The organism is Rhabdaerophilum calidifontis (assembly GCF_008641065.1).
In the GTDB taxonomy this organism is placed as follows: Bacteria; Pseudomonadota; Alphaproteobacteria; order Rhizobiales; family Beijerinckiaceae; genus Rhabdaerophilum; species Rhabdaerophilum calidifontis.
Genome location: NZ_VTRS01000008.1, coordinates 1 through 57671, shown reverse-complemented (window position 1 = coordinate 57671; position 57671 = coordinate 1). Strand labels below are relative to the sequence as shown.

Sequence of the window (57671 nt, the reverse complement as noted above, 5' to 3'; positions counted from 1 at the left end):
CGCCTGGTCGCTGCCCGCATGGTTCGTCGTCGCCGGGCTCGCGAGCCTCGTCGCGACCGCGAGCCTCGGCATCATCTTCGCGCTGGTCCATGGCGGGATCACCGAGGCGCCGGCGCTTGCCGCGCTGGCGGGACCGGCGCTGCCGCTGCATGCGCTTGCGGGTTTCGGCGGCTGGCTCACCTTCACCGCGATCGGCGTCAGTTACCGGCTGCTGGCGATGTTCATGCTGGCGCCGGAACTCGCCGGCCGCCGCCCGAAGGCGGCGCTGCTGCTCGGCAGTGCGGCGCTCGCGATCGCGATCCTCGGCGGGAGCGCGGTCATCCTGCGCGAGGGCGACCCCATCCATGCGCTGTGCCTCGGCGGGATTCTCGGCGCGGCGGCGCTCGCACTCTATGGCGCGGATATCCGCCATCTCTACCGGGCGCGGCTGCGGCGGCACATCGAGCTCAACAGCCGCATGGCCGGCTTCGCGCTCGGCTCGCTCGCCGCCGCCATGCTGCTCGGGCTCGGGCTCGCCGTTCTGGGCCGGCTCGAGGATCAGATCGGCGCGCTCACCTTCCTGCTCGTCTTCGGCTGGCTCTCCGGGCTGGGGCTCGCGAAACTGTTCAAGATCGTCGCCTTCATCACCTGGCTCGAATGCTATGGCCCGGTCCTCGGCCGGACGGCGACGCCGCGCGTGCAGGATCTCGTTGTCGAAAGCCGCGCGCGGCCCTGGTTCCTGCTCTATTTCGGCGCGGTCTGGACCGGCACGGCATTCCTGCTGCTCGGGCAGCCGACCGGATTCCGGATCATCGCCGCCCTGCTCCTCGTCGCGACGCTCGGCATCGTCGGCGAATTGCTGCGGATCCGGCGCCTGGCCGATATCGCCGGTGCGCTTCGCCTGCCGCCCGGCGCCCGCGCACCGCGCCTGCTCTTCGCCGATATCCGCAAACCCTGAAACCGGGAGACGACCATGCACACCACCTCCTTCGCCGAACTCGATGTCCGCCCCATCCTGCGCGGGGGCGGCGAGCCCTTCGAGGCCATCATGACCGCAATCGCCGGTCTCGCGCCGGGGCAGGGCCTGCGACTCCTCGCGACCTTCAAGCCAGCACCGCTCTTCTCGGTGCTGGGGGCGCGCGGCTTCACGCATGAGGCGCGGGAGATCGACGGCGGCGATTGGGAGGTGCTGTTCCACCCGCCGGCGGCGTGACGCGCCGCGCAACAGCCGAACCCTGAGGAGAATCGCGATGTTCATCCAGATCGAAGCAACGCCCGACCCCGGACGGTTGCGATTCCTGCCCGGCCAGGCGGTCTTTCCCGGCGGCCGGCTGGACATCGCCGACCGGAACCGGCGCCATCTCTCGCCGCTCGCGACGCGGCTGTTCGACATCGCCGGAATCGCCGGGGTGACGCTTGAGGGCGATGCGATCGTCGTGCGCGCCGAACCCGATGCCTGGACGCATCTCAAGCCGGCGATCCTCGGCGTGGTGATGGAGCATTTCCTCTCCGGCGCGCCGCATGTGACGCTGCCCCCCGAGGGCGCCGATTCCGGCGCCCTGGCGGCCGACAGGATCCGCACCGCGCTGCGGCAGGTGATCGACCCCGAGCTCGGCTTCAACATCGTCGATCTCGGCCTGATCTACGATATCGATATCATCGACACCCTCGCTGCCATCACCATGACGACCACGACGCGCGGCTGCCCCGCCACCGATTATCTCCAGAACGGCGCCGCCGAGGCGGCGCGCGGCGTGGCGGGGATCGAGGCTGTCGATGTCCGCCTGAGCTATGATCCGCCATGGAACCCGGAGATGATGAGCGATGCCGCCAAGGCGGAACTCACCCGGAGGCGCAACCCGTGGTGAACGAATCCCCGGAACCGGAAATCGCCCGTGAGCCGGTCGAACGGCTCGCGGGGATCCTGCTCTCGAGCCTCGTCGCGCTCGCCGAGGCCGGAAGGGTCGAGGAGGCGTGCCGGCACGCGGGCGCGGCCTGCGTCGCACTGCGCCGGAGCGACCCGCGCGCGGCACGGCGTTTCGACGTGCTGCTCCACCGCCTGTCGCCGCGCCTCGATTGGTGAGCGGCCGCCGACGCGGCCAGCATCGGACTTGACGCGATCCGCCGGCGGGTTAGAGGCTCGCTTCCCGCCGGGGCAGCCCGGAGCGATGCCCGCGATTGCCGCCCTCGGAACCCCGCCATGATTGCCGAGCATGTCCTGTCCCTGTCCTGTCCCGACCGGCCCGGCATCGTTGCCGCCGTCGCGACGCATCTGTTCGAGGCCGGCTACACGATCCTCGACGCCCAGCAATTCGACGACGCGCAGAGCGGCCAGTTCTTCATGCGGGTGGTGTTCGGCGCGGCGACCGCAACGGCCGCGGCCGACCCGGTTCCGGCCTTCGGCGCGCTGGCCGCGCGCTTCGGGATGCGCTGGCGGATCACGCCGCGCGCGCACCGGCCGCGGGTGATGATCCTCGTCTCGCGCTTCGATCATTGCCTCGCCGACCTGCTCTATCGCTGGCGGATCGGCGAACTCGCGATGGAGATCGTCGGCATCATCGCCAACCATCCGCGCGAGACCTACGCGCATCTCGATTTCACCGGCCTCGCCTTCCATCATTGCCCGGTGAGCAAGGCGACGAAGCTCGAGCAGGAAAGCGCGATCTGGGATCTGATCCGCGCGGCGGAGACGGATCTCGTCGTGCTCGCGCGCTACATGCAGGTGCTCTCGGACGGGCTCGCGGCGAAGCTGGCCGGGCGCTGCATCAACATCCACCATTCCTTCCTGCCGGGATTCAAGGGCGCGAAGCCCTATCATCAGGCGCATGAGCGCGGCGTGAAGCTGATCGGCGCGACCGCGCATTACGTGACGAGCGATCTCGACGAGGGACCGATCATCGAGCAGGATGTCGAGCGCATCAGCCATCGCGACACGCCGGAGGACCTGATCCGCAAGGGGCGCGACATCGAACGCCGCGTGCTCGCGCGCGCCGTGCGCTACCATCTCGAGAACCGAGTCATCCTCAATGGCGGCAAGACGGTGGTGTTCGCGGACTGAACCCGGCCAAAGAGGCTGACAAGCGCGCCGCGACGCGGCAAAGTACGGCGATTCCTGCGGGAGGATCCATGCGCGTCGCGGCCCCCTACCTGATGTTTCTCGGCGATGTGCCGGACCAGCTCGCGGCAAAGACCGCGCAGGGCATCGTCGATTGGCGCCCGGAATGGTGCCTCGGCCAGTTGCGCCTTCCCGGCTGCCAGGCCGATCTCGGTATTGCCGACATGACGATCGCCAGCGCGGTGGCGCATGGGGCGCGGACGATGATCATCGGCGTCGCCAATGCCGGCGGGGTGCTGCCGGACCATTGGACGGAGGTGATCGTCGCGGCGATCGAGGCCGGACTCGACATCGCGAGCGGGCTCCATGCCCGGCTCGCCTCCAAGCCCGCGATCCGCGCCGCGGCCGAGGCGCATGGCCGGCAGCTGACCGATGTCCGCCATTCCACCGAGACCTTCGCGACCGGCAAGGGCACGAAGCGGCCGGGCCTGCGCCTCCTCACCGTCGGCACCGATTGCTCGGTGGGGAAGAAATATACCGCACTCGCGCTCGAGAAAGCGATGCGGGCGCGCGGGCTCGATGCCGATTTCCGCGCGACGGGCCAGACCGGAGTGTTCATTTCGGGCCGCGGCGTCGCGATCGATGCCGTGGTGGCGGATTTCATCTCCGGCGCCGTCGAATGGCTCGCGCCTGCCGCCGCGCCCGGCCATTGGGACCTGATCGAGGGGCAGGGTTCGCTGTTCCACCCCTCCTTCGCGGGGGTGAGCCTCGGGCTGCTCCACGGCGCGCAGGCGGATGCCTTCGTCATCTGCCACGAGCCGACGCGCCGGACGATGCGCGGCGTCGCGCATCCGCTGCCCACGATCGCCGATGTGATCGACCTGACGATGCGCTGCGGCGCGCTGACCAACCCGGATATCCGCCCGGTCGGCATCGCGATCAACACCGAGAAGCTGACGCCCGACGCCGCGGCCGCGCTCATCGAGGAGACCGAGCGCGCGCATGGCCTGCCGACGACCGACCCGATCCGCTTCGGGGTCGAGGGGATCGTTGATCGGCTCGTCGCCGAATTTCCGCACAGCGCGCGCGCCTGAGCCGAGGATCACCATGCGGGAGATCGAGATCGCGGTCGAGCGCTTCCCCATTGCGGGCCGCTTCACCATCGCGCGCGGCAGCCGCACCGAGGCGGTCGTCGTCGTCGTCCATATCCGCGACGGGGCGCATGTGGGCGCCGGGGAATGCGTGCCCTATGCCCGTTATGGCGAGAGCGTCGAGAGCGTCCTCGACCAGATCGGCAGCGTCGCCGATGCCGTCCGCGCCGGCGCGGACCGCGCGGCCCTTGGCGCACTGCTGCCGCCGGGCGCGGCGCGGAATGCGGTCGATTGCGCGCTCTGGGATCTCGAGGCGCGGCGTGCGGGTGTCAGTGTCGCGGCGCTGGCCGGCCGCGCGCCGCTCCGGCCCGTCACCACCTGCTACACGCTGAGCCTCGGCACGCCCGTCCAGATGAACGAGGCGGCGCTCGCGGCGGCGCAGCGTCCGCTGCTCAAGGTGAAGCTCGGCGGGGACGGCGATCCCGAGCGGATCGCCGCCGTCCGCGCCGGAGCGCCGGCCGCACGGCTCGTCGTCGACGCCAATGAAGCCTGGCGGCTGCACAATCTCGCGGCCAATCTCGCGGCCTGCGCAGCGGCGGGGGTTGAACTGATCGAGCAGCCGCTGCCCGCCGGGGATGATCGCGCGCTCAGGGGAATCGAGAGCCCGATCCCGCTCTGCGCCGACGAGAGCATCCATGACAGCGCGAGCCTCGCCGCCCTGCCCGCCTGGTATGGCGCGATCAACATCAAGCTCGACAAGACCGGCGGGCTGACCGACGCCCTGGTGCTGCTCGATGCCGCGCGGACGCGCGGGCTGCGGGTGATGGTCGGCTGCATGCTCGCCACCTCGCTCGCCATGCGCCCGGCGCTGATCCTCGCCCAGCAGGCGGATGTCGTCGATCTCGACGGGCCCTTGCTCCTGGCGCGGGATCGCAGCCCGGCGCTCCGCTTCGAGGGCAGCCTGCTCTTCCCGGACGATTGACCCGGACCTTTCCGGCGGCGCCGGTATCATGGCGGCCGGCGGCCGAACTGGAGTGAGAGAGATGAGCGGACAGGACAGATTTCGCCTCGCCGGCGTGATGGGATCGCCGATCCTGCATTCGCGCTCGCCGCGGTTGCACAATCACTGGCTCGCGCAATACGGGCTCGCCGGCGTCTATGTGCCGCTGGAGATCACGCCGGCCGGGCTCGAAGCGGCACTGCGCGCCTTGCCGGCGCTCGGCTTTGCCGGCTGCAACCTCACCCTGCCGCACAAGGAGGCGGCGATGGCGGCGATGGACAGCCTCGACCCCGCCGCGCGGCGGATCGGCGCGATAAACTGCGTCATCGTCCGCCCGGACGGCAGCCTGCACGGCACCAACAATGACGGATTCGGCTATATCGCGAGCCTGCGCGAGCAATTCCCCGAATGGCGGGCCGATGCCGGCCCGGCCGTCGTGCTCGGCGCCGGGGGCGGAGCACGGGCGGTGTGCGCGGCGCTGGCCGAGGCCGGCGCGCGCGAGATCCGCCTGATCAACCGCTCCGCCGAGCGGGCAGAGCTGCTGGCTGCGGCCTATGGTCCGCCATTGCGGGCCCATCCCTGGTCGGAGCGCGAGGAGGCGCTGGCCGATGCGGCGATGCTCGTCAACACCACGAGCCTGGGGATGCACGGCCAGCCCTCGCTCGAGATCGGGCTCGAAAGGCTGCCGAAGGCCGCAATCGTCTCCGACATCATCTATATCCCCCGTGAGACCGCGCTGCTTGCGCAGGCGCGGGCGCGCGGCAACCGGACCATCAACGGGCTCGGCATGCTGATCCACCAGGCGCGCCCGGCCTTCGAGGCCTGGTTCGGCATCCTCCCGGCGGTGACGCCCGAGCTGCGCCGCATGATCGCGGATTCCATCGCCTGACCCGGCCAGCGCCCTCGCGATGGACTTCGCGAGGGCGCGTGCTAGATATTTTGCCTGCAGAAATGACAGGGCGGAAACCGCCAAGGGGAGACAATCCATGAAGCGCATCGCGTTCGGCACCGTCCTGGCCGCCCTGCTCGCCGCCCCGGCGGCGGCGCAGGTCAAGCCCGCGATCACCTTCGATGTCGGCGGCAAGTTCGACAAATCCTTCAACGAGGCGGCCTATAACGGCGCCGAGGCGTTCAAGAAGAAGACCGGGATCGCCTATCGCGATTTCGAGATCCAGAACGACGCGCAGCGCGAACAGGCGCTGACGCGCTTCGCGCGCGACGGTCACAACCCGATCATCGCCATCGGCTTCTCGCACGGCAACGCGCTGAAGAAGGTCGCGGCCGAATTCCCGAACACGCGCTTCGCCATTATCGATTCGGTGATCGACATGCCGAACGTGCAATCGATCGTCTTCAAGGAGCATGAGGGCTCCTATCTCGTCGGGCTGCTGGCGGCGAAAGCCTCGAAAAGCGGCAAGGTGGGCTTCGTCGGCGGCATGGATATCCCGCTCATCCGCCGCTTCGCCTGCGGCTATGTCCAGGGCGTCAAGGCCGGCCGGGCCGATGCCGAGGTGTTCCAGAACATGACCGGCACCACCGGCGCGGCCTTCAACGATCCGCTCAAGGGCGCGGAACTCGCGAAAGCGCAGATCGGGCGCGGCGCCGACGTCGTCTATCATGCCGCCGGAAACACTGGCGCGGGGGTGCTGCGGGCGGCGGCGGATGCCGGCGTGCTCGGCATCGGCGTCGATTCCAACCAGAACGGCATGCATCCCGGCAAGGTGCTGACCTCGATGCTCAAGCGCGTCGATATCGCGGTCGAGAAGATCCTGACCGAGGCGCATGCGGGCCAGTGGAAGCCCGGGCTCACCGTGCTCGGGCTTGCCGAAGGCGGCGTCGACTGGGCGCAGGACGACAACAACAAGGTGCTGATCACCGCCGAAATGCGCGCGGCGGTGGACAAGGCGGCGGCGGAAATCCGCTCCGGGGCGGTCAAGGTCCATGATTACATGGCCGACCAGAAATGCCCGGTGCAGTAACCGGTCGCTGAAGCTGCCCGCGGGGTTGCGCGCGCCATGGACGCGCCCGCCATCGAACTGATCGGCATCGACAAGCGTTTCGGCGCGGTGCACGCGAACCGCGCCGTCAGTCTTGCGGTGCGCGCCGGGACGATCCACGGCGTGATCGGCGAGAACGGCGCCGGCAAATCGACGCTGATGTCGATCCTTTTCGGCTTCTACGAAGCCGATTCCGGCGAGATCCGCGTGCATGGCCGGCCGGCGCGCATCCTCAATCCGGCGGATGCGATCGCGGCAGGCATCGGCATGGTGCACCAGCATTTCATGCTCGTGGCCCCGATGCGCGTTGCGGAGAACGTGATGCTCGGCGCCGAGGGCGGCGCGCTCACGGCCGGCGGCCTCGCCCGCGCGCGCGCCGAGATCGCGCGCTTCGGGCGGGAATACGGGCTCCTGGTCGATCCCGACGCGATCGTCGGCGAGCTTTCGGTCGGTCTCCAGCAGCGGGTCGAGATCATCAAGGCGCTTTATCGCGGTGCCGAGATCCTGATCCTCGACGAGCCGACCGGCGTGCTGACCCCGGCCGAAACGGAGCAATTGTTCCGCGTGCTCGACGAACTCCGGCGCCAGGGCCGGACGATCCTGCTCATCACCCACAAGCTCAGGGAGATCATGGCGATCACCGACACGGTCTCGGTGATGCGGCGCGGCGAGATGGTCGCGCATCTGGAAACGCGCGCGACCAACCCGCGCGCGCTGGCGGAACTGATGGTCGGCCGTGCGATCCAGCCGCCCATGCGGGACATCCCGGCCGCCGAAGGCCGGCCATTGCTCGAGGTGGAGAACCTGACCGTCACCGATGCGCGCGGCATTCCGCGCGTGCGCAATGTGAGCTTCTCGATCCGCGCCGGCGAGATCCTCGGCATTGCCGGCGTTTCCGGCAATGGCCAATCCGAGCTTGTCGAGGCGATCGCCGGGATGATGCCGCGCGCCTCCGGCGCAATCCGGATCGCCGGCCGTGCGGTGCCGGAAGCGGCCGATGCCGCGCGGATCCGCGCCATGGGCCTTGCCCATGTGCCGGAGGATCGGCACCGGATGGGGCTGGTGACGGCCTTCCCCGCCTATGAGAGCGCGATGCTCGGCCGCCAGGACGCGCCGCGCTATCGCGCCGGGCCGTTTGTCGATCTCGCCGCCGCGATCGCGGATACCGCCGGCAAGATGGCGCGGTTCGACGTGCGCCCGCCCGATCCGCTGCTCAAGACCGCGAATTTCTCCGGCGGAAACCAGCAGAAGATCGTGCTTGCGCGCGAGATCGAGACCGATCCAGACGTGCTGATCGTCGCCCAGCCGACGCGCGGCGTCGATATCGGGGCCATCGCCTTCATCCACCGCCGGATCCTCGATCTCAAGGCCGCCGGCAAGGCGATCCTGCTCGTTTCGGTGGAACTCGACGAACTCTTCGCCCTGGCCGACCGGATTCTCGTCATGTGCGGCGGCGCCCTCGTCGGCACGCGGCGGCGCGAGGAGACCGACCAGAACGAGATCGGCCTGATGATGGCCGGGCTCGACAATGCCGGCGCGGAGGCGGTGCCGTGAGCCCCGCGACCTCCCTCCCGCGCTGGGCGGATGTCGTGCTGCTGCCGGCGCTCAATGTCGCGCTGGCCTTCCTCGCCGCCGGGCTCGTCGTGCTGGCGATCGGCGAGAACCCGCTGGAGGCGACGGCGCTGCTGCTGCGCGGCGCGCTCGGCCATGCCGAGGGATTGGGCTTCACACTCTATTACGCGACGAATTTCGTCTTCACCGGGCTCGCGGTGGCGGTGGCCTTCCATGCCGGACTGTTCAATATCGGCGGCGAGGGGCAGGCGATGCTGGGGGGGATCGGCGCGGCAGCGGCCGCGCTCGCCCTCGGCCATCTGCCCGGCGCCGTGGCGCTGCCGGCGGCGATCCTGGCCGCGGCTTTGTGCGGCGCCGGCTGGGCGGCGGTGCCCGGCTGGCTCCAGGCGCGGCGCGGTTCGCATGTCGTCATCACGACGATCATGTTCAATTTCATCGCCAGCGCGCTGCTCGTCTACCTGCTCGTCGACGTCCTCCGGCCGGAGGGGATGATGGAACCCTCCTCGCGGGGCTTCGCCTCCGGTGCGCGGCTGCCCTTCATCCACGAGGCCGTGGCGCCGCTCGGCCTCGCGCTGCCGAAGACGCCGCTCAACCTCGCCTTTCCGCTCGCGCTGCTCGCGGCGCTGCTGGTCTGGCTGCTGATCTACCGCTCCCGCCTCGGCTACGCGATCCGGATTGTCGGCGCCAACCCGGAGGCGGCGCGCTATGCCGGCATTTCGCCGGCGAAGATCACCGTGCTCGCGATGGCGATCTCCGGCGCGCTGGCGGGGATGATGGCGGTCAACGAGATCCTCGGCGTGCAGCACCGGCTGCTGCTGGCCTTCACCGCCGGCTACGGCTTCGTTGGCATCGCGGTGGCGCTGATGGGGCGCGGGCACCCGGCAGGAATCGTGCTGGCGGCGCTGCTGTTCGGCGTGCTCTATCAGGGCGGGACCGAACTCGCCTTCGACAAGCCGAACATCTCGCGCGACATGATCGTCGTCATCCAGGGATTGGTGGTGCTGTTCGCGGGCGCGCTCGAATTCATGCTGCGGCCGGCGCTCGCGCGCGTGCTGCAGCGGCGGAGGCGCGGCTGATGGAAGGCTATCTGCTCGCGCTCGGCGTATTAGATTCGGCCCTGCGGCTCGCGGTTCCGCTGACCTGCGCCTGCCTCGCCGGGCTCTATTCGGAGCGCGCGGGGGTCGTCGATATCGGGCTCGAAGGCAAGATGCTCGCGGCCGCCTTCGCCTCCGCCACCACCGCGCTCGCCACCGGATCGGCGATGGCGGGGCTCGCCGCCGGGCTTGCCGCGGCGCTGATGCTCGCGCTGGTCCATGGCTTCGCCTGCATCAGCCAGCGCGGCAACCAGATCGTGAGCGGCGTGGCGATCAACATGCTGGCGGCCGGCCTGACGGCCTTGCTCGGCCATGTCTGGTACAATCAGGGCGGCCGGACGCCGGCGCTCGAGGGTGGGGCGCGTTTCGCCGAGATCGCGCTGCCCCTCGCCGAGACCCTGCGCGCGGTGCCGCTGCTCGGGCCCTTCTATGCGGAGGTTGTCTCCGGCCATCCGCTGCCGGTCTATCTCGCGCTCGTCGCGGTTCCGGCGACCTGGTTCCTGCTCTACCGCACGCGCTGGGGCCTGCGCATCCGCGCCGTGGGCGAGAACCCGGCCGCCGTCGATACGGCGGGGATCGCGGTCGGCCGGCTGCGCTATTCCGCCGTGCTTGCCTGCGGACTGCTCTGCGGGCTGGGCGGCAGCTACATGGCGGTGTCGCAGGCGGCGGGCTTCCTGCCGAACATGACCGCCGGCAAGGGCTTCATCGCGCTCGCCGCGCTGATCTTCGCGAAATGGCGCCCGCTGGCGGCGCTTGGCGCCTGCCTGCTGTTCGGGCTGCTCGATGCCGGCGCGATCCGCCTTCAGGGTGTGATCCTGCCGGGGATCGGCTCCGTCCCGGTTCAGGCGATCCAGGCGCTGCCCTATATTCTCACCGTGATCCTGCTCGCGGGGTTCGTCGGCCGGGCCATCCCGCCGCGAGCGAGCGGCATCCCTTACGTCAAGGAGCGATGATTGACGCGTGATCCCATCGAGGCGCTGTTCGAGGCCGCGAAGGCGGCGCAGGCACAGGCCTATGTGCCCTATTCGCGCTTCCCGGTCGGGGCGGCGATCCGGGCGGATGACGGCCGGGTCTATGCCGGCGTCAATGTCGAGAATGCTGCCTACCCGCTCGGCACCTGTGCCGAGGCCGGCGCCATCGCGGCCATGGTGCTCGGCGGCGGCCGCAGGATCGAGGCGATCCTGGTGCTCGGCCCCGGCGAGGCGCTCTGCACGCCCTGCGGCGGCTGCCGGCAGCGCATCCGCGAATTCGCCGCGCCCGATTGCCCGGTTCTGATTGCCGGTCCGACGGGAATCCGCGCCCGCCTCACGCTGGCGGCGCTGCTGCCGCATGCCTTCGGCCCCGCTAATCTCGCTCCGGGAGGCGCGGCATGAGCGCGGCCGAGATCATCCGCAAGGCGGCGGGCGAGGCGCCGGTCGAGATCGGGCTGGTGCTCGGCTCCGGGCTCGGGCCGCTGGCTGACCAGGCCGGAAATGCCGTCTCGATCCCCTATGCCGCATTGCCCGGCTTTCCCCGAAGCGGCGTTTCCGGCCATCAGGGGCGGCTGGTGATCGGCCGGCTCGGCGGGCGGCGGGTCGCCATCCTGTCCGGACGCGCGCATTATTACGAGACGGGCGACGCGGCCGCGATGCGCCCGGCGCTGGAGACGCTCAAGGCGCTTGGCGCCGGTGCGCTGATCCTCACCAATGCCGCGGGCTCGCTGCGACCGGAGATCGGCCCGACCGCGATCGTCGCCCATGCCGATTACGTCAACTGGTCCGGCCGCAACCCGCTGATCGGCGAGGAGGGCGATGCGCGGTTTGTCGATATGCGCGACGCCTATGATCCCGACCTGCGGGCGCGGCTCCAATCGGTCGCGGCACGGCTTGAAATCCCGCTGCACGAGGGCGTCTATTTCTGGTTCTCCGGGCCGAGCTTCGAGACGCCGGCCGAGATCCGTGCGATGAAGATCCTCGGCGCCGATCTCGTCGGCATGTCCACCGTGCCGGAGGTGATCCTCGCGCGGCGGCTGGGCCTGCGGGTCGCGGCGCTGTCGATGGTCACCAATCTCGCCGCCGGCTTCGCGGATGCGGAGATCTCGCACAAGGACACCAAGGCGGTCGCGGCCGCGGGCGGCGCGACCCTGGCACGGCTGATCATCGGATTGCTGGAGGACGGGATATGAGCGCGGCAAATTCCGACGATGCCGCCGTCGCGCGCCGTGCCATGGCGCTGCTCGACCTCACCGAACTCGGCGAGGCGGCGGGCGAGCCCGAGATCCGCGCGCTCTGCGCCCGCGCCAAAGGTGGCGGTGCGCTGCCCCCGGTCGCGGCGCTCTGCGTCTGGCCGCGCCATGTCGCCCCGGCGAAGGCGGGGATCGCAGGCACGGGGATCCGGATCGCGACGGTGGTGAATTTCCCCGCCGGGACGGATGCGCCCGCGGCCGTTCTCGCCGAAACCGGCGCGGCGCTCGCCGCCGGCGCCGACGAGATCGATCTCGTCCTGCCCTGGCGCGCCTTCCTTGCCGGCGAGACCGAGACGGCCGAGGCGATGGTGCGGGCCGTTCGCGCTGCGCTGCCGGCGGGCATCCTGCTCAAGGTCATCCTTGAAAGCGGCGAATATCCCGATGCCGCGAGCATCCGCCGCGCCGCGCTGCTGGCGATCCGGGCCGGCGCGCATTTCGTCAAGACCTCGACCGGCAAGACCGGTACCGGCGCGACGCCCGAAGCCGCGCGCGCCATGCTCGAGGCCATCCTCGCTTCACCGCGCGCGGTGGGGCTGAAACCCTCCGGCGGCATCCGCACGCTGGCCGATGCCCGCGCCTATCTGACGCTCGCGGACGAGACGATGGGGCCGGGCTGGGCGACGCCGGACACCTTCCGCTTCGGCGCCTCGGGCCTGCACGCGGCGCTGGCGGCGGCGATCGGCGGCAGCGCCGCGCCGATTGCGACGGAGCGCTATTGATGATCCTGCCGCAGGAGATCATCCGCCGGAAGCGGGACGGGCTCGCGCTCGCCGAGGAGGAGATCGCCTTCCTCGTCCGCGGGCTCGTCGAGGGATCCGTCACGCCGCTGCAGATGGCTGCGTTCGCCATGGCGGTGTTCCTCAACGGCATGAACCGCGCCGAGGCGGTGGCGCTGACCCGCGCGATGACGCATTCCGGGCGGGTGATGGATTGGCGCCCGCTCGATCTGCCCGGCCCGGTGCTCGACAAGCATTCGACCGGCGGGGTCGGCGATCTCGTCAGCCTCATCCTCGCCCCGGCGGTTGCCGCCTGCGGCGGCTTCGTGCCGATGATCTCGGGCCGCGGGCTCGGCCATACCGGCGGCACGCTCGACAAGCTCGAGGCGATCCCGGGCTATTCGACACGGCCCGCCCCGGCGCTGCTGGCGCGGATCGTGCGCGATGTCGGCTGCGCGATCATCGGCCAGACGGAGGATCTCGCGCCCGCCGACAAGCGCCTCTATGCGATCCGCGACGTGACCGCGACGGTCGAATCCATCCCGCTCATCACCGCCTCGATCCTGTCGAAGAAGCTCGCGGCGGGGCTCGACGGGCTGGTGATGGATGTCAAGACCGGCTGTGGCGCCTTCATGCCGACGCTCGGGCAGGCGCGGGCGCTGGCCGAGAGCATCGTCGCGGTGGCGCAGGGCGCGGGGCTGCGGACCACGGCGCTGATCACCGACATGAACGAGCCTCTTGCGCCGGTGGCGGGCAACGCACTCGAGATTGCGAACGCCATCGCCAACATGACCGGCGCGCGACACGACCGGCGGCTCCTGGAGGTGACGGCGGCGCTCGGCGGCGAGATGCTCGTGATCGGCGGGCTTGCGCCCGATGCCGCCGCCGGCCGCGAGCGGATCGCGCGGGCCATCGAATCCGGCGCCGCGGCGGAGCGGTTCGCCCGCATGATCGCGGCGCTTGGCGGGCCGGCGGATCTCCTCGACAACCCGTCGCGCCACCTCGCCGCAGCGCCGGTGATCCGCCCGGTGCCGGCCGCGCGGGCGGGCTTCGTGACGGCGATCGACACCCGCGCGCTGGGCCTCGCCGTCGTGGCGCTCGGCGGCGGGCGGACCCGCGCCGAAGATGCGATCGACCCCGCGGTCGGGCTCGACGCGCTCGCCCCGCTCGGCGCCGGCATCGCAACCGGGCAGCCGCTTGCTATGATCCATGCCCGCAGCCCGGCGGAGTGCGAGTGCGCTGCCGCCGCGCTTCATGCCGCCTACACGATCGGGGCCGAGGCGCCCACCCCCGCGCCGCTGATTGCCGAACGGATCACTCCGGCATGACGCGCGCATTGCTGATCGTTCTTGATTCAGTGGGGATCGGCGGGGCGCCCGACGCCGCCGCCTATGGCGATGCCGGCGCGAATACGCTCGGCCATATCGCGCTCGCCTGCGCGGAGGGGCGCGGCGACCGCGCGGGCCTGCGGCACGGCCCCCTGCGCCTGCCTCATCTCGTCGCACTCGGGCTGGGGCAGGCGGTGACGATGGCGACGGGTCTTGTCGCGCCCGGCCTCGAAGGCGGCGCCACGGGCGGCCGTTTCGGCGCTGCGACCGAGACCTCCAACGGCAAGGACACGCCGTCCGGCCATTGGGAGATCGCCGGCTTTCCCGTGCGCTTCGCCTGGGGCTATTTTCCCGAGACCGTGCCCTGCTTCCCGCCGGAGCTGATCGCCGCCTTCCTGCGCGACACCGGGCTTCCCGGCATTCTCGGGGAATGCCACGCCTCGGGCACCGCGATCATCGAGGAATTCGGCGAGGCGCATATCCGCACCGGCCGGCCGATCCTCTACACGAGCGCCGATTCGGTGCTCCAGATCGCCGCGCATGAACAGCATTTCGGGCTCGAACGGCTCTACGCGATTTGCCGCACCATGCGGACCCTGACCTTGCCGCTGCGGATCGGCCGGGTCATCGCCCGCCCCTTCATCGGTGCGCGGCGCGGCGAATTCCGGCGCACGGCCAATCGCAAGGATTGGGCGATCGAGCCTGCGCAGCCCATGCTGCTCGACCGGCTGCACGCCCAGGGCCGCGCGATCGTCACCATCGGCAAGATCGGCGATATCTTCGCCCACCGCGCCACCGGCGAGGAGATCAAGGCGGCCGGCAACGATTCCCTCCTTAACGCGGCGCTGGCGGCCTTCGACCGACTGCCGGCAGGCGGGCTCGTCTTCGCGAATCTCGTCGATTTCGACGTGGAATTCGGCCATCGCCGCGACGTTCCGGGCTATGCTGCGGCGCTGGAGGCGTTCGACCGGCGCGTGCCGGAGATCGCGGCGCGGCTCCGCCCCGGCGATCTCGCGGTGATCACCGCCGATCATGGCAACGACCCGACCTGGCGCGGCACCGACCATACCCGCGAGCGGGTGCCGGTGCTCGCCTTCGGCCCCGGTATCGCGCCGGGCTCCATCGGCGTGCGCGAGAGCCTCGCCGATATCGCCGCGAGCCTTGCCGTGCATCTCGGAATCCCGCCCGGCCCGGACGGGCGGTCATTCCTTCAAGCTTGAACTATCGCGCGCCCACCGCATCGGCGTGCCCGGCGCCGCGCGCCTTCGCTCACCGCGTGCCGTAGATCCGGTCGCCCGCATCGCCGAGGCCGGGCAGGATATAGCCCTTGTCGTTCAGCGCGCGATCGAGCGCGGCGGTGAAGATCGGCACATCCGGATGCGCTTCCCGCAGCGCGGCGACGCCCTCGGGCGCGGCGAGCAGGCAGACGAAGCGCAGGTCATGCGCCCCGCGCGCCTTCAGCCGTTCCAGCGCGGCGATGGCGGAATTCCCGGTCGCCAGCATCGGATCGGTGACGATGACCAGCCGGTCCTGGAGATCGGTCGGCGCCTTGAAGAAATACTCGACCGCCTCCAGCGTGTCGTGGTCGCGATAGAGCCCGACATGGGCGACGCGGGCCGAGGGGATCAGTTCCAGCATCCCTTCCGCGAGCGCGAGCCCCGCGCGCAGGATCGGCGCCAGGACGAGCTTCTTGCCCTCGATCATCGGGGCATCCATCGTCTCGAGCGGGGTCTCGACCGGCATGGTCGTCATCGGCAATTCGCGCGTCACCTCATAGGCGAGCAGCATCGCGAGTTCGCGCACGAGCCGGCGGAAGCCGGAGGTGGAGCGGGTCCTGTCGCGCAGGAGCGACAATTTGTGCTGGACGAGCGGATGCCGGACGACGGTGACGCCTGCCATGAAACCTCCTGACGCAACGGCGCGGTTCACCCATCCTAGAGCGGAACCGCCGGGACGTCAGCGGCCTTTCGCCTTGCGCCAGAGCTCGAAATCCGCCTTCGCCTGCGCGTCCGTCGGCGGGTAGAGGCCGAGGATCGAGCGGCCCTCGCGCACCTTCTCGGTGACGAAATCCTCGAAAACGGTCATCTCCCGCGCTTCCCGAGCGATCTCATCGGCGAGATGCGCGGGCAGGACGACGACGCCCTCGCGGTCCCCCACCACGACATCGCCGGGAAAGACCGGGACATCGCCGCAGCCGATCGGCACATTGATGTCGAGCGCCTGATGGAGGGTGAGGTTGGTCGGCGCCGAAGGGCGGTTGTGATAGGCTGGGAAGCCGAGTTCGGCGATTTCGGGGCTGTCGCGGAAGCCGCCATCGGTGACGATCCCCGCGGCGCCGCGCATCATCAGCCGCGTGACCAGGATCGACCCGGCGGAGGCCGCACGCGGATCCTTGCGGCTGTCGATGACGAAGACCGCGCCGGGCGGGCATTCCTCGATTGCCTTGCGCTGCGGATGGGCGCGATCCTGGAAGGCGCTCAGCGGGTTGAGATCCTCGCGCGCCGGGATGTAGCGCAGGGTGAAGGCCTCGCCGACCATGTTCGGCAACCGCGGATTGAGCGGGCGGACATCCTGGATAAACTGGTTCCTGAGGCCGCGCTTGAACAGCGCCGTGCAGAGCGTAGCTGTCGAGACATGGCACAGGATCTCACGGGTTTCGGCGGCAAGGGGCATGGGGTTCCATCCTGATGGGGAGCCCGCCCCGCCGGGGAGCACGGCGGGGCGGACAAAGGCTCAGAAGATCGCCGGCTCGCCCACCGGCGCGCCGAATTCGGTTTCGAGAAAATCGAAATCGCAGCCCTCGTCGGCCTGCTTGATATGGCGCGAGAACATCCAGCCATACCCGCGCGCGTAATGCGGCTGCGGCGCCGGCAGCGCCGCGCGGCGGGCGGCCAGCTCGGCCTCGGGCACGTCGAGCGTGATCGAGCGGCTCGGCACGTCGATGCGGATGATGTCCCCGGTGCGCACCAGCGCGAGCGGGCCGCCGGCGAAGCTCTCGGGCGAGACATGCAGGATGCAGGCGCCATAGGAGGTGCCGCTCATGCGCGCATCCGAGATGCGGACCATGTCGCGAACCCCCTGCTTCACCAGCTTCCTGGGGATCGGCAGCATGCCCCATTCCGGCATGCCCGGCCCGCCGAGCGGCCCGGCATTGCGCAGCACCAGCACCGTGTCTTCCGTGACGTCGAGATCCTCGCGATCGATATTGGTCTTGAGCGTCGGGTAATCGTCGAAGACGAGCGCCGGGCCGGCATGGACGAGGAATTTCGCCGCCGCGGCCGAGGGCTTCATCACGCAGCCGCGCGGCGCGAGATTGCCGGTGAGCACGGCCAGCGCGCCCTCGCGATAGATCGGGTTGTCGAGCGGCCGGATGACGTCGTCGTTGAAGACCTTCGCGCCGTCCAGGCAGGCGCGCCAGGTCAGGCCGCTGACATTGATCTGGTCGAGATCGAGGAAGGGCCGCAGCCGGGTCATCAGCCCCAGCAGCCCGCCGGCATAATAGAAATCCTCCATCAGGTAGCGATCGCCCGAGGGGCGGATATTGGCGATGACCGGCACCTTGCGGCTCGCCGCGTCGAAATCCGCGAGCCCGATCACATGGCCGGCACGACGCGCCATGGCGATGAGGTGGATGACGGCATTGGTCGAACAGCCCATCGCCATGGCGACGACGATGGCATTGCGGTAGGCGCCCTCGGTCTGGATGCGCGCCGGGGTCAGATCCTCCCAGACCATCTCGACGATGCGCCGGCCGGCATCGGCGCACATGCGGATATGGTTCGAATCAACCGCCGGAATCGAGGAGGTTCCGGGCAGGGTCATGCCGATCGTATCGGCGAGCGCGGTCATGGTCGAGGCGGTGCCCATCGTCATGCAGACGCCGGGGGAACGCGCGATGCCGACCTCCATCTCCTGCCAATCGCGGTCAGAGATCACGCCGGCGCGACGTTCGTCCCAGTATTTGAAGGCGTCGGAGCCCGAGCCGAGCGTCTTGCCCTGCCAATTGCCGCGCAGCATCGGCCCGGCCGGCACATAAATGGCCGGCAGGCCGGCGCTGGTGGCGCCGAGCAGCAGGCCGGGCGTGGTCTTGTCGCAGCCGCCCATCAGCACCACGCCGTCGACCGGATGCTGGCGGATCAGCTCCTCGGTCTCCATGGCGAGGAAGTTGCGGTAGAGCATGGTGGTCGGCTTGACCTTGCCCTCCGAGAGCGAAAGCGCCGGCAATTCGACCGGAAAGCCCCCGGCCTGGAAAACACCTCGCTTCACATCCTCCACCCGCGTCTTGAAATGCTGGTGGCAGGTCTGGAGATCGGACCAGGTGTTGATGACCGCGATGATCGGCCGGCCGATGTAATCCGCCGCCGAATAGCCCAGCTGGTTCATGCGGCTGCGATGGCCGAAGGAGCGGAAATCATCCGGTGCGAACCAGCGGGCGGAGCGCAGGTCTTCAGCTTTCTTGCGGGGCATCGCGCGACTCTTCTGCTTCTGGACCGGACCCCGCCAGCCTCGGCGGGGTCAGGATCATGACCTGAAATCCGTGCCTACACGGCGGCGTGGGCTTCGACATAAAGGGCGTAAAGGGAATGGGAGCTGGCCATGTAGAGCCGGTTGCGCTTGGGGCCGCCGAATTCGAGATTGGCACAGCGCTCGGGGAGGCGGATGAAGCCGATCGGCTTGCCGGCCGGGTTGAGCACCAGCACGCCGTCGAGATCCTCGGGCCGGCCCTTGAGCTGGTGGACCTTGCGGATCCCCTGCTCCACCGGGGTTTCCTGGAGCGCGCCGTTCGAGCCGTAGCCGACCCAGAGATTGCCGTCGCGATCGACCCGGAATCCGTCGAGCGCGCCGGAATCGGCGGCATCGTAGAACTTGGTCTTGTTGGAGAGCGCGCCGTTCGCCCCGACATCATAGGCCCAGATCGAGCGGTTCGGCGTGCCGCGCCATTCGACGACATAGAGCTTCTTCCCATCCGGGGAGAAGGCGAGCCCGTTGGGGTTGAAGAGATCGGTGATCATCGCCGCGATCGTGCCGTCCGGGGCGATCCGGTAGACATTGGTCGTCGCCTGCTCGGGCTTCTCGCGCTTGCCCTCCCATTCGCCGTTGATCCCGAACAGCGGATCCGTGAACCAGATCGCATCGTCCGAGGCCACCACGACATCATTCGGCGCGTTGAGGCGCTTGCCCTCGAACCGGTCGGCCAGCACCGTGATCCGGCCATCCGTCTCCGTCCGCACTACCCGGCGCGTCACCGAATGCTCGCAGGTGATGAGCCGCCCCTGCCGGTCGCGCGTATTGCCATTGGCGTAATTCGCGGGGCTGCGGAACACGCTGGTCCGCCCGGTGCGCTCGTCGAATTTCATGATCCGGTTGTTCGGGATGTCGCTGAACAGCAGGTAGCCCCCTTCCGGGAAATAGGCCGGCCCCTCCGCCCAGCGGAAGCCGCTGGCGACCTGTTCCACCGTGCTCGAATAGATCCGGTAGCGCGCGAAGCTCGGGTCGAGGATCAGCACCGAGGGATCGGGATAACGCTGCTGCGGCGTGAAGGGAAAGCTCTGCGCGCCGGCGAGCGCCGGCGTCAGCGTGCCGGCCAGCGTGGCCATCGTGCTGCGGAGCAGCGTCCGCCGGTTCAGGGCATGCGTCTTCATGGTTCGTCTCCTCCAACTTCACCCGGTTCTCCGGGCTGTTCTCCAGATCGACGCCGGCTGCTCAGGACCAGCGCGCGAGGATCGCCGCAAGCTGCCGCTTCTCCTCCGAATCAAGCGCCGGCAGGCCCGGCAGCCGCACCGGGCCGACGCGGCGCCCCATCAGCTCCATCGCCGCCTTGACGACGGTGACATTGGCGCCGTTGCCGTATTTCGTCCGCATTGCCTCGAACGGGGCGATTGCGTCGACGAGGCTGCGCGCGGCCGCATAATCGCCCGCTTCCAGCGCTCGCCAGATCGCGAGCGAGCGCGCCGGCGCGACATTGACGAGCCCCGAGGTGAAGCCGCGCGCGCCGAGCGCGTAGAAGGGCGCGGCCCAGCCCTCGGCCAGCCCGCAGACCCAGATCGCGGTCGATCCGGCGCTGGCGCGGATGCATTCGGCAAGCAGCATCAGGTTGGTCGCAGCGAACTTGACGCCGGCGACATTGGCATGCGTTGCCACCCGCACGAGATCGGCGACGCCGATCGCGTCCGAGCGGATATAGGCGACGACCGGAACCGGCAGCGCCTCGGCGATCGCCAGGATGTAATCCGCCTGCGCGCGCGGCGCCGCGAAGGGGTCGAGCGGGTAATGCACCATGGCCGCGTCGCAGCCCGCCCGCGCCGCCGCGCGCCCCATCGCGATCGCCTCGCCAAGCGAACGGCCGATCCCGGCCGTCACCAGCGCCCGGCCCGCGGCGGCCTCGGCCGCGACCGCATGGCTCCGCTCGATCTCCGCCGGCGCCATCGGGTAGAATTCGCCGGTATTGCCCGCCGAGACGATGTTGTGGATGCCGGCATCGGCGATGCCGCGCACCACATCGGCCATCGCCGCCCAGTCCGGCGCGCCCGTTTCCGCATAGGGCGTGACATGCACGCCCGAAATTCCGCGCAGCGCCGCGCGAACCCTATCAATCGACATAATCGCTCTCCAAGAGCCCGGTTCCGAAGACGTAGTTCAGGAAATGCCGGGCCGAGCGCAGGATATGCGCGCGCATCCGCCGCTCGGCCTCGTCCGGATCCCGTGCCATGATGGCCTCGTAGATGCCGCGATGCTCGTCGAAACCCGCGCGGCGTTCCTCGAACCGCTCGAGCAGCGCGATCCGGCGCGCATGGTCGTACATCTGCTGGCTCTCCAGCCGGCTCTGCAGGTAATCGCAGCGGGAAATCCGCGCGATCAGCCCGTGGAAGGACTGGTTCAGCGTCACGATCTCCTCGAGCACGCCATGCTCGGTGGCGTGCTCCATCGCCGCCACCAGCGCCGCCATCTCCTCAACGGAGGCGGGCGCGATCCGCCGCGCGGCGATCCCCGCCATCACCCCCTCGAGCGCCGCGCGGGCCAGCGCCATCTCATAGGCGCGACGCGGACCGAACAGCACGAACACGCCGCGGCGCGGCTCGATCCGTACGAGGCCCTCGCCCTCCAGCATGCGCAGCGCATCCTTGACGGGCGTCACGCTGATGCCCAGCATCGCCGCCACGTCGCGCTCCTGCAACCGCGCGCCCTCGGCGAACCGGCCCGCGATGATCAGGCGGCGCAGCCGCTCATGAACATGCTCGCGCAGGGAACGCAGCAGGCTCGGATCGACCGGCTCGATCGCGACCCGCGCCTCCGCGTCCCGCAGCGCCTCCAGGCCGAATTCGATCATCGCCCGCCTCCTCCCGTCCGGTTCCGCCACACCGGCATCCGACTGCGAAAGCATCAGCATGTTTCCCGATGAAGTGCAATCTGAAATTTCAGATTTCAAATTGCATCGAGGCATGCTAGCAAACCCGACGGGCCGGCCCGCATGAAGGCAAAAACAGCCGGCGATGGAGGAAGGCATGATGCGCATGAGGGTAGGAACACGCTTGTGGCTCGGGCTCTTGGGCCTGGCCGCGCTGGCACTCGCGGCGCCCGGCGCGCGGGCGCAGGCCGATTATCCGGCCAAGACGGTGACGATCGTCGTGCCCTTCGCGGCCGGCGGCACGACCGACATGCTCGGCCGCATCCTGGCCGACAGGCTGGGCCAGCGGCTCAAGGGCACGTTCATCGTCGAGAACAAGGCCGGCGCCGGCGGCAATATCGGCGTCTCATCGGTCGCGAAGGCGACGCCGGACGGCTACACGCTCGGCATGGGCACCGTCTCGACGCATTCGATCAACCCGAATGTCTACAAGACGATTCCCTATGACCATGTGAAGGATTTCATCCCGCTCTCGCTCGTCGCCTCGGTGCCGAACATCCTGCTCGTCAATCCCGAGATCAGCGCCAAGACGGTGCCGGAACTCGTCGCGCTGCTCAAGAAGGAGCCGGGCAAGCACGCCTTCGCCTCGTCCGGGGCCGGGACCTCGATCCATCTCGCCGGCGAATTGTTCAAGCTGGCCTCGGGCACCGATCTCGTGCATGTGCCCTATCGCTCGAGCGGCCAGATCACGCAGGATCTCCTCTCCGGCAAGATCCTGATGACCTTCGACAACATCACCATCGCCTGGCCGCATGTACAGGCAGGCAAGCTGCGCGCGCTCGCCACCGCCACGCCCGAGCGCCTGCCCTTCGCCAAGGATCTGCCGGCGATGAGCGAGTTCTATCCCGGCTTCGCTGCAACCTCCTGGCACGGGATCTTCGCGCCGGCCGGCACGCCCAAGGCGATCACCGACAAGCTGAGCACCGAGGTGCAGGCGATCCTGCGCGAGCCCGAGACGGTCGCGAAGCTCAAGGCCGTCGGCGTGACGCCGATCGGCTCGAACTCGGCCGAATTCGCGGCCTTCATCGCCTCCGAGACCGCGCGCTGGAAGGAGGTCGCGGCCAAGGCCAATATCAAGATCGAATGAGCCTGCGCCGGGTTCCGCGCGCCTCGCGCGGGACCCGGATGCCCGGCCGGGGCCGGCATTTCGAAGCGCGCCGCCGCCCAGGATTGGGCCTCTTCCGCTTCGCGCGCTCGGATTGCCGATTCTTTTAACTTCCCGTGTTAGATCGATTCCAAATGGCCAGAGAACCAGAGCCAGCGAGACCGAACGGGGAATGATGAGATCCGCATCCGAGGGGGCCGCTGCGCCACTTACAATGCAAGAACCCTCGGATCCGCGCCGCCACGACAGCGCCGCACGTGTGCGCGCGAACCAGATCCGCGGGATCATGCGCTTCACGCCCCTAGCGGCGATCGCCAATTGTTTCAATGCCGTGCTCGTCGCCTATGTCGCGCTGCCGGTGGCGGATTGGCGTGTGCTGGTGTTGTGGCTCGCCGCGATCGGGATCGTGATGGGACTGGCGCTCAGGACCTGGTTCGTCGCGAAACGCCGGCCGGCGCGCCAGACCGCCTCGCCGCGCGCGATCCAGCGTGCGACGCTCCAGGCGTCCGTCCTCGCCCTGCTCTGGGGTGTCGTGCCCGTCCTGTGGTTCCCCGGATCCGACCCCTTCGCCCGGATGGTGATGGGCATGGTCGTCACCGGCATGATCTGCGCCGGCGGATTCGCGCTCGCGACGGTGGCGCGCGCCGCGGTAACCTATGTAAGCATTCTCGGGGCAGCCGCGATCATCGGACTCGGGCTTTCCCAGGCGCCTTACGCGCTGGTGCTCGGCTTCCTGCTGGCGAGCTATTGTACCGTGGTGCTCAAATCGGTGGAATCCACCGCCACCCTGTTCGCGGACCAGTTCCGGACGACGATCGAACTGCGCGAACGCGGCGAACTCATCGAATTGCTGCTCGCGGAATTCCAGGACAACGCCTCGGACTGGCTGTTCGAAACCGATGCAACCGGGACGATCACCAAGCATTCCGCGCGATTCTCGGTGGTGGCAGGCCGCGAGTTGGCGGGGCTTTCCGGTATCGATTTCGCGGATCTGCTTGCGCCATCCGCTGCAGCGGCATGGTCGCGGGCGCTGGAGGCCGGGCAGCCGTTCCGGGATCTCGTCGTCGAGACGCGCGGCGCCACACCGCATTGGTGGTCGCTCACGGCGCGGCCGATCTTCGACGAAAGCAGGAGGATCACCGGCTGGCGCGGCGTCGGCTCGGACATCACCGAGACCAAGATCGCGCAGGACCGCCTCGCCTATCTCGCAACCACGGACAAGCTCACCGGGTTCATGAATCGCACCGCTTTCGCCGCGCGGGCCGCCGAGGCGCTGGCGGCGGCCGAAGCGGCGGGTGAATGCATCGCCATCGGCATCCTCGATCTCGACGAGTTCAAGCAGGTCAACGATACGCTGGGCCATGCCGCAGGCGACAGGCTGCTCCATGCCGTGGCGCGCGATCTGATGGCGGCGGCGGGTGCGAGAATCGAGATCGCGCGGCTCGGCGGCGACGAATTCGGCGTGCTGTTCCTGTCCGATCCCGGCGAAACCACGATCGACCGGGCCAGACGGCTGATCGGCGCGCTCGCGCATCCCTACGCAATCGACGGCGAGACGGTGACGGTCGGCGCCAGCATCGGCATCGCCCATGGCCCGAGGGATGGCGCGGATATCGACATGCTGATGCGCAACGCCGATGTCGCGCTCTACCGCGCCAAGGCCGAGGGCGGCGGCATGCCCATGGTCTACGATGCGGCGATGCATCGCGAGGCCGAGGAACAGCGCCGGCTCAAGGAGGATCTCGCCCTGGCGCTGGCACGCGGGGAGATCAGCCTCGCCTATCAGCCGGTCGTCGATGTTGCGACCAACCGCACGATCGGCTTCGAGGCACTGGCGCGCTGGACACAGCCGGAGCGCGGCGAGGTCTCGCCCGCAACCTTCGTTCCGATTGCCGAGCGCTCGGGGCTCATCACCGTGATCGGCGCCTTCGTCCTGCGCGAGGCATGCCGAGCAGCCGCCGGCTGGCCGGGAGATCTGTGGGTTTCGGTCAATGTCTCCCCGGTGCAGATCGCGCGGGCGGACATGGCCGGCGCGGTGCGGCAGGCGCTGGCGCTGACGGGCCTGCCGGCGAACCGGCTCGAACTCGAGATCACCGAAACGGTGTTCCTCCGCCACGAGGCGGAAACCATGGCCTTCATCCAGGCCGCGCGAGCGATGGGCGTGACCATCACCCTCGACGATTTCGGCACAGGCTATTCGGCACTCGGCTATCTCGGCCGCTTTCCGCTCGACAAGATCAAGATCGACCGCACCTTCGTCACGGGTCCGATCCCGCTCGCGCGGCGCTCGGCGATCATGCAGGCGATCATCGGCATGGCGCGCGGGCTTGGCATGACGACAACCGCCGAGGGCGTCGAGGACGAGAGCGTCCTCGCCTGGCTGCGGCTGCATGGTTGCACGCTCGCACAAGGCTATCATTTCGCGCGGCCGATGCCGGCAAGCGAAATCCCGGCCTATCTGGCGCGCGAGGAAACCGGGCTGCGTCTGGCGGCACCGGCGCGGATCGCCCGGGCCGCCCGAGCAGCGCGTCATCCGGCGGGGTCAGCCGTCCGGAGATAGGCGCCGTAATCCGAACGGCCGAGCGCTTCGCCGAGCGCCATCAGTTCGGCGCGGGAGATGAAGCCCTTCTGGTAGGCCACCTCCTCGGGGCAGCAGATCCGCACCCCCTGGCGATGCTCCAGCGCGCGGACGAAATTCACCGCATCGGCCATGGATTCCGGCGTGCCCGTATCGAGCCAGGCATAGCCGCGCCCCATGCGCTCGACATGCAGCGCCCCGGCTTCGAGATAGGCGCGGTTGACATCGGTGATCTCCAGTTCGCCGCGCGCCGAGGGCCGGATCGCGCGCGCGATCTCGCAGACGCGCTCGTCGTAGAAATAGAGCCCCGTCACCGCCCAATTGGACGGCGGATTGCGCGGTTTTTCCTCGATCGCGACCGGCCGGCCGGCGGGATCGAACGCCACGACACCGTAGCGCTCGGGATCGGCGACGCGATAGGCGAAGACCGTCGCGCCCTCGCGGCGCGCGCCGGCATGATCGAGCAGATCGGTGAGGCCGTGGCCATGATAGATGTTGTCGCCGAGGATCAGCGCCGAGGGATGGCCGCGGACGAAGGATTCGCCGATGATGAAGGCTTGGGCGAGCCCGTCCGGGCTCGGCTGTTCGGCATAGCGGAGGCGGATGCCCCATTTCGTGCCATCGCCAAGCAGCCGTTCGAAGAGCGGCAGGTCATGCGGCGTGGTGATGACGAGGATATCCCGGATCCCGGCCAGCATCAGCACCGAAAGGGGATAATAGATCATCGGCTTGTCGTAGATCGGCAGCAATTGCTTCGAGACCACGAGGGTCATCGGGTGCAGCCGCGTGCCGGCGCCGCCGGCGAGAATGATGCCCTTGCGTGCGCGTTCGCTCATGCCGTGCCGGTCCTTCCGCTAAGCCCTGCCGGGCCGATCCTGTCGAGGCAGCGCGCGAGCGCGTCGCGCCAATCCGGCAGCCGCACCCCGAATGCCCGCGCGATCCGGCGGCAATCGAGCCGTGAATCGGCCGGGCGCGGCGCGGGAAGCGGATATTCCGCCGTGGTGACGGGCAGAACCCGCGCCGCCTTCAGGCCGCGCTGCGCCGCGCCGGCGAAGATCGCCTCGGCGAAGCCGGCCCGGCTCGCCTCGCCGCTCCCGGCGAGATGGTAGAGGCCGAAACGCGGATCGCCCTCGGCCATCGCCACAACGGCCGGCGCAAGCCGGAGGATCGCCTCCGCGAGATCGGCGGCAGAGGTCGGCGAGCCGATCTGATCGGCGACGACGGGGATCTCCGGACGCGTTTCGGCCAGCCGCAGCATGGCGGTGACGAAATTCGCGCGGGCATGATCGTAGAGCCAGGCCGTGCGCAGCACGAGATGGCGCGGATTGCCGGCCGCGACCGCGATCTCGCCCTCGCGCTTGGTCCGGCCATAGGCAGAAAGCGGCGCGACCGGGTCGCTCTCGTCGTAGGGCGCGGATTTGCGGCCGTCGAAGACATAATCTGTCGATATCTGGATGATGGGGATGCCGGCCCGCGCCGCCGCAAACGCGAGGCGGCCGGGGGCAAGGGCGTTGATGCGGCGGGCAAGATCCGGCTCGCGCTCCGCCGCATCCACGCCCGTATAGGCAGCGGCGTTGACGAGCAGGTCCGGCCGCGCCGCGGCAAGGAGCGTCTCGATCGCATCCGGCGCCGCGAGATCGAGCGCTGGCCGCCCGAAGCGGATGAGTTCATGCGCCGCGCCCGCCGCCTCGGCGAGGGCCGAGACGAGCTGGCCGCTGTTTCCGGTGACCGCGATGCGCATCGCCGGATCACCCGGCCGGAACGGCGGCGCCGAGGCGCTCGCCGGCATAGACGCGCTCGCGCAGCGGCCGCCACCACCATTCATTGTCGAGATACCAGCGCAGCGTGCGCGCGAGGCCGCTCTCGAAATCCTCGACGGCATGCCAGCCGAGTTCCCGCTCGGTCGCGGAGGGATCGATCGCATAGCGCAGATCGTGGCCAGGCCGATCCGCGACATGGGTGATGAGCCGGGCATGCGGCGCGCCCTGCGGCCGCAGCCGGTCGAGCGCATGGCAGATCGCGACGACCACATCGATATTGCGCCGTTCGGCGCGGCCGCCGATCAGGTAGGTCGCGCCGGGCCGGCCGGCGCGCAGCACCCCGAGCAGGGCGCGGGCGTGATCCTCGACATGGAGCCAGTCCCGCACCTGGGTGCCGGCGCCGTAGACCGGCAGCGGGCGCCCCTCCAGCGCGTTGAGAACCATCAGCGGGATCAGCTTTTCAGGGAACTGGAAGGGCCCGTAATTGTTCGAGCAGTTTGTCACGATCACCGGCAGGCCGTGGGTGCGGTGCCAGGCGCGGGCAAGGTGATCGCCGGCGGCCTTCGTCGCCGCATAGGGCGAGGAGGGGTCGTAGGGGCTCGCGGCGTCGAAGGCCCCCGTTGCCCCAAGCGAACCGTAGACTTCGTCGGTCGAGACCTGGATGAAGCGGAACGCCGCCCGACGCGCCGGGGCGAGCGCGACCCAATGCGCCCGCGCCGCCTCCAGCATGGCGAAAGTGCCGACGACATTGGTCTCGACGAAGGCGCGAGCGCCGTCGATCGAGCGGTCGACATGGCTCTCGGCGGCGAGATGCAGCACCGCATCCGGGTCGAAATCGGCCATGAGCCGCCGCATGGCGTCGAGATCGGCGATATCCTGCCGCACGAAAGAATAGCTGGGATGATCCTCGATGGCGCGCAATGCCGCGAGACTGCCGGCATAGGTCAGCTTGTCGACATTGAGCACGGCGATTCCCGCCTCGCCGACAAGAAGCCGGCAAAGCGCGGAGCCGATGAAGCCGGCGCCGCCTGTCACGAGAACGCGCGGGATCGGATGTTCTTTCATGTCTCCGGCGGATTGTATCGATCGCGTCAAACCAATGCCATTGAGCCACGACTAGATTGCGGCTCGTCGATCGCCCTGTTCTTGCTATACGAGTGAGCCGGTTCCCGCCAGAACCCTGTCCAGCGTTTCGAAGCCAGGTTGAGCATCTCCATGCAAGCGTCGTTTCCGTCCATCCGCCCCGTCATCATGTGCGGAGGCTCCGGCACCCGCCTGTGGCCCGCCTCGCGGGAGGCGTTCCCCAAGCAGTTCGCGCCGCTTCTCGGCGACCGCTCGACCTTCCAGGAGACATTGCTGCGCGTCAACGATCCGGCACTCTTCGGCCGGCCGCTGGTGATCACGAACAAGGCGCATCGCTTCGTCGTCGAGCGGCAGATGCACGAGATCGGCATCGCGGGGGATGTGCTCCTGGAGCCGGTGGCGCGCGATTCGGCGCCGGCGATCATCGCCTCGAGCCTGCATGTCGCCAGCCATGACCCGGAGGCGATGGTGATGGTGCTCGCCGCCGACCACATGGTGCTTGATCCTCCCGGCTTCAGGGCCGCAGCGGCGGCGGGACGCGCGGCCGCGATGCAGGGCGCGATCGTGACCTTCGGCATCGTGCCGGCCGGCCCGGCCACGGGCTACGGCTATATCGAGGCGGGCGAGATCACCGCCGCGCCGGCGCGCCGGGTGGCGCGCTTCGTGGAGAAGCCGGACCGCGCCACGGCCGAGCGCTATGTCGCCGAGGGCTTTCTGTGGAATTCGGGCAATTTCCTGTTCCGCCCCGAGATCGTGCTGGCGGAATACGAGCGCAACGATCCGGAAAGCCTTGCCGCGATCCGCGAGGCCCTCACCCGGGCGAACCGCGATCTCGGCGCGCCGGTGTTCGACGAGGACAGTTTCCTGCGCGCGCGCAAGACCTCCTTCGATTACGCGGTGATGGAGAAAACCACCCGCGCGGCGGTGGTGGCGGGGGATTTCGGCTGGTCGGATATCGGCGGCTGGGATGCGCTGTGGGGCATCACCGCGCAGGACCAGCACGGGAATGCGGCGCGGGGCGACGCGCTCTTCACGGATTCGGAGGGCTGCTACGTTTCGAGCGAGGATCAGCTCGTCACGACGCTGGGGCTCAAGGATGTCGTGGTCGTCGCGACCCGCGACGCGGTGCTGGTGGCGGACAAGGGCCGGACCGGCGAGGTCAAGGGCGTGGTCGAGACGCTGCGCAAGCAGGGCCGCAGCGAGGCGAGCCACCATGCCCGCGTCTATCGCCCCTGGGGCTGGTACCAGACGCTCGAATTGCAGGACCGGTTTCAGGTCAAGCGGATCGTGGTCTATCCCGGCGGGCGGCTCTCCCTCCAGAAGCATTTTCACCGCGCCGAGCACTGGGTCGTTGTCCGGGGAACCGCGCGAGTGACGGTCAACGAGACGGTGAACGATCTCACCGAGAACCAATCGACCTATATCCCGCTCGGCGCCGTTCACCGGCTCGAGAATCCCGGCCTGATCGATGTCGAGATCATCGAGGTGCAGACCGGCGCCTATCTCGGCGAGGACGATATCGTCCGGCTGGAGGACGCCTATCAGCGCGCCTGAGCGATCTCAGAACAGCGGCGGCAGGTCGCGCAGGCGCGGGGCCTGCCTGTCCTTCCCGGACAGGACCAGTTCCGCCTCCGGAAAGGGCCAGGCGATCGCGAGATCGGGATCGTTCCAGGCCACCGCGCCGTCATGTGCGGGGCTGTAGGGCTGCGTCACCTTGTAGAGCAGCTCGGTCTCGGGTTCGAGCGTGCAATAGCCGTGCAGGAAGCCCGGCGGCACCCAGAGCTGATGCCAGTTCCGGGCGCTGAGCTCCACCGCGACATGGCGGCCATAGCCGGGCGAATCGCGGCGGATATCGACCGCGACATCCAGCACCGCGCCGCGGATCACGCGAACCAGCTTGCCCTGCGCCATTGGCGGGGCCTGGACATGCAGGCCGCGCAAGGTGCCTTTTGCCGCCGAGACAGCGTGATTGTCCTGCACGAAGGTCATTGGCCCGATTGCGGCCGCGAAAAGATCGGCACGGAACGTCTCGCAGAACAGCCCGCGCGCATCGCCAAGCCGACGCGGCACGATCAGCACCGGGCCCTCGATCGCCAGGGGATGAAATTCCACGCGCGCCTCCCGCTCCATCCGCAGCCGGAAGATCACATCCCGCCGAAGCCGGCAAGCAGGGCTCAGAGCATGCCGAGCCGCAACTGAGGCTCACGGCGGGCCGGCGGCATCGCGACCAGCATCGCCTGGCCGCTCTCGTCGACCGTCGCGATGACCCGGATCGCGGTATAATCCGCCTCGCGCGCGAGGCCGCCGCGCTTGTTGTCGAGAAACAGCCATTCGCCCGCATGGCGCACGGCCAGGATCGCGTGATACTGGCCGGATACCGTCTCGAACAGCGCAACGAGGCGCATATCCGCAGGATCGGTGCCGAGGCTGCGCAGCATCATGTATTTGGCGATCACGTAATCCTCGCAATCGCCGGCGCGTTCCACCGATTCGAGCGGGCTCGCCCAGTAATCGGCGACGCCGTTGATCTGGAAATCGGTCGCGTAATGGATCGAACGGTTGAGCGCGGCATGGACATGGTCGATGCGGTCGATCCCGTGGCGTCGCGCCGCCTCCTCGCGGATCCGGAGCCATTTCGCCGCGCCTGCATGGCGGCAGGAACCGGCGGCGCAGCCGGCGATCACGGCCTCGTCGCGCGCCCAGCGCAGGGCCATGCCCTTCCATTTGGCGGCGAGATCACCGCCCGGAACCGGGAAGGCCACCGCACCGAGGATCGTCTCGACGGGCACATCCGGCGCATGGAGCCGCAGGCCGAGATCGCGGGCAGCGGGAACGGTCTCCCCGTCGAGAGCGGCGGGAACGGCTCCAACCGCCTGCCCGACGGGCAGCGCGCCGCCGGCTCGGAGCGCCGCGAGGCGATCGGCGATCGTGAAGAAGACAAGCCCCTGCGCGGGCGGCGCGGTGGGCGCGGGCCGGCGCGCCGGTCCTTGCGCGGTCGCGGGGCCCAGCAGCGCGGCCAGGGCGAGCGCAAACAGCAGCACGCGGCAAGCCGCGCGCGAAAGCGTGAGATTACGCATCGACGACACCCCGTTTCCTCGGGGCGACGCCTGTTCTCAGGCTTGTCTAGCGCTCTCGGAGCGCCTCGTCCCGAAGTAATCTTGCAGGCTTAAGCAAGTACGTCAGGACGCTTTTCCGGCCGGTTAATATTTCCACCTGCGCGATCATTCCTGGAAGAATCGGTAAAGAATTGGCTTCTGTTCCAAGGTGATTTTTATCTGTCTGGATGACAACACGATAGAACGCCTCTCCGCGCGGGTCGGTGGTCGTATCGGCACTGACCCGCTCGACCGTTCCGGGAATCGAGCCGAACAGCGCGCTGTCATAGGCCGTGATCTTGACCACGGCCGCCTGCTTCGGGCGGATGAAGCCGATATCCTGCGGCCGGACGCGCGCCTCGACCAGCAGGGTATCGTCGAGCGGCACGATCTCGACCAGCGTCGCCGCCGGCTGCACCACCGCGCCGATCGTCGTGACATTGACCTTGTTGACAATGCCGCGCACCGGCGCGCGCAATTCGGTGCGGCGCACCCGATCCTCCGCGGCGCGCAGGCTCTCGTCGAGCACGGCGAGATCGGCGCGCGTCTTGGCAAGATCTTCCTCGGCGCTGGCGCGGAAAGCCAGGATCGCGCCCTCGCGCCGCGCCTGTGCCTCGCGGATCGCACCTTCCGCCCGCGTCAGGCTGGCGCGCGTCACGTCGATCTGGCCGTTGAGTTCGGCCAGCTGGCGCTCCAGCCGCAGCATCTCGATCTCCGGCACGACCCGGTCGCCGTAGAGGCGGCGGGTGATGGCGAGTTCGCGCTCCAGGAGCGGTTTCGAACTGGCGAGGCGACGCGCCTGCGCATCGAGTTCGTCCTTCTCGCGGCCTTTCTGCTGGGCCTGCTGGTCGAGCACCTCCAGATCCTGCAGGAGCTTGCGGATCCGCGCCTCGTAGAGCGCGCGCTCGGCCTGTGCCGCGGCGGGATCGGTGCCCTCGGGCAGGACAAGCGCGCCGGGGCCGGCCCATTTCGCCTCCTGGTCGAGCCGGGCAAGCCGCGCGCGCAGCGCCGCGCGCCGTTCCCGCGCCTCTCCGAATTGCGCGCCGAACACGGTATCATCGATCCGCATCAGGATGTCGCCCGGCTTGACCACCTGCCCTTCCGCAACCAGGATCTCCTGGATGAGCCCGCCCTCCAGCGATTGCACGATCTGCATCTGCCGCGAGGGGATCACCCTGGCGGTCGCGCGGGTGACCTCGTCGATGATCGCGAAATGGGCCCAGACCAGCGCCACCACCAGAAAGGCGAGGCTGGCGCGGATGATCAGGACGAGCGTGCGCGGCGTCTGGAGTTCGGTGGCGGCGCGCAGATCATTGGCGAAGGCAAAATCGGAAGGTCTCACGGTGCCCCCTCCGATGCCGCCCCCGCCTTGCGGGCCGCCGCGCCGCCGCGGGCATTGAGCGCATTCAGCACTTCATCGCGCGGACCGTCCGCCACCACACGGCCGGCATCGAAGACGAGGATCCGGTCAACGATGCGCAGCAGCGAAACCCGATGGGTCGAGACGATGAGCGTCGTGCCGGCCTGCATGAGCGCGATGCGCTCGCAGAATTCCGCCTCCGAGCGCAAATCGAGGGCGCTGGTCGGCTCGTCGAGGAACAGGATCCGCGGCTTGCGGATCAGCGCGCGCGCGAGCGCGATCGCCTGGCGCTGGCCGCCGGAAACGCTGCGCCCGCCCTCGGCGATCGGCAATTCGTAGCCGAGCGGGGATTGCCGCGCGAAACTCTCGACGCCGGCCAGCCGCGCCGCCGCGATCACCTCCTCGTCGCGCGCGTCGGGGCGGCCGATGGTGATGTTCTCGCGCAGGGTGCCGTGCAGCAATTCGCAATCCTGCATCACGAAGCCGAGCCCGGCGCGCAGGTCGGCGGGGTCGTATTGCCGGAGATCGACGCCGTCCACCAGGATGCGCCCCTCCACCGGTTCGTAGAAGCCGGAGGCCAGCTTGCCGACCGTCGTCTTGCCGGAACCGATACGCCCGACGATGCCGACCCGCTCGCCGGGGCAGATCGCAAAGCTCACGCCCTTCAACGCGTCGGTTTCCGCATCGGGATAGCGGAAGCGCACATTCTCGAAGGCGAGCGCGCCCTCGCGCACCTGCCGGGCGACGAAGACCCGGCCGGGCGGACGTTCCACCGGCAGCGCCATCAGCGCATCGATCGCGCGCAGGGCGTGCAGGGTGCGGACGCCGCGCGTCAGCACCGCGGCGAGATTGCCGACCGGCGCCAGGATGCGGCCGACGAGCATATTGGCCGCCACCAGCGCGCCCATGGTGATCTGGTTGTCGAGCACGAGGAACACGCCCCAGACGATCACCAGCAGGGAGGCGATGTTCTGCGCCGTGGCGGTCAATGTCAGGCTCAGGGTGGAGAGGTGATGCACGGCCTCGGTGGCGCGGGCCGAGGCCGCGACCGAACGTTCCCAATGGGTCTGGACGCGGTTCTCGGCGCCGAGCGCGCGGATCATCTCCAGGCCGCCGATCGCCTCGACCAGAATGCCGTGCCGTGCCGCCGCCTCGGCCTGCACATCGCGCACGGCGCGGTCGAGCGGACGCTGGATCAGGAAGCCGATACCGAGCACCACCGGCAGCAGCAGCAGCGGGATCAGCGCCAGGGGGCCGACGATCAGGAACATCACCGCGATGAACAACACGGCGAAGGCGAGATCGGTGGCGGAGATCACGGTGCCGGAGGTGAAGAATTCGCGCACGCTCTCGAATTCGCGGATCTGGTTGGCGAGCACGCCGGCCGAGCGCGGCCGGGCCGCAAGCCGCAGCCCGAGGATCTGCGCGAAGAGCCGCGCGGACAGGGTGACATCGATCTGCTTGCTGGTGAGATCGATGACGCGGCTGCGGACCATGCGCAGCACGAAATCGAACACGAAGGCGATGATCACCCCGATCGACAGCGCGACGAGCGACGCGATCGCGCCGTTCGGCAGCACCCGATCATAGACATTCATCACGAAGAGCGGGAAGGCGAGCGCCAGGACATTGATCAGGAAGGCCGCGATCGCCACGTGCAGGTAATTGGCGCGGAAGGCGGCGAGCGTGTCCCAGAACCAGTGCGAGACCCGCGCCGCGCGGATGCCGCCGCGCTCGCCGATCCCCGAGGCCGGGGTAACGAAGAAGGCATAGCCGGAATAGACGGTGGCGAATTCCGCCGCCGGCACGCGCCGCAGCCGCGCCGCTCCGGAGGTCGCCTCGAGAAGATCGGGCTCCAGGAGATCGAGCAGCCCCGTCTCCGCATCCTGTCGCATCAGCACGACGGCGCGGGCGTCGCGGGTGATGAGGATCGCGGGCAGGACGAGATTGGGGATCTCCGCAAGCGCGCGTGCCACAGGCCGTGCAATGAGATCCGCGCGCGCGGCGGCGCGCTCCATCAGCGCCGGCCGCAATTGCCCATCCGTGACCGGCAGCCCGGAAAGCAGCGCGTCCGGGCTGACATCCCGGCCATGATGCCGCGCGACCAAAATCAGCGCATCGAGCAGCGCACCGCCCGGACTTGCGACCGGATCCGGCACGGAAGACGAGCCTGCCGCGCCGGATTCCTCGGTTTCAGCGCGCACCGGCCTTGTTTCCGGCACCGGCCGGCGCCGGCGGCACGAGCTGGAGCGGCGGCATCAGGGCGCCGCCTTCCTTGAGGCCGCGCATCGGATTGGCGGCTTCCGTCGGCAGCGGGGTTCCGACCGCCGCAAGCAAGGTGCCCGAGGCCGCGAGAAGCTGGTAATCCGCGAATATCGCGAGCCCCCTGGCGTTGATAAGCCCGACGGCGGCGTTGTAGCGGGTCTGCTCGGCATTGAGCAGGTCCAGCAGCGTGCGCTGCCCGAGCTGGTATTCGCTCCGATAGGCGCTGACCACGCGCTCGGCCGCGCCCACCTGACCGGAAAGGGCGCGGATGCGGTCGTTCAGCGCGGCGCGCGTCGTCCAGGCGCGATCGATCGATTCGATCGCCTGGCGCTGGAGCAGCGAGAGCCGCATCTGCTGCTCGCCGAGGCGCTCGGTCAGTTCGTTCTGGCGCGCGGTATCGGTGCCGCCGGAATACAGAAGCCACGAGGCGCTCAGCTTGGCGCTGTAATCGTCATAGCGGCCGGTGTAATTCTGCGTGTTCTTGCCATAGGCAGCGCGCCCCTCCAGCGCCACCGTCGGCAGGTTGGTGCCGCGCGCGGCGTCGCGCTGCGCCTCGGCGGCGCTGACATCCGAGCCGGCCGCGCGCAGCGTCGCGTTCTGCTGGACGGCGAGGTTGAGCGCCGCCTGCCGCGAGGCGGGCAAGCCCTTCGGGCGCGCCGGCCAGGCCAGATGAGCCGGCTCACGATCTACGGTCTTGCGGAACAGCGCCACCGCTTCGCCGAGCCGCTGCTGGAGTTCCGCGCGCGCAGCCTCGGCTGCGAGCACGCGCTCCTGCACCTGATCGAGATCGCCGCGACCGGCGCGGCCGCCGGCGAAACGCGCCTGCACATCCGACAGAAGCTGGCGATGCACCGCGATGTTGCGGTTCGCCTGCGCGATCATGTCCTGAAGGCGCAGGATGTCGGTATAGGCTTGCACGGCATCGAGCGCGACCAGTTCGCTGCGCTCCTTGACGCGCCAGGCCGCGGCATCGACTCGCGCCGCCTGCCGCCAGGTCTCGTTGATCGTCTGGAACCCGTCGAAGAGCAGTTGCCGGACGACGACATTCGCCTGTCGGCCATTGGCGAAATCCGCCGAGCGCTCCGAGGCGAGGTTGCTGTCGAATTGCCGGCGCCGCTCGGGGCCGATATCGGCCTGGAGCCGAACCTGCGGCAGCAGGCCGCCTTGCGCCTGGCGCAGCTCGAAATCGGTGGCGCGGCGGTTGGCACTCGCCTCGCGGACCGCCGGATTCGTCGCGACCGCGCGCCGGATGGCGTTCTCCAGTGTAAACTTCTGCGCTTCAGCGGCATTCGCGAAGCCGGCAAGAAGAAGCACAAGTGAAATACGCGTTTTCATGAACGCCTGACCCCTGGCATTTCAAAGTCTACATTGCGCGCAACGTCACGCCGATCAACAGAAACGGACGAATATCCGCCGCTGAAATCATAAATTGACCGGGCTGTTGCTCTGCCGCCATACAGTCGAGCAACCGGAGCGTGCATGCATCAGGTCAACCGGATGTCGGTTGCCGCGACACTGCCGCTCTCGAGTTGTGCCAGCGCCACCGCGCTCCCCGCTCCGCTGCCGTCGGCATCGAAATAGAGCGTCTTCGACGCGGTATCGAACAGGAACCGCTGGTTGGTATCGGTGAAGGCCGTGCCCGAGACGAACCGCGCGGCATCGAGCGTACCGGTATCGGCGCCGCCGACCGCGAGGCCGCCGCCCACGAGCAGGTGATCGATCGCGAACGAGTCGAGGCCGGAGGCGAAATCGGTGATCGTCTCGCGGCCGATCGTGGCGAGATCCTCGTTATAGATCAGCGTGTCATTGCCGCCGCCCGTGGTCACGCGATCATCGCCGGTGCCGAGCACGATCTGGTCGTCGCCCGATCCCGTCACAACGACATCATCCCCGGCGCCGGCATCGACGATGTTGTCCCCGTCCCCGGCATGGATCGTATCGTCGCCGTCATTCGCGAAGATCACATCGTCGCCGGCGCCCGTGGTGATGGTATCCGTTCCGTCTCCGGTGAGGATGTTGTTGTCGCCATCCCCGGTCAGGATCTGGTTGTCGCCGTCGCCGGTGACGATGGCATTGTCGCCGGCGCCAACCTCGATCTCGTTGTCGCCATCGCCGACGAGGATCGTGTTGTCGCCGTCGCCGAGGCGCACGACATTGTCGCCATCCCCGCCATCGACGTGATTGTCGCCGTCGAGGGCCAGGATTTCGTCGTCGCCGTCGCCGCCATCGAGCACGTTGTCGCCGCCGCGGCCGTCGATGACGTCGTCGCCGTCACCGCCGATGATGGTGTTGCGCTGCGCATCGCCGCGCAGGATGTCGTTCAGCGTGCCGCCGGTGATGTTCTCGATATTGACGATCGACTGGAACCCGGTCGCGGTGCCGGCCGCGAGATCGACCTCCACGCGCTCCAGATTGCCGTCATAGCTCAGCATGTCGTCGGCACCGGCGAGCCCGTCGAGCGTGATCCGCTCGATGCTGACGACGTTGCCCGTCGCACCGAAGGCGCCGGACTCGCTGGTCATGCGGTCAACCGTGCCCCCGGCGGTCAGGACCCGGAAGGTATCGTTGGAATCGGTCCCGAGCATGTCGAGCGAATCCGTGCCGTCGCCGCCGTCGAGCAGCGCGTCGGTGCCGTCGCCCGCGCGGTAGATCAGCGTGTCGTCGCCGCCGGCGGCGCGGATCGTGTCGCTGCCCCCCATGCCCTCGATGCGGTCGTCGAACCGGGTGCCGGTGAAGACGTCAAGTCCGGTCGTGTCGCGCACATCGGCGATCACCGGGATATAGGCCGTCGCGACCTGATCGGCGCCGTTCTCGTCGACGACGATGACGCGGATCTCGCGGTCGCTGGTGTCGAGCGCGAAGGTCGTCTCGGTGTTGATGTAGCGCACTTCGCGCAGGAACCGTTCGAGATCGGCCTGGCTCAGCTGCCCAGCGCCATTCTCGAGCCGGATCGTCCGGGCATAGTCGGAATCGGAAGGATGGGTGCCGGAAGCCGACAGGGTGGAACCCGGCGCGGCCCCGGTGAGGACGGAACCCGGAACGTAAAGATAGCCCTTGTCGCCGCTCGCGGTGTTGCGGATCTCGACCTGGATCGAGCGGAACGTGTCGCCATCCGGGTCGGACACGGCGAACTGGAAGGCCGGGCTCGGCGCATCGTCGGTCTGGACGATGGTCGCGCCGTTCGCCGGAAGCAGGGTGGCGGCGGAGCGCGCGGCCTCGGCCGCGGTCAAGCCCTGATAATTCCGTCCGGCGGCCGTCGTGTCGAGGTCGATGAAGGGCTCGTCGTTATAGCCGTTGATGGTCACGGTAACGGTCTGCGTTGCCGTCGCGCCGAATTCGTCGGTCACGGTGGCGAGGAAGGTCTCGGTCACGACCTGCCCGGCCGCAAGCCCGTTGGACCGCGCCTCGTCGAGCGTGTATTGCCATTGCCCGGTGGTGGGATTGATGGTGAAATCGCCGTAGAGCCCGGCCGCATTGCCGGACCAGGTGAGCACGGCGCCGGCATCCACATCCGCGGCGGCGAGCGTGCCGCCGGTGGTGAACGGCCCCGGCGGCGGCCCGACCTCATACCAGCGGCCGTCCTCGGTCACGCTGCCGCGCGCGGCCTCGGAACCGGAGGTGATGACGGGCGCGTCGTTCGTGCCGGTGATCGTTACCGTCAGCTGCGCGGTCGCGCTCTGCCCGCCGACATCGGTGACGGTGTAGGTGAACACCTCCTGGACCACCTGGCCCTGCGCCAGCGCCTGCGTGTCGGTGTCGGCATTGTCGAGCGCGTAGGTGTAGCTGCCATCGGCCGCGAGCGTCAGCGCGCCATAAACCCCCGCGATCGCGGCGCCGACATTGCCGGCGGCGCTCGGAAGAATGCCGGCCTGCACCCCGGTGACGGTGAGGGCCCCGGTTCCGGAATCGTTCGCGGTCACGTTGCCGGAGGCCGCGGCGCTGCCCGCGAACGGCGTGTTGCCCGGGCTTACCCCGGCCTCGCGCACCGCGGCGGAATCATTGGCGGCGACGGGCGCCGACGACGTGCCGGGCAATCCGGGCGGGGTGCTGCCGAACAGATTGCCGCTCGTGCCACCAAAGCTCGACGGCGGCAGGGTGCCGAAGGTCTGTCCGGCAATCTCGGCATCGGGCGTCAGCGCGCTCAGCGGCTGGAGCGCCGAACCGGGAGGCGCGGCGGCAAGGTTGACACCGCCGGAGCCGAGCGGCCCGACATTGATGCCCGCCGCGGTCAGGACCTGCGCATCGTCGGAGATCGGGAACTGGGCGACGAATTGCGCCGCATTCACCATCGTCGAGGCATTGAGCCCGACCTGGACATCCGGCGCGGGCGTGCCGTCGCCCATATAAAGCCCGTCCACGACGACGAACCCGCGATCGGCGAACAGGATCACCAGTCGCGAGCCGAGCTTCACCAGCGTGATGTTCTCGTTGGCGATCTGCGAGAGGTCGAGCGTGTCGCCGGATGCGATGCGGTAAACCTCCGCCGCCCCCGCCTCCGGCTTGCGGAGCGCGATCGTCCGTCCGGCCGCAGCAATCAGCGCCCAGCCATTCTGCGTCGCGGCAAACGATGCAAACATCCGGTTTCTCCAATGCAAAACTCGAAATTTACCTATTATTAATCACGCTGCGAGGTCAAGAAAAAGCAACGCCCCGGTGGTTCCGGGCGCCAGAAATGGTTAAATTGCAAGATAAATATGCAACCGGAAATTTATCCGGCTGTGCGGCCGGTTGTTCTCAGACCCGGTAACGCCTGCACGAGGCGATCACGAGATCCTCAAGTTCGAGCGACTTGTGGATCTTCCCGCCTCCTTCGAGCCCGACGAAGCGGATATACCGTTCGATCTTGGAATCGTCATAAAGCGCGCGCGCATCCATATGCGCCGAAAGCCGCTCGATCGTCCCGACCAGGCAGGCCTGCCGCCAGGCGCCGACATGGGTGGCACAGCGGCCGCTGCGGAAAACATCGCGCAGGAACTTCACCCGATCCGCCATCGGATGGGCGTCGCTCAGTTCGGTCATGTCCGTGCCGTCATAGGGGCGACCGAGGAAGAGTTGGTAGGCGCGCTCGCGCAATTCGGCAGGCGGGCAATCATGCAGCCAGTCGAGGATCGCGATCCCGGTTTCGAGCCGCAGCCCGGCGTCGAAGGCGAGCCCTCCCTCTTCGCGCGCCAAGGTGAAGAGCGTGAAGAAATTCCGGAAACTGCGCTCGGCCATCAGCGCCGTCACGGCGCGGGCATGAGTATAGGTCCAGCGGATGAACCCTGCCCGCGAGGTGACGGCGGCCAGGGCATGGCAGGCCGCGGCAAGCGCGATCGCCGGGTCCGTCGCCGAAACCGGCTGCGGAACCAGGCCGCGCAGGCGATATTCCGCCGCCGCGATCCGGAACGGCGCGCCGGGGGCGCCCTCGTTGACATACCAGGCGAAACCCCATTCCGGCGCCGGCGGCGAAGCGGCGGTCAGGATGGCGGGGCGCGCCTCCTCCTGCCGCAGCGCGAGCCGGCCGGCAAGCCGGGGCGCCGGGAGAACAAGGGCGCGCATGCGCAGCGATGCGAGCGGCAGCGCCGCCGGACGGAAATCGTCGCCCGCGATCACGATATCCCAGTCCCGGGCCAGATGGTCGCGCCAGGCATCGCCGGCCTCGACGCCGATCACCCGGACGGGGCCGGCCCCGCCCTCCTCGGGGATATCCCGCGCGCCGGCCTCCCGGCCCTGCTGATCGGCCGCGACATGGATCTCGATGGCGCGGCCGGGCGCAAGGGCGCACCGGACCGCGCGCAGCGCCGATGATTGCCTGTCGAGATCGCGGCCGCAGAGCGCGATTCGCACCGGTCCGTCGCCGGCGAACAACGCCCGCAGATCGATCTCCGGCACGGCATCCTCATCGGGGACATGGCCCGTGAACCCGTCCATGCCGGCCGCACCGGCCCCGACGGCGATCCGGTGCACGGCAAGGTCCGCGCCGGCGAATTCCTGTTCGAACGCGATGGAATCCGCGTCCGGCTGCGCCGGGGCAAGCGACCAGAGCGCGCCGGATTGCACGGCGATCTGCGCCGCGCTCAGGGTGAGGAAGCCCGAAGCCGCGATGCCCCGCCAGAGCTGTGACGCTTCACCCGCGCGCGTCAGCACCGCGTTGCAGCGCGGCGAGAGCGAAGGATGCCACCCGCCGACCAGCTGGGCATGGCTGCGCGAGATCAGCACCGCACGGGTGCCGTCGACGATGCGGACAGGCAGGATGAAGGATGATCCGCACACCCGGGCGACATGGCCGTAGGCGCGGTCGAAATCGGCGCCGACGCCCCCGATCCCGGTGAAGGCGAGAAAGACCGGGGGCGGCAGGGACGCGTTGCTCATCGCTGCGCGCGGCCCGCGAGGAAGCGCTCGACCTGCGCGACAAATTCGGCGCCGGCCTGCGCGGCCTCGGCGGACAGCGCCGCGCCGCGCTCATTGACCAGCACGCGGGTCTCGGCGCTCTCCGCCACCTTCATGTATTCCCGGAAACGGTCCACCGTCAGCGAGAACGGGGCGATGGACAGATGGCCGAGCCCGTTTTCCTGGCACAGGAGCTGGGTCTTGCGCGTAAGACCGATATTGATGAAGGGAACTCCGGCCGCGATCGCGAAGACGAGGCCGTGGAACTTCATGCTCACGACGACGTCATAGCCCGCGACGAGCCGGGCGATCGCCATCGGGTCCTGCCCATGGCCGACGATCTCGAAGGATGCCCCGCGTTCCGAAGCCGAGATCAGCTCATAGGCGAAGATGATGTCGCGGTCGTTCTTGTCATCCGAGAAAGGAATCAGCTCGACCTTGTAGTATCGCGTCATCTCGTTGATCGCGATCGCCAGTTCCAGCTTCAGGAACTGGTTGTAGAAGAAGCGGCGGAGATCGCCGGTATTGGTCGCGAATTGGGATTCGTTGTTGGAAACGATGATCCCGAGGCGCTTCGGCGTATCGCCCCGAATGGAGCCGCGCGCCGCGAGCATCTGCTCCCTGAGCTGGAAGACGATATCCGGCGTGAAGAACGCGGCGACCCCCTTGGATTGCAGATAGGCGACATCCGAGGCGTTGCGCAGCCAGATGGCCGGGATCCGGTCCTTGAGGCGCACGACATGCTCGCGCTGCTCATGCGAGCCGAGCCCAACACCATAGCAGAAGAACGGCGTGTCCGCGGGAATCAGGCGAATATAATAATCAAGAAAAACATCGCCTCCGCCGAGGATAACAACATCGGCAGGCGGAATCTCCTTCAGGTTAGAGGCTTCCGTGATCCAGTATAGCTGGTCGTTCGGAAACAGGGAACGATGAACCGACTTGAAAGCCTCATCTCCACAATTTCCTCTGCCATACCATCCGACGAGGTGGATGACGGCCATCGCTTTCCCCTTGCCTGTTCTAGTTTAGAAAGTCGACAACGACTGTGCAGAGTTTTTTAACCAGTTCAAGAGCCCCTCCTCCCTTTCGCCGTTGAAGGCGAGCAGGATCTGGCCGGCATTGCGCTGGAACAGGACACGGAGAAACGCGTCGCCCTCCAAGGCCCTCAGCGCCCGCGCGACCTGTCGGGCATCGGAGGCGACGAACCCGTTGGCCTGATCGCGGATCTCGATATCGCGCGGCGCGCTATCCGCCGGCGGCGCCGGCCCCGCGAGGAAATGGATCACGCAGGCGCGGCGGGCCAGCGAATCCGCGAGCCGGAACCCCGGCATGGTGCGGGCGGGGCGGCCAACATGGATATGCAGCGGCGAAGCCTCGATGCGGCCGGACATGTCCTCGGTCAGCGCGATGGCGGCGTCGTCGAGATCGACGCATAGCGGCTCGAAACGCAACGCGGCCAGCTCGACCGTGAGCGCATCCGGATCCGGCAGCGCCTCGCGGTCATGGATCAGCAGCACCGCGATCCGGGAATCCCAAGGGGCCGCCAGCGGGCTCGCGGTGGCGGGAAGCTCCAGACGGGCGATGTCCCGCCCGGTAAAATCGAGGCAGAAGGCAACGCTTTCCTCGTCGAGCGCAACGATCTGCCGCGCCGAGCCCAGGGCATGCTGCGCCACGGCCAGCCCAGCGGGGCCGAGCCGATCCTGCATGGCCCGGACCTGCGACTCGAGTTCCGTCACCAGCAGCGCGAACCGATTGCCGCCCATCGCCGCGGCCGACATCAGATCGAGGCAGAAACGCGCCTCGTCGAGATGCCGGGCCGGCGGCGCGGCAAGGCCGGTGCGGAGCGCGTCATCCCCGGCATCGGTTTCCACGATCTCGATCGCGCCGAGCGCCTCGCTGGCCTGAAGCCGCAAGGCCGCCAGCCAGCGCTGAAGCGCCGGGCTGCAGGCGGCGCCACGCCGCGAGCGGTCATGAAAGAACTGGATCGGCGGCAGCAGCATTCCTCGTCCCCGTCAATCGCCGGCGATGGCGGCCAGCGACTCCGCCCGCGCGGAGGCGGCCTCCGGACGCTCGCCCTCGTCGAGCACCCAGGACAGCAGGATCACGTCGGCCGCGATCGATGTTTCCCGCCCGGCGCGGTCGTCGTAGATCGCGGCGGAAAGTTCAAGCGTGAAGCTGCCGGAACCGGTCCGGAAATCAGGCTGGACATCGATGGAAAGCTCGAAATCCGAATCCAGTTCCACCACGGGATCGCTCAGAACGGTGCCGTCGAGCGCCACGCGCAGCATGCAATAGGTGGCCCCGCTCATCACCTCCGAAGGGATGCAGCGCAACAGGAAACGCAGGCAGAGCTGCGAATCCACGAGCCCCGTCACCTGGAAGGTCAGCGCGCCGCGCCCATCGATGCAGCGGATCCCGCCGCGGCGATAGGCGACCCACCCCTCCGGGATCTGCCCGATCTGCGGCCGCTCCCCGTAAACGAACGGCTTGCCCGGCGCGGCCGCCGCGCCCATCAACGACACAGCGGGCGCGGGGGCAGGCGGACCGGAAGGCGGGGGCGCCACCGCGGGCATGGCCGCGGGAACCGCCGTCTCCAGCCGGACGGAATGGATGAAAAGCCCGAGATTCCGCTCGTCATGCCCGAGCCCCACATCGATCGGCCGCAGCGTCCGCCCGCAATCCAGGTCGAGCCTGAGAACATCGCGGGCGTTGTCATCCGCGAGGGAGAAGCGCAGCTCGACCGAACCGTCCGGCTTGTGTTCCCGGCGATCGGCCGGCCGGCCTCCAAGCCGGATCGTGACCTCGCGGGTGTCCTGGCTGGAATCGAGCCCGCTGTAATGGAGCACGAGATCATGCCCGTCCGCTGGCGCCATGCGGAAGACGATCGCCGCCTGCGCGCCGCCGCTCCAGACCCCGTCGCGTTCGGCATCGTGCCATTCGCCGATCAGGCAGGCCTGGGCATCCGCCTCGGCGTTCGAGAAGGCGATCGGGCGTCCTACCCCGACAACGGGCAGCACGGCCGCCCCCGGCATCTCCCGCATGGGAATCGTCGTCACGGCCCGGCGGATCGCCGCGCGCTCGAGCGTGGAGAGTGCGCGCTGCCCGAATTCCTCGCTGCCGAAGATCTCGAGCGCGACCTCGCGGATCGGGCGGCCTGCCTCGATCTGCCGCGCATAGGCATCCGCCTCCCCCTCGCCGGCGCAACGGCCGAGGATGACCGCGAAGAAGATCTTCGCCAGACGGCGCGGCTCGAGCAACGCGCAGAGTTCCAGCGTCCGCGGGCGCAGCAGCACGGCCGGAGACGCCCCCTCGCCCCGCCGGATGAATTGCCGGAGCCGGATCACCTGATTGACGATCAGATAAGCCTCGAGGCGGCCGACCTGCCGAATGAAATGGATCAGCTCGGCCTCGATCCGCGCCGCGCGATCAAGCCCGAACACCCCAACCTGGATGAAGAACGCCAGCTGTTCGACCGGCAGGTTGAGGAAGGTGACCAGACAGGGCCGCGCCTCGCCAGCGGCGATGGAGGCCGCAAGGATCTGCGGCACCGACAAGGCCGGCGCCTCCGCGACAGGCGCCGGCGCGGCCTTGCGGCCCTTGCGGCCGAGGCTCGCCTTCTCGCTCCGATCGGCGGCGGCTGCGCGGAGGAAGTCAAGCAGGCGGCGGACATAGACGTCCGAGGACATCGCCCGCGCATGCGCGATGCCGCGCGCCCCCATGGCGACCCGCTTCTCGGCATCGCGCGCGAGCCCCAGCATGGCCTCGCCGATCTGGCCGGCGGAGACCCCGACCGGGAGCTTCACGCCGCCGTCGTCCGGCAATTCGGCATAGCAGCCGCTGTCGAGCACGATGACCGGCTTGGCGCAGTTCAACTGCTCGACCAGCGAGCCGGAGGCCGATTCGGTGTTCGGGTAGCGGAGATTGAGAAAGACATCGGCCTCGCGCTTCAGCTCCTGCAGGCGCTCCATCGAGACGCCGAGTTCGAAGGTCACGATATCCTGAAGCTTGTGGAGATCGACGAGGCGCCGCAATTCGGAAAGATAGGCGCGGTCGCGCGGAAAGCCGGCGATGGTGAGCCGCCCGTTCCGCTTGAGTTCCGGCGTCTCGGCGAAGGCATCGAGCAGCAGATGCAGGCTCTTGCCCTGGGTGATGTGCCCGAAGGCCACGAAATGCGTCCGCAGGGCCGAGCGGGTGCGGGTCTGCCAGGCCGCGATCTCGGCCTCGGTAAGTCCGGGCTTCTGGTCGCAGGGCAGGCCCAGCCGGAGGGTCGGGGCCTGGGTGAAGCGCGCGATCTGCGTCCGCGCGAATTCCGAGTGCACGATGACGGCCTTGGCCCGGCCGAGGAAAAGCTCGAGCGCAGGCAGCCGCTGGACATGATCGGAATCCCAGGGCCCATAGATCGGCGGGCGAATCTGCGAACAGATCTTCGACGATTCGATGATCGAGAGCCCTTCTTCTCCGTATAGATTGACAACCATCTCCGCATACTTGAGCGGAGAACCAATCTGTTCGAAGATCTTCCAGGCAAGATAATGCTGCATGACCATATCATGCACAACGACGATACCGGGCATCGTCAGGCACATCTGGTTTATGAACCGATGATTTTCCTGATTGTTCCCGATATTGTAGATGATATGATCATAGCTCTTGCGGAAGAAATCCGCAGAAAATTCGGCGACATTGAATTGCCGCCCCGCGAAGGCATAGGCGCGGCCATTGACCTCACAGAAGAGATCGATCTGATCCTGGGAGCCGGCGGTCAGCGCTTGGCCCGTATCCAGAATGCACTTCGAAAAGGCACCAATATCGGTCGTCGGCCCGAAGGGACTTAGCCAAGCAATTTTCATAGCCGACTTCTCGAAAAGAAATACCCTTCGCGGCCAGCGAAGCTCAGGCCCCGTTTATAGTCGCTGATCTTGTCTCCGCAAGCCGGATATCTGTCCCGGCCGGTGCTTATCTCGCCAGGCGCGCGCAAAATGCGTTTGACAACATCATCCCGCATCGCAACAAGTCGTCGCGATATGGGAGAATGGCATGGCTTCGAAACGCAAGGTCGCGATTCTGGGATATTACGGCTATTGCAATGCCGGGGACGAAGCCTTCAAGGCCGTTTTCACGCGCGCCTTCAAGGATGCAGATATTGAATTCGTCCGCGCCATCGCCGAGCAGCAGGCCGGAACCCGCTATGTGCTCGGCGGCGGTGCGGTCATCAACAGCTTCTTCTTCGGCTCGATCAAGAAGCCGGTCCCGCTCCATCTGATCGGCTGCTCGCTGCCGCATGGCCCGAACGATTTCGAGATCCTGCGCCGCTATCCGGGCACGATCGAATCGCTCTATCTGCGCAGCCGCGATGATGTCGAGGCCGCCCGCAAGGAAGGGTTCGAGGCGACCTTCATCCCGGATATCGTGTTCTCGCTGGAGCCGCGCGGCCCTGCGGAGCTTGCGGCGCTGGTGGCCAGGGCCAGCGTTCCGCCCGTCGATTTCGGCAAGCGGAAGAAGACCATCTTCGTTTTTCTCTCGGATGATTACCACATCATCTACGGCGAGAAGATGGAGCGCTTCGTCGAGATCGAGAATCTCAAGACGGCCCTGGCGGCGGCTCTCGATGCACTCTGCGAGAAATTCGACATCGTGATGCCCTCGCTCAGCGTCGGCCACAGCGCGCGGGATTACGTGTTCGCGGCGAGCGTCGTCCGCCGCATGAAGCACCGGACCCGCGTGGCGATCATCGAACCCTATATCGATCCCGAGACCATCATCGACACGATCGCCGCGACGGACAGCCTGGTGATCAGCATGAAATATCACGGGCTGGTCTTTGGCCTGCTCAACAAGCGCTTCGTCATCAATATCGGCTCGACGCGCAAGAACCTCAACCTGATGGCGGATGCCGGGCTCGACGGCCTCACATTGCGCCAGAATGGCCTGACGGAGCGGATGATCATCGATGCGGTGGAAAAGCACACCACGCCGCGTCTGACCCAGGCGATCGCGACGGTTGCGGAGGAATGGCGCGCCGAATCCCGCGCAAAACTCGCCGCGATCCATGCCGGCTTCGTCGGCACGAAAATCCGGGCGTAGCGCCGCCCCGTCAGAGGGCCGGACGGAGCAGGTGCCAGTGGAAAGGCACGCCGTCGCGCCTGAAGAGGCCGTATTCCTTCCCGGCGGCCCGGCTCTCGAAGCCCTGCCAGAAGAAGATGGCGCGCACGCCCCCCGCCCGCGCGTCGGCAATGGCCTTGCGATACAATTCGCCGAGTTTCTCCTCGCTTCGACCCTGGCTGCTGAAGCCGAGTTCGCCCAGGATGATCGCCGCCGTCCCGCAATGCGCGCGAATGGTCGCCAGATCCTCGCGGAACGAATAACCGTTGTTGAAGCTCGAATACGCGGAATAGCTGCAAAGATCGGGCTTCACCTGCGGCACGATGTCGAACAAGGTCTGCGGAAGATCGAGACCGATCCGCTGCTCGAAATCGCTCATCCTATGAACGGTGTTGAACTCGACCGCGTGGAGCAGCCGGTTCTCCAGGCCGTGCGCCGCGCGGAACGCCTCGATTTCGCGCTGCCGCCCGCGATACCATCGGATGAGCGCATCGCGGCGCGCATCCAGCCGGCCTGATCGACCGGCGCCGGTTTCCCCCAAGCAGGACGTCCTGAACTGCGCGTCCTGGAGGAAGCGCGCGGTGGCGCCGCAATAGATCGAATGATCACCCTCACGGTTTGCAATGATGATCGTTTTTCCGGGCTGATCCTTGAGGATCGGCAGCAGGGCGGCGAGGAACCGCCTGAACTCGCGCAGGCTGGCGGCCTCGTGCTGCGCAAGCTGCGCGGGGTCGGCCATTTTCCAGCCGCTCAGGGCAACTTCATGCAGCGTGATCGCCACGACCGAGAAGGCGGGATTGGCGATTGCCTTGCGGAACCCGGGATCGGCGAGAAAGCAATCCGTCTCCGGCGAGGCCCCGCATCGGCGGGTATCGATGCCGAAGCCCTTCAATTGCTGGCGATTGACGATCAGGCGGATGCCGCGCAGACCATTCTCGGCGAGGATTTCAGCGGCGCGCGCGACGGCGCCCGAGCCGCGCTCGGCCTGCGCTTCCGGCAGCCCGTCCCAGATATAGGCGCCGGCGACCATGCCGCTCCATGCGGGCTGCATCGGCTCGGCGAGGACCGTCCGGCATGGCCCGAGCCCGGATGCCATCGCGAGCAAAAATCCCAGAACCCGCCCCATCCGGGCCGCGCCATTGTTTCCGGAAAGACGCATCTCAATCTCCTGCCATGCCCGTTGGCTGGGCCGATCCGCCTGATCGTCGTCCTTAGAACATGACCACAGTACGGCCCTGCCCGGCTTTTTGCGTTGGACGCCGCCCGCAGCCGTCGCTAAACGAAAAGACATTCATTCGGAGCCGCATCCGTGCGTGCATGCAGTGTGGATCGCGCCTTGCTTCAAGACCAGTCCGCCCCGCTTCGACCAGACCCCGTCGATATAATCCGCGCCGATCAGACCCTGATGACGGTTTTCGCGCTGCATCATGCGCTGAAGCCACTCGCGGACAATCTCGATGAGGATCGTGCGGCGAAATTCCTGCTCTGGTTCGCCGTCGAGGGGCGGCATCGGTTCCAGAAGACGGTGTTCTCTCCTACCTATCTGACCTTCCTTGCAGCCCCAGCGCCGCCTTTCGTGACACGGCTCGCCGCCTATGTCGCATTGATCAGGCCGGAAGCACAGGGCCTGATCGGGGATCCGGACCGGTTCCATGCCTGGTATTATCTGGTCGCCGTGCCCGAACTCCGGCTCGGACCGCTGCTGACGCCGCCCGAACGCGCGCGCCTCGGGGAACTGCACCCGGATTATGCCCGCCTGCCGATCCCGCTGACGCGGCTCGGCGTCTATCACCATCTCAACGAAGCGGAAGGGCCGGACAAGCCGGACATCGCCACCGATCGCGGCCGCATCGCCTGGCTCCGGATCCTGGCGGCGCGGCAGGCCGAAGCCCCTTCCTCCCTCGGCCGGACGGCGCCGCTCCGTCACGATCCCGCGATGCCGGGGGTCAATGTCGTCGGCTTCGCCGAAGGCATCTTCGGCATCGGCGAGGACAGCCGCGCGCTCGTCCAGGCGCTCGAACGGGCGGGGGCGCCCTGCACCGTGGTCAAGGTCGATATCTCGGACAAGATCGGCTCCAGCGCACCTTCCGGGCTTAACCATCTCTATTCCGACCGGCCGCTCTACCCGATCAGCATCTTCGCGATGACGGCGTTCGAAACGGCGCGCCTCGCGGTCGAGCAGGGGCCGAACCTGTTCGCAGGCCGCTACCGGATCGGCTATTGGCCCTGGGAGCTGACCAGCCTGCCGCCGGAATGGCGCGGGGTATTCGATCTCGTCGACGAGATCTGGGTGCCGAGCCAGTTCCTGCACGAGGTCTATTCCCGGCTCACGGACAAGCCGATCTATTTCATGCCCTTCTACCTCAACCCGCCGCGCGTCGAGCCGTTCGACCGGGAAACACTTGGAATCGGGCGTGATGATTTCGTCTGCCTCACGATGTTCGATTTCAACTCCTTCATCGCCCGGAAGAACCCCGACGCGGCTATGGATGCGTTCCAGGCCGCCTTCCCCGCACGGGACGGGCGGGAGATCCTGATCATCAAGACCATCAATTCCCACGCCCATCCGGAGGCGCTGGCGGCGCTGGAGGCGAGAGTTGCGGCGGATCCGCGCTTCGTGCTGCTCGATGGCGCGATGAGCCGGGCGGAAGTCTGCGGGCTGGTCGCGGCGGCGGATTGCTTCGTGTCGCTTCACCGTGCGGAAGGGTTCGGGCGAGTGATCGCCGAGGCGATGCTGCTCGAAACAATCGTGGTGGCGACCAACTGGTCCGGCAACACCGATTATCTTGACGAGACCAACGGCTACCCCGTCGATTTCAAGCTGCTCCCCGTCCAGCCGGGCCAATATCCCTTTGCCGAAGGCTCGCTCTGGGCGGAGCCTTCGCTTCAGGACGCTGCGGCGCGGCTGCGCATGGCCCGGGACAATCGCAGCGCCGATTCCGGGCGTCGCGACCGGGCGCGGGCGCTGATGGAAGCCCGCTACGGGCTCGATCCGGTCGCAAACCAGATCTGGCGGCGCCTGTCGGAGATCGCCGGCCTGCGCCGGCCGGAGGCTGCCGATCAGCCCAGCGCGATCCCGAAATAGCCGGCCGCGCTCGATTCCATCAGCCCGATCTGGCCCGCATCGAGCGCCTGCCCCCAGAGGATCAGCTCCCGGTGGACATGGAAGCCGGCGGCGGTTCCGGCGCCGTTCTGATTGAGCATGAAGGCATTGTCGGTGGCGCCGATTGCCTGCGCGGCATAACCCGAGGCGGCGGAGCCGTTCGCGCGGGTCTGGAAGCCGGATGCATCGGCGCTGGCGGTCTTGGTGAACACGATGAGATTGCCCGAGGCATTGAGGGTCTGCGTCGGCGTCGCCGCAAGCTGGCTGGAACCTCGCACCGCCAGCGTCCGGTTGCCCGGCGCGGTTCCGAGCCAGATGCGGTTGCCGCTGGTGGAGCCGAGCGCCCAGATCGTCCCCAGAAACGAGGCGCCGGGCTCGGTCGCGCCGAGGACGGAGGCGATGGTCGCGGCGCTCGCATGCAGCGCGAAGGCGGAATCGGTGCGGGAAAGGCGCTGGAGTGTCCCGGCATCCGGCCGGATGCCGCCGAGATAGGCCCCGGCGAGCACCAGCTTCGGCTGGTTGGCCGCCACGCTCTGGGCGAGGTTGCGGGCGTTGCCGCTCTGGTCGTACCAGGTCGTCACGAAGCCGTCGCCGGCGCCCACGAAGCCGAGGAGCGCGCTGATATCGAGCGCCTGTCCCGCAAAGCCGATATCGAGTTCGGCATTGTCGGAGGACCGCCGGACGCGAAGGCAGGCCCCGGAATAATTGCTGTCGAGACGGCGGACGGAATAGGCGCCGAGCGGCACGACGCCGATCCGGTCCAGCACCCCCTGCCAGCGTCGGCGGGCGCTGCGGGGCGAAAATCCGAAGCGGAGATCAAGGGCCATGCCGCGCGCTCCCGCTCAGGCCGTGTAGCCGTGGATTTCGATCCCGGCGCTCGTTCCCGTGCTCCAGAGACGGCGGATCGCCAGGGGCTCGTGGCTGACACCGGACGGAAAGCGCAGGGTGACGGTGTTGGCGTCATCGGCAGCGAGCATCGGGGTTACGCGCACCGTCGCCTCCTCCGTCGACGCCGGCACGAACACCCGCAGGGCCTTGCAATAGGGATTGGTGTCGGCTGAATCGGACGGCGTCAGGCGCTGGACGTCCACCGCAGGCTCTCCCATCGCCCGAAGCTGGGTGGCGAAGGGATTCTTGTTCGTCTCGTAGGAATTCGGCATGACGGCGCTCCGGAAGAATGGCGGATGCGCCGAGTATAGGTGCTGCGCCGGCGGCGGGGATTACTCAGCGCTCGCGCATGCTCGTCCAGAAGCGCTCGGTGATCGGCTTGAGCAGGTAGCTCATCACCGTGCGCTCGCCGGTCGTGATGACGATATCGGCCGAGAGACCCGCGCTCAGCCGTTCGCTGATTTCCTTCGGCACGGTCTCCTTGTTCACCGTGACATCGGCCGCGAAATAGACGTCTTTCCCGCCATTCTCGACGATGCGGTCGCGCGACATCGCCGTGACCGTGCCGCGGATGACCTGGCTCCCCCAATAGCTGAAGCCGGGGAAGCGGATTTCCGCATTCAGGCCGGTCGCGACGCGATCGGCGTCGTTGGGGCTGACCTTGGCGCGGATCACGAGGTCGTCGTTCTCCGGCACGAGATCGAGGATGGGATCGCCGGGGCGGATCACGCCGCCGACCGTGAAGATGCGCAATTGCTGCACGACCCCGGCGATGGGGGCGCGGATCTCGGAGCGGCGCTGGAGATCCGCCGTCAGCAGCAATTGCTGACGCACGTCGGAAAGCTGCTTGCGGATATCGACGAGCTGCGCCGAGGCCTCCTGTTTGTAATCCTGCAGAACCTGCTGAAGGCGCAGCAGAAACTCGTTCAGCTTGTCCTGGAGCCGGGTCGTCTGGATCTCGCCATTGTTGATGATGCCGGTCAGGCGCAGCTTCTCGCGTTCGAGCGGTGCGATCCGCGTCGTCGGCACGAGCTGGCGCCGGAACAGCGGCATCAGCGCCTCGAGTTCGGCATTGACCTGGTCGAGCGTGGCGCGCGCGGTCGCGATATCGCTCTTCGCCTGCTCGATCTCCTTGCGGGTCTGCTCGATCTGCGCCTCGGCGATGCCGCTGTTGCGCAGCACGGCAGCGCGGCGGCTCTCGAACAGGCGCTTCTGGTCGGCGATAACCGGGGCAACCGAGGGTTCGCTTGCGCGGCGCAGCACCTCGGGCGGCAGTTCGAGCTGCTCCTTCAACTCGAACTCGGCCAGAAGCCGCGCCTCCTGGGCCTGGAGGATCGCGAGTTGGTTGGCATAGAGATCGCCCTGGGTGTCAAGACGCGTCGGGTCGAGCCGTATCAGGACCTGGTTGGCGGTGACACGCATCCCGTCCCGGACCAGGATTTCCTGGACGATCCCGCCCTCGAGATGCTGGATGGTCTTGCGGTTGGTTTCGGTTGAGACCACGCCGGCAGCGATCGCCGCGCCGTCAAGCCGCGCGATGCTCGCCCAGAGCAGGAAGGTCCCGAACCCGCCGAACGCAACCATATTACCGATGCGCAGCATGCCGCGCCAATCCGTCGAGGGGACGGGAACATGGGTCTGGTCGAGCGTCGGATTGTCGGTCGAGGCCATCGCGGTCTCCTTCGCTATTCGGCCGCGGAGCTGACGCTGCCGGCGACCCCGCCGCGCGCATCCGTCAATTCCTTGGGGCGCGAGGGTGACAGCCGGTTCATCACCTGCTCGCGCGGGCCGAAAGCCTGGACGGTGCCGTTGTTCATCACCAGAACCTGATCGCAATAGGCGAGCATGTTCATGCGGTGGGTGATCAGGACGATGATCGAGCCGGTATTCTTCAGCTTGGTCAGGGTGGCGACCAGCATTTGCTCCCCGGCCGCGTCGAGATTCGAATTCGGCTCGTCGAGAACAAGCAGGCGCGGCTCGCCGTAGATCGCCCGCGCCAGCGCGATCCGTTGGCATTGCCCGCTCGAAAGCGCGATCCCGTCGGGCCCCATCCTTGTGTTGAACCCGTCGGGCAGCTTGGCGATGATGTCCTGGACGCCCGCGGTCCGCACGGCGTCGATGAGTTGGCGCACCGTTTCGGGCGTCCGCGGCTGGAACCGCGCGATATTCTCGCCGATCGTGCCCGGCAGCATTTCGACGTCCTGCGCGACATAGCCGATATGGCGCCCGAGCTTGTCCTGATCCCAATGGGACAATTCGTGACCGTCGAGTGTGATCGAGCCGCGCCGCACCGGCCAGGCGCCGACCAGGACGCGCGCGAGGGTCGATTTGCCGGCGCCGCTGGCGCCGACGACAGCGAGGATCTGGCCGGGCGCCAGCGAGAACGAGACATCGGTCAGCGTCATCGCATCGCGGTTGCGGGGCGCGGCGGAGACACGGGACACCACCAGCGGACCCGCCGGAACCGGCAGTTCCACCCTGTCCTGCTTCTTCGCGGCCTCGCGCAGGATGGCGTCCAGCCGGTCGCCGGACAGCGCGACCCCCCACAGCGTCCGCCATGAATTGGCGATGGCGCTGACGGGCGCCACGGCGCGGCCGGCCAGGATCATCGCCGCGAACATCGCGCCGGGCCCGGCCAGCTCCGCCAGGAACAGCAGCGCGCCGACGGTGACGACGATCGGCCCCTGCAGATGCCGGATGAACACCAGGATCCGGTTGAACGGGTCGGCTTGGCGGGTAGCGCCGTATTGCCAGCCGATCGCGTCGCGCTGGACGCGGCGCCAGCGCTCCACCAGATCCGGCAGCATGCCGAGCGGCCGAACCGCCTCCGCACTGCGCATCACCGCGCGCCCGAATTCGGCGGCATTCGCGGAGGCCTCGATCGAGCGGCGCATGTCGTCCCGCGACCGGATCTGGCTCATGACCGCCAGAAAACCGATCAGCAGCACGAGCGCCAGCATCAACAGGCCCAGATAGGGGTGGAACAGAAACCCGGCGAGGATCACCAGCGGAACGAAGGCGAGGTCCATCAGACTTGCGATCAGCGTGCCGCCGAGGAAATCCCGGATCGTGTTGAGATCCTGGAGCAGCGTGGCGCGCGCGGCCGCGGAGAGCGTATCCGTCTGACGGTTGAGCGAATCGAAGACGCGCTCCGAGACCCTTTCGTCGAACGCATAAGCCACGCGCTGGAGCGTCTTGATCCGGATCAGGTCGAGCGCCGTCCAGATGATGGTGAGGAAGACCACGATCGCCGCAAGCGCCGTCAGCGTCGACAGATTGCGGCTCTGCATCACGCGTTCGAAAATCTGGTGCATGTAGAGCGAGGGCACCAGGAACAGCAGCGCGATGATGCCGGAAAAAAACATCAAGCCGGAAAACGCTGGGATGAACGGGCGAAGTTCAATCCAGAGGAAGTGATCGCGCTTGAGATTCATCAGGATATGCAGTGTACTTTCTGCTGGAAATCGGTGCTTCGGCACCGCTTGTTCCGGGGCAATGCAAGCCCGAACCGCCACATCCTCCATTTAACATAAGCACAAGCCGCTTTCAAACCCGGCCGGTTTTGGCTAGACCGGGGCCATGGCAAATTTGCGGCCCGCGCCAGCCATGCCCCTCCCCGCGGGTCCCGGGGACCGCGCCTTCTCCTTGCACTGGTTCGGACATGCAGATCGGATCGAAAGTCAGGCTCTCGGCGCCGGCGCACCGGCAGGTCCCCAGCCCGGAAGCGCACGCCCCGCGCATGCGTTCCGTGCTGCATATCGGCTCCGGGCCGCGCGGCATCCACCGCCTGCACCCGATCTTCCAGGCGGGGTGGCGGGAGGTGCGGCTCGATCTCGACCCTTCCGTCGAGCCCGACATCGTCTGTTCCACCGCCGACATGCGGGCGCATGTCGCGAGCGAGACGTTCGATGCGGTCTGGTCGTCGCATAATATCGAGCATCTCTACGATCACGAGGTGCCGCGCGCTTTCGCCGAGATTGTCCGCGTCCTGAAGCCGGACGGCTTCTTCCTCGTCCGCTGCCCGGACCTCGAGACCGTCCTCGAGGCCGCCCTTCGTGATGGGCTGGAATCGACGGCCTATGTCTCCCCCGCCGGGCCGATCACGCCGCTCGACATGCTGTTCGGTCATCGCGCCTCCGTGGCCCGCGGCAACGCGTTCATGGCGCACCGGACCGGTTTTACCGATATCCGGCTCGGGCGGCTGCTGCTCGAGGCCGGTTTCGCGCATGTCAGCACCAAGCGGGCGTCCGGGTTTGATCTCTGGGCGGCCGCGATGATGCCGCAGGCGAATGTCCAGGAATGTCTGACAACCCTGGCGATGACGGGGCTGTCCTTCACGGAATGAGGCGGCCCGGAGCCGGCCGCGGCGAGGTGTCATGACGCTTCTCGAACGCGTTCGCAACGGGCTCTCCCTGACGCGCGACGAACATGTGGCCTCCCTGCTCGACATCGCGCGGAAGGCGCTGCTCGCGGGCGACGCGCCGGCCGCCTGGCTGGCGGCCGACCGGCTGAACCGCATCACGGGGCCGGCCGAAGCCATCCCCTTGCTCCTGCGCTCGGCAGCTTGCGCCCTGCTCGGCGATCCGGCCGGGGCCGATGCCGACCTGCGGGCCGCCTTCCACCGCAACCCGGAACAGCCGGATGTGCTGGCCGCGGCGCTGGGGCATGACGACCCCGCCCTGCGGCAGGCGGCGGCGCGGCGTGCGCTCGGCTATGCTGATCTCCGCGAGCGGGCGGTTCGCGAATTCGCGCAAGGGGGCGCTGCGACCACCGTCATTCTGGCGGCGCATCCGGAAGGAATCGCGATCGACGCCTTCTGGCAAGGCGACGCGCCGCTGGAACTCGCCTGGCGGAGCGAGACGCGCGCCGGAAAGCTGGCCCTGCGGCCGCGCGGCGCGGCTTCCTGCGGATACAGCCAGCGAGCGCGCGCCGTCATCCCCTGGCCCGGCGACGATATCGGCTTCGCGCTTGCGGCGCCGGATGCGCGGGCCGTCATCGCGCCGCCGGTCCTGAACCGGGCCTTCGCGCCGCCCGAAAACCGCCGCGGCGCCGGCACGGGGCCGCCCGGCCTGCTGATCATCGTGCCGGTCTATGGCGACGCGGAAGCCACGAGACGGTGCCTCGACTGGCTCCAGGCCGCGATCCGGCGCGGCGATGGCCGCAGGATCGTCGTGGTGGAGGATGCGAGCCCCTCTCCCGAGATCGTCGCGCTGACGGAAACGCTTGCGCGCGCGGGGCGGATCCGTCTGCTGCGCCAGCCCATCAATCTCGGCTTCGCGGCCGCCGTAAACCGGGCGCTGGCGCTGCGGGAGGCCGGCGAGGACGCGCTGATCGTCAACGCCGATGCCTATGTGCCCGCGGCGGCGATCGACACCCTGCGGGCGGCGGCGCATGCCGCGCCGGATATCGGCACGGCGGTGCCGTTCTCGAATAACGGCGAGGATGTCAGCATTCCGCGGCGCTTCCGGGTCAATCCGCTGCCGTCGGAGGAGGAGATCGTGCGGATCGATCGTGTCGCCCGTGCGGTGAATGGCGGCGAGGTGATCGAGATCCCGAACGGGATCGGGTTCTGCCTTTATGTCCGTGCCGAACTGCTCGACGCGATCGGCGGTTTTTCCGGCGCGTATGAGCGCGGATATTTCGAGGATGTCGATTTCTGCCTGCGCGCGCGAAAGGCCGGGTTCCGCAATGTCTGCGCCACGGGCGCCTATGTCGGGCATAGCGGCGCGCTGTCGTTCGGCGGCGACAAGGGGGCGCTCGTGCGCCGGAACCTGGCGCGGATCCACGCGGCGTTTCCCGGATACCGGGCGGAATCGGATGCCTTCTTTGCCGCCGATCCCTTGGCGGCGGCGGCACGGCGGATCGCCGAGGCATGGGGCGCGGAAGGCGGGGGCGCCGAATGGCGCGCCGGAGCATCGCCCATGACGCCGCAGGCGGCGGGGCCCGCAGCCCCGCATCCGGTCGCGGCCGGCGCCAGCCCGTCGACCGGGTTCACGGGGCTCGAGGATGCGGCGGCGCTCCGGCCCGGCGGGTTCGGGCCGGCGGAGCGGGAAGGCATCGCCCGCACGGCGCGCCTGCGCGCGGCCGAGGGGCGCGCGCTCGTCGTGCTGGGCGGGGGCGAGGCCGATCTCGCCCTGCTGGAAAGCCCCAATCTGTGGCTGACCGGCCCGATCGACGACAGCGAGATCCCGGATTGGCTCGCACGCTGGAGCATCCGGGAAGTCTTCTAGCCGTGTCTACGTATAGTTGAACCACTCACGGCAGGACCGCGCCGGAACTTATGCGAGGCGTGGAATTCGACGGAAGGCCGACATAATCCCGTATGACGGAACGGAATGTGAGCAATTTTTCGTAATTACTCTTGGAAAGGGCGTGACCTGCCACTGAGATTTTCCTCCACATGGAGTTAGAGTCCGGCCCTGCTGAGGACGGACTGATGAAGCGAGCAAGATTCACGGAAGAGCAGATCATTGCGGTCTTGAAGGAGCACGAGGCCGGC

Annotated in this window: 49 protein-coding genes and 1 pseudogene (1 of these 50 running past the window's edge); 26 read left to right on the top strand and 24 right to left on the bottom strand. The window is 68.2% G+C overall.

Annotation, left to right across the window (positions count from 1 at the left end):
- From FWJ24_RS12520 to FWJ24_RS12440, 17 genes and pseudogenes are all read left to right on the top strand, one after another.
- Positions 1-937, top strand: partial view of a hypothetical protein gene (locus FWJ24_RS12520; protein WP_150288184.1) — the 3' portion only. Its footprint begins 419 nt before the window's first position; only the last 937 of its 1356 coding nucleotides appear in the window; its start codon lies off the left edge, out of view; it ends in the stop codon at positions 935-937.
- Positions 938-952: 15 nt separating this feature from the next.
- A pseudogene (locus FWJ24_RS12515) lies at positions 953-1180 on the top strand (DUF2249 domain-containing protein); the annotation flags it as partial.
- A 49-nt stretch (positions 1181-1229) separates the two neighbouring features.
- Positions 1230-1847 (top strand): iron-sulfur cluster assembly protein, encoded by a 618-nt coding sequence (locus FWJ24_RS14950; protein ID WP_150288182.1) that lies wholly within the window; start codon positions 1230-1232, stop codon positions 1845-1847.
- Complete coding sequence (locus FWJ24_RS12505; RefSeq protein WP_150288181.1) at positions 1841-2062, top strand: hypothetical protein; 222 nt, start codon at positions 1841-1843, stop codon at positions 2060-2062. Before FWJ24_RS14950 ends, FWJ24_RS12505 begins: the two co-directional genes overlap by 7 nt.
- A gap of 117 nt (positions 2063-2179) precedes the next feature.
- Positions 2180-3037, top strand: coding sequence for a formyltetrahydrofolate deformylase (purU, locus tag FWJ24_RS12500; protein ID WP_150288180.1), 858 nt, complete (start codon positions 2180-2182; stop codon positions 3035-3037).
- Positions 3038-3105: 68 nt separating this feature from the next.
- Positions 3106-4128: an N-acetyltransferase DgcN gene (gene dgcN, locus FWJ24_RS12495; protein ID WP_150288179.1), complete on the top strand. Its 1023-nt coding sequence runs from the start codon at positions 3106-3108 to the stop codon at positions 4126-4128.
- Between the two features lie 13 nt (positions 4129-4141).
- Positions 4142-5107, top strand: coding sequence for an N-acetyl-D-Glu racemase DgcA (gene dgcA, locus FWJ24_RS12490; RefSeq protein ID WP_150288178.1), 966 nt, complete (start codon positions 4142-4144; stop codon positions 5105-5107).
- Positions 5108-5168: 61 nt separating this feature from the next.
- The gene (locus FWJ24_RS12485) at positions 5169-6014 is read left to right on the top strand and encodes a shikimate dehydrogenase (protein ID WP_150288177.1); all 846 of its coding nucleotides are present in this window, start codon (positions 5169-5171) and stop codon (positions 6012-6014) included.
- A gap of 97 nt (positions 6015-6111) precedes the next feature.
- Complete coding sequence (locus FWJ24_RS12480) at positions 6112-7104, top strand: BMP family lipoprotein (protein WP_150288176.1); 993 nt, start codon at positions 6112-6114, stop codon at positions 7102-7104.
- 36 nt (positions 7105-7140) lie between these two features.
- Positions 7141-8676, top strand: coding sequence for an ABC transporter ATP-binding protein (locus tag FWJ24_RS12475; RefSeq protein WP_150288175.1), 1536 nt, complete (start codon positions 7141-7143; stop codon positions 8674-8676).
- Positions 8673-9770: an ABC transporter permease gene (locus FWJ24_RS12470; RefSeq protein WP_150288174.1), complete on the top strand. Its 1098-nt coding sequence runs from the start codon at positions 8673-8675 to the stop codon at positions 9768-9770. Before FWJ24_RS12475 ends, FWJ24_RS12470 begins: the two co-directional genes overlap by 4 nt.
- Positions 9770-10741, top strand: a complete 972-nt coding sequence (locus FWJ24_RS12465; protein ID WP_150288173.1) for an ABC transporter permease — start codon at positions 9770-9772, stop codon at positions 10739-10741. Before FWJ24_RS12470 ends, FWJ24_RS12465 begins: the two co-directional genes overlap by 1 nt.
- Entirely contained in the window at positions 10742-11161 is a 420-nt protein-coding gene (locus FWJ24_RS12460) for a cytidine deaminase (protein ID WP_150288172.1), read from the top strand. It begins immediately after the preceding gene.
- Positions 11158-11952, top strand: coding sequence for a purine-nucleoside phosphorylase (locus tag FWJ24_RS12455; RefSeq protein WP_150288171.1), 795 nt, complete (start codon positions 11158-11160; stop codon positions 11950-11952). The genes FWJ24_RS12460 and FWJ24_RS12455 overlap by 4 nt, the downstream gene beginning before the upstream one ends.
- A complete protein-coding gene (deoC, locus tag FWJ24_RS12450; RefSeq protein ID WP_150288170.1) occupies positions 11949-12731 on the top strand; it encodes a deoxyribose-phosphate aldolase in 783 nt (260 codons plus the stop codon). The genes FWJ24_RS12455 and deoC overlap by 4 nt, the downstream gene beginning before the upstream one ends.
- Entirely contained in the window at positions 12731-14056 is a 1326-nt protein-coding gene (gene deoA, locus FWJ24_RS12445; RefSeq protein ID WP_150288169.1) for a thymidine phosphorylase, read from the top strand. Before deoC ends, deoA begins: the two co-directional genes overlap by 1 nt.
- The gene (locus FWJ24_RS12440) at positions 14053-15276 is read left to right on the top strand and encodes a phosphopentomutase (protein ID WP_150288168.1); all 1224 of its coding nucleotides are present in this window, start codon (positions 14053-14055) and stop codon (positions 15274-15276) included. Before deoA ends, FWJ24_RS12440 begins: the two co-directional genes overlap by 4 nt.
- A 49-nt stretch (positions 15277-15325) precedes the next feature.
- Here FWJ24_RS12440 and upp read toward each other — a convergent pair whose 3' ends face one another.
- The 6 genes from upp to FWJ24_RS12410 all read right to left on the bottom strand — a co-directional run bounded on the left by upp (position 15326) and on the right by FWJ24_RS12410 (position 21383).
- On the bottom strand, positions 15326-15955 hold the full coding sequence (gene upp / locus FWJ24_RS12435; protein ID WP_150288167.1) for a uracil phosphoribosyltransferase: 630 nt from the start codon (positions 15953-15955) through the stop codon (positions 15326-15328).
- Between the two features lie 57 nt (positions 15956-16012).
- Positions 16013-16729, bottom strand: a complete 717-nt coding sequence (locus FWJ24_RS12430) for a ribonuclease activity regulator RraA (protein WP_150288166.1) — start codon at positions 16727-16729, stop codon at positions 16013-16015.
- Positions 16730-16789: 60 nt separating this feature from the next.
- Positions 16790-18523: an L-arabinonate dehydratase gene (gene araD, locus FWJ24_RS12425; RefSeq protein WP_150288165.1), complete on the bottom strand. Its 1734-nt coding sequence runs from the start codon at positions 18521-18523 to the stop codon at positions 16790-16792.
- A 74-nt stretch (positions 18524-18597) separates the two neighbouring features.
- Positions 18598-19653: an SMP-30/gluconolactonase/LRE family protein gene (locus FWJ24_RS12420; protein ID WP_206110843.1), complete on the bottom strand. Its 1056-nt coding sequence runs from the start codon at positions 19651-19653 to the stop codon at positions 18598-18600.
- Positions 19654-19759: 106 nt separating this feature from the next.
- Positions 19760-20656 (bottom strand): dihydrodipicolinate synthase family protein, encoded by an 897-nt coding sequence (locus FWJ24_RS12415; protein WP_150288163.1) that lies wholly within the window; start codon positions 20654-20656, stop codon positions 19760-19762.
- Positions 20646-21383 carry a GntR family transcriptional regulator gene (locus FWJ24_RS12410; protein WP_166443701.1) on the bottom strand — a complete coding sequence of 246 codons (738 nt, stop codon included), beginning with the start codon at positions 21381-21383 and terminating at the stop codon, positions 20646-20648. Before FWJ24_RS12410 ends, FWJ24_RS12415 begins: the two co-directional genes overlap by 11 nt.
- Positions 21384-21558: 175 nt before the next feature.
- Between FWJ24_RS12410 and FWJ24_RS12405 the strand changes: the two genes are divergently transcribed.
- On the top strand, positions 21559-22548 hold the full coding sequence (locus FWJ24_RS12405; protein ID WP_342788617.1) for a Bug family tripartite tricarboxylate transporter substrate binding protein: 990 nt from the start codon (positions 21559-21561) through the stop codon (positions 22546-22548).
- A 232-nt stretch (positions 22549-22780) separates the two neighbouring features.
- On the top strand, positions 22781-25126 hold the full coding sequence (locus FWJ24_RS12400) for a putative bifunctional diguanylate cyclase/phosphodiesterase (protein ID WP_166443700.1): 2346 nt from the start codon (positions 22781-22783) through the stop codon (positions 25124-25126).
- On the opposite strand, the gene rfbA is transcribed toward FWJ24_RS12400, so the two are convergent.
- From rfbA to rfbB, 3 genes are read right to left on the bottom strand one after another with little or no spacing between them, the layout of a single operon-like run.
- On the bottom strand, positions 25096-25980 hold the full coding sequence (rfbA, locus tag FWJ24_RS12395) for a glucose-1-phosphate thymidylyltransferase RfbA (RefSeq protein WP_150288160.1): 885 nt from the start codon (positions 25978-25980) through the stop codon (positions 25096-25098). The genes FWJ24_RS12400 and rfbA overlap by 31 nt on opposite strands.
- Positions 25977-26933: a dTDP-4-dehydrorhamnose reductase gene (gene rfbD / locus FWJ24_RS12390; RefSeq protein WP_342788616.1), complete on the bottom strand. Its 957-nt coding sequence runs from the start codon at positions 26931-26933 to the stop codon at positions 25977-25979. Before rfbD ends, rfbA begins: the two co-directional genes overlap by 4 nt.
- Entirely contained in the window at positions 26893-27969 is a 1077-nt protein-coding gene (gene rfbB, locus FWJ24_RS12385; protein WP_150288159.1) for a dTDP-glucose 4,6-dehydratase, read from the bottom strand. Before rfbB ends, rfbD begins: the two co-directional genes overlap by 41 nt.
- Positions 27970-28119: 150 nt before the next feature.
- Here rfbB and FWJ24_RS12380 point away from each other — a divergent pair, with 150 nt between their 5' ends.
- Complete coding sequence (locus tag FWJ24_RS12380; RefSeq protein WP_150288158.1) at positions 28120-29541, top strand: mannose-1-phosphate guanylyltransferase/mannose-6-phosphate isomerase; 1422 nt, start codon at positions 28120-28122, stop codon at positions 29539-29541.
- A gap of 6 nt (positions 29542-29547) precedes the next feature.
- Here FWJ24_RS12380 and rfbC read toward each other — a convergent pair whose 3' ends face one another.
- From rfbC to FWJ24_RS12330, 10 genes are all read right to left on the bottom strand, one after another.
- Positions 29548-30099 carry a dTDP-4-dehydrorhamnose 3,5-epimerase gene (rfbC, locus tag FWJ24_RS12375; protein ID WP_246155674.1) on the bottom strand — a complete coding sequence of 184 codons (552 nt, stop codon included), beginning with the start codon at positions 30097-30099 and terminating at the stop codon, positions 29548-29550.
- A 62-nt stretch (positions 30100-30161) separates the two neighbouring features.
- Positions 30162-31064, bottom strand: a complete 903-nt coding sequence (locus tag FWJ24_RS12370) for a transglutaminase-like cysteine peptidase (RefSeq protein WP_246155680.1) — start codon at positions 31062-31064, stop codon at positions 30162-30164.
- Between the two features lie 46 nt (positions 31065-31110).
- Positions 31111-32424: an HlyD family type I secretion periplasmic adaptor subunit gene (locus tag FWJ24_RS12365; protein WP_150288156.1), complete on the bottom strand. Its 1314-nt coding sequence runs from the start codon at positions 32422-32424 to the stop codon at positions 31111-31113.
- The gene (locus tag FWJ24_RS12360; RefSeq protein ID WP_246155673.1) at positions 32421-34646 is read right to left on the bottom strand and encodes a type I secretion system permease/ATPase; all 2226 of its coding nucleotides are present in this window, start codon (positions 34644-34646) and stop codon (positions 32421-32423) included. Before FWJ24_RS12360 ends, FWJ24_RS12365 begins: the two co-directional genes overlap by 4 nt.
- A complete protein-coding gene (locus FWJ24_RS12355) occupies positions 34636-36042 on the bottom strand; it encodes a TolC family outer membrane protein (RefSeq protein ID WP_150288155.1) in 1407 nt (468 codons plus the stop codon). Before FWJ24_RS12355 ends, FWJ24_RS12360 begins: the two co-directional genes overlap by 11 nt.
- A 149-nt stretch (positions 36043-36191) precedes the next feature.
- Complete coding sequence (locus FWJ24_RS12350; protein WP_150288154.1) at positions 36192-39284, bottom strand: VCBS domain-containing protein; 3093 nt, start codon at positions 39282-39284, stop codon at positions 36192-36194.
- 157 nt (positions 39285-39441) lie between these two features.
- Positions 39442-41058: a hypothetical protein gene (locus FWJ24_RS12345; RefSeq protein WP_150288153.1), complete on the bottom strand. Its 1617-nt coding sequence runs from the start codon at positions 41056-41058 to the stop codon at positions 39442-39444.
- Positions 41055-42080, bottom strand: coding sequence for a polysaccharide pyruvyl transferase family protein (locus FWJ24_RS12340; RefSeq protein ID WP_150288152.1), 1026 nt, complete (start codon positions 42078-42080; stop codon positions 41055-41057). The genes FWJ24_RS12345 and FWJ24_RS12340 overlap by 4 nt, the downstream gene beginning before the upstream one ends.
- A gap of 24 nt (positions 42081-42104) precedes the next feature.
- Positions 42105-43079, bottom strand: a complete 975-nt coding sequence (locus FWJ24_RS12335) for a hypothetical protein (RefSeq protein WP_150288151.1) — start codon at positions 43077-43079, stop codon at positions 42105-42107.
- A gap of 12 nt (positions 43080-43091) precedes the next feature.
- Positions 43092-45620: a glycosyltransferase family 4 protein gene (locus tag FWJ24_RS12330; protein ID WP_166443699.1), complete on the bottom strand. Its 2529-nt coding sequence runs from the start codon at positions 45618-45620 to the stop codon at positions 43092-43094.
- A 9-nt stretch (positions 45621-45629) separates the two neighbouring features.
- Here FWJ24_RS12330 and FWJ24_RS14650 point away from each other — a divergent pair, with 9 nt between their 5' ends.
- Entirely contained in the window at positions 45630-45914 is a 285-nt protein-coding gene (locus FWJ24_RS14650; protein WP_166443698.1) for a hypothetical protein, read from the top strand.
- A 202-nt stretch (positions 45915-46116) separates the two neighbouring features.
- A complete protein-coding gene (locus FWJ24_RS12325) occupies positions 46117-47163 on the top strand; it encodes a polysaccharide pyruvyl transferase family protein (protein ID WP_150288149.1) in 1047 nt (348 codons plus the stop codon).
- Positions 47164-47173: 10 nt separating this feature from the next.
- On the opposite strand, the gene FWJ24_RS12320 is transcribed toward FWJ24_RS12325, so the two are convergent.
- Positions 47174-47962 carry a hypothetical protein gene (locus tag FWJ24_RS12320; RefSeq protein ID WP_150288148.1) on the bottom strand — a complete coding sequence of 263 codons (789 nt, stop codon included), beginning with the start codon at positions 47960-47962 and terminating at the stop codon, positions 47174-47176.
- On the opposite strand from FWJ24_RS12320, the gene FWJ24_RS12315 reads away from it, so the two are divergent.
- On the top strand, positions 47945-48403 hold the full coding sequence (locus FWJ24_RS12315) for a hypothetical protein (protein WP_150288147.1): 459 nt from the start codon (positions 47945-47947) through the stop codon (positions 48401-48403). The genes FWJ24_RS12320 and FWJ24_RS12315 overlap by 18 nt on opposite strands.
- Before the next feature lie 183 nt (positions 48404-48586).
- The gene (locus tag FWJ24_RS12310; protein ID WP_150288146.1) at positions 48587-50266 is read left to right on the top strand and encodes a glycosyltransferase; all 1680 of its coding nucleotides are present in this window, start codon (positions 48587-48589) and stop codon (positions 50264-50266) included.
- On the opposite strand, the gene FWJ24_RS12305 is transcribed toward FWJ24_RS12310, so the two are convergent.
- From FWJ24_RS12305 to FWJ24_RS12290, 4 genes are all read right to left on the bottom strand, one after another.
- Positions 50242-51111 (bottom strand): arabinofuranosidase catalytic domain-containing protein, encoded by an 870-nt coding sequence (locus FWJ24_RS12305; protein WP_150288145.1) that lies wholly within the window; start codon positions 51109-51111, stop codon positions 50242-50244. The two genes, FWJ24_RS12310 and FWJ24_RS12305, sit on opposite strands and share 25 nt — an antisense overlap.
- A 15-nt stretch (positions 51112-51126) precedes the next feature.
- The gene (locus FWJ24_RS12300) at positions 51127-51444 is read right to left on the bottom strand and encodes a spike base protein, RCAP_Rcc01079 family (protein WP_150288144.1); all 318 of its coding nucleotides are present in this window, start codon (positions 51442-51444) and stop codon (positions 51127-51129) included.
- A gap of 64 nt (positions 51445-51508) precedes the next feature.
- The gene (locus tag FWJ24_RS12295) at positions 51509-52843 is read right to left on the bottom strand and encodes an HlyD family type I secretion periplasmic adaptor subunit (RefSeq protein WP_150288143.1); all 1335 of its coding nucleotides are present in this window, start codon (positions 52841-52843) and stop codon (positions 51509-51511) included.
- 14 nt (positions 52844-52857) lie between these two features.
- Positions 52858-54606, bottom strand: coding sequence for a type I secretion system permease/ATPase (locus FWJ24_RS12290; protein WP_281291981.1), 1749 nt, complete (start codon positions 54604-54606; stop codon positions 52858-52860).
- 305 nt (positions 54607-54911) lie between these two features.
- Between FWJ24_RS12290 and FWJ24_RS12285 the strand changes: the two genes are divergently transcribed.
- Together FWJ24_RS12285 and FWJ24_RS12280 are read left to right on the top strand one after the other, a co-directional pair.
- On the top strand, positions 54912-55517 hold the full coding sequence (locus tag FWJ24_RS12285; protein ID WP_150288141.1) for a class I SAM-dependent methyltransferase: 606 nt from the start codon (positions 54912-54914) through the stop codon (positions 55515-55517).
- A gap of 31 nt (positions 55518-55548) precedes the next feature.
- On the top strand, positions 55549-57402 hold the full coding sequence (locus FWJ24_RS12280; protein WP_150288140.1) for a glycosyltransferase: 1854 nt from the start codon (positions 55549-55551) through the stop codon (positions 57400-57402).
- The last annotated feature ends 269 nt before the right edge of the window (positions 57403-57671 follow it).

Excerpts from the sequence above, each read along its gene's own strand:
- FWJ24_RS12305 (WP_150288145.1), bottom strand. The coding sequence starts at position 51,111 with ATGGCCCTTGATCTCCGCTTCGGATTTTCGCCCCGCAGCGCCCGCCGA.
- FWJ24_RS12345 (WP_150288153.1), bottom strand. The coding sequence starts at position 41,058 with ATGAGCAACGCGTCCCTGCCGCCCCCGGTCTTTCTCGCCTTCACCGGG.
- FWJ24_RS12285 (WP_150288141.1), top strand. The coding sequence starts at position 54,912 with ATGCGTTCCGTGCTGCATATCGGCTCCGGGCCGCGCGGCATCCACCGC.
- FWJ24_RS12350 (WP_150288154.1), bottom strand. The coding sequence starts at position 39,284 with ATGTTTGCATCGTTTGCCGCGACGCAGAATGGCTGGGCGCTGATTGCT.
- rfbA (WP_150288160.1), bottom strand. The coding sequence starts at position 25,980 with ATGAGCGAACGCGCACGCAAGGGCATCATTCTCGCCGGCGGCGCCGGC.
- FWJ24_RS12335 (WP_150288151.1), bottom strand. The coding sequence starts at position 43,079 with ATGCTGCTGCCGCCGATCCAGTTCTTTCATGACCGCTCGCGGCGTGGC.
- FWJ24_RS12480 (WP_150288176.1), top strand. The coding sequence starts at position 6,112 with ATGAAGCGCATCGCGTTCGGCACCGTCCTGGCCGCCCTGCTCGCCGCC.
- FWJ24_RS14950 (WP_150288182.1), top strand. The coding sequence starts at position 1,230 with ATGTTCATCCAGATCGAAGCAACGCCCGACCCCGGACGGTTGCGATTC.
- purU (WP_150288180.1), top strand. The coding sequence starts at position 2,180 with ATGATTGCCGAGCATGTCCTGTCCCTGTCCTGTCCCGACCGGCCCGGC.
- FWJ24_RS12370 (WP_246155680.1), bottom strand. The coding sequence starts at position 31,064 with ATGCGTAATCTCACGCTTTCGCGCGCGGCTTGCCGCGTGCTGCTGTTT.
- araD (WP_150288165.1), bottom strand. The coding sequence starts at position 18,523 with ATGCCCCGCAAGAAAGCTGAAGACCTGCGCTCCGCCCGCTGGTTCGCA.
- upp (WP_150288167.1), bottom strand. The coding sequence starts at position 15,955 with ATGGCAGGCGTCACCGTCGTCCGGCATCCGCTCGTCCAGCACAAATTG.
- FWJ24_RS12405 (WP_342788617.1), top strand. The coding sequence starts at position 21,559 with ATGATGCGCATGAGGGTAGGAACACGCTTGTGGCTCGGGCTCTTGGGC.
- FWJ24_RS12310 (WP_150288146.1), top strand. The coding sequence starts at position 48,587 with ATGACGGTTTTCGCGCTGCATCATGCGCTGAAGCCACTCGCGGACAAT.
- FWJ24_RS12330 (WP_166443699.1), bottom strand. The coding sequence starts at position 45,620 with ATGCAGCATTATCTTGCCTGGAAGATCTTCGAACAGATTGGTTCTCCG.
- FWJ24_RS12340 (WP_150288152.1), bottom strand. The coding sequence starts at position 42,080 with ATGGCCGTCATCCACCTCGTCGGATGGTATGGCAGAGGAAATTGTGGA.
- FWJ24_RS12295 (WP_150288143.1), bottom strand. The coding sequence starts at position 52,843 with ATGGCCTCGACCGACAATCCGACGCTCGACCAGACCCATGTTCCCGTC.
- rfbD (WP_342788616.1), bottom strand. The coding sequence starts at position 26,933 with ATGCCGGCGAGCGCCTCGGCGCCGCCGTTCCGGCCGGGTGATCCGGCG.
- FWJ24_RS12355 (WP_150288155.1), bottom strand. The coding sequence starts at position 36,042 with ATGAAAACGCGTATTTCACTTGTGCTTCTTCTTGCCGGCTTCGCGAAT.
- FWJ24_RS12415 (WP_150288163.1), bottom strand. The coding sequence starts at position 20,656 with ATGTCGATTGATAGGGTTCGCGCGGCGCTGCGCGGAATTTCGGGCGTG.
- FWJ24_RS12280 (WP_150288140.1), top strand. The coding sequence starts at position 55,549 with ATGACGCTTCTCGAACGCGTTCGCAACGGGCTCTCCCTGACGCGCGAC.
- FWJ24_RS12475 (WP_150288175.1), top strand. The coding sequence starts at position 7,141 with ATGGACGCGCCCGCCATCGAACTGATCGGCATCGACAAGCGTTTCGGC.
- FWJ24_RS12300 (WP_150288144.1), bottom strand. The coding sequence starts at position 51,444 with ATGCCGAATTCCTACGAGACGAACAAGAATCCCTTCGCCACCCAGCTT.
- FWJ24_RS12315 (WP_150288147.1), top strand. The coding sequence starts at position 47,945 with ATGCAGCGTGATCGCCACGACCGAGAAGGCGGGATTGGCGATTGCCTT.
- dgcA (WP_150288178.1), top strand. The coding sequence starts at position 4,142 with ATGCGGGAGATCGAGATCGCGGTCGAGCGCTTCCCCATTGCGGGCCGC.
- FWJ24_RS12455 (WP_150288171.1), top strand. The coding sequence starts at position 11,158 with ATGAGCGCGGCCGAGATCATCCGCAAGGCGGCGGGCGAGGCGCCGGTC.
- FWJ24_RS12440 (WP_150288168.1), top strand. The coding sequence starts at position 14,053 with ATGACGCGCGCATTGCTGATCGTTCTTGATTCAGTGGGGATCGGCGGG.
- FWJ24_RS12325 (WP_150288149.1), top strand. The coding sequence starts at position 46,117 with ATGGCTTCGAAACGCAAGGTCGCGATTCTGGGATATTACGGCTATTGC.
- dgcN (WP_150288179.1), top strand. The coding sequence starts at position 3,106 with ATGCGCGTCGCGGCCCCCTACCTGATGTTTCTCGGCGATGTGCCGGAC.
- FWJ24_RS12465 (WP_150288173.1), top strand. The coding sequence starts at position 9,770 with ATGGAAGGCTATCTGCTCGCGCTCGGCGTATTAGATTCGGCCCTGCGG.
- rfbB (WP_150288159.1), bottom strand. The coding sequence starts at position 27,969 with ATGAAAGAACATCCGATCCCGCGCGTTCTCGTGACAGGCGGCGCCGGC.
- FWJ24_RS12430 (WP_150288166.1), bottom strand. The coding sequence starts at position 16,729 with ATGCCCCTTGCCGCCGAAACCCGTGAGATCCTGTGCCATGTCTCGACA.
- FWJ24_RS12380 (WP_150288158.1), top strand. The coding sequence starts at position 28,120 with ATGCAAGCGTCGTTTCCGTCCATCCGCCCCGTCATCATGTGCGGAGGC.
- deoC (WP_150288170.1), top strand. The coding sequence starts at position 11,949 with ATGAGCGCGGCAAATTCCGACGATGCCGCCGTCGCGCGCCGTGCCATG.
- FWJ24_RS12400 (WP_166443700.1), top strand. The coding sequence starts at position 22,781 with ATGCAAGAACCCTCGGATCCGCGCCGCCACGACAGCGCCGCACGTGTG.
- FWJ24_RS12410 (WP_166443701.1), bottom strand. The coding sequence starts at position 21,383 with ATGATCGAATTCGGCCTGGAGGCGCTGCGGGACGCGGAGGCGCGGGTC.
- FWJ24_RS12290 (WP_281291981.1), bottom strand. The coding sequence starts at position 54,606 with ATGAATCTCAAGCGCGATCACTTCCTCTGGATTGAACTTCGCCCGTTC.
- deoA (WP_150288169.1), top strand. The coding sequence starts at position 12,731 with ATGATCCTGCCGCAGGAGATCATCCGCCGGAAGCGGGACGGGCTCGCG.
- FWJ24_RS14650 (WP_166443698.1), top strand. The coding sequence starts at position 45,630 with ATGCACAACGACGATACCGGGCATCGTCAGGCACATCTGGTTTATGAA.
- FWJ24_RS12485 (WP_150288177.1), top strand. The coding sequence starts at position 5,169 with ATGAGCGGACAGGACAGATTTCGCCTCGCCGGCGTGATGGGATCGCCG.
- FWJ24_RS12420 (WP_206110843.1), bottom strand. The coding sequence starts at position 19,653 with ATGGCCACGCTGGCCGGCACGCTGACGCCGGCGCTCGCCGGCGCGCAG.